The following is a 57,033-nucleotide window of genomic DNA, read 5'->3' as shown; positions in this document are numbered from 1 at the left end:
TTTGCCCAATACGATACGGAGATCCTTCTGGCGGGGCAGGGGACGGATTATACGAATATGCCGGCTGAATCTCCGCCGCCGTCAAAGGTGATGGAAAAAGAAAAAGAAGTGAACCTGGCAGAAATCGAAAACAAAACGAAAAAAGAAGAAACGGCGCCGCCGAAACATTCAACAGGCAGCAAAAAAGTCGTTTTTATTTACCACACTCATAATACCGAATCCTATCTTCCTCTGTTAAAGGGGGAAACAAATCCGGATAACGCCCGCCATTCGAAGGCCAATGTCACACTTGTCGGAGATATGTTCGGAAAAGCGCTTGAAGCGCAAGGTGTAGGAGCGACCGTAGATAAAACCGACATTCAGGCCCGTCTGAACAAAGACGGTTTAAATTATGCGCGAAGCTACGACGAATCAAGGCCGGTCGTAAAAAGCGCGCTCGCCAAAAATAAAAACCTGCAATATACCATAGACATTCACCGGGATTCCCGCCGCAAGAAAAATACGACAGCCGACATCAAAGGAAAAAGCTATGCCAGAGTCGCCATCGTTGTCGGCAAAAAAAGCGCTAATTTTGAAGAAAACTATAAACTCGCAAGTGAACTTCATAAGCTCATGGAGAAAAAATACCCCGGCTTAAGCGTCGGTGTTTTATCAAAAGGCTCTCCGGGAGATAATGGAGTATACAACCAAGATTTAAACGACCGGTCGCTTCTGCTGGAATTCGGGGGCGTGGATAACAATCTTGAAGAACTGAGGCGCGCATCAGATGCCGTGGCCGATGTGTTCAGCGAACTGTACTGGGATGCAGAAAAGGTCAGCTCGCAATCAGGAGAGAAGAAAAAACAATAGAAATCAGGTGATTCGAATGATCCGTTTTACCGGCAAATGCCTGCTGATCGCCATTGTCATGTTTTTCGGCGTTTTGTTCGGCATGCAGCAGGCAAACAGCGGAATGCTTGATATGAAAGGATACAAAGATCCCTCCTTAAAAGGAGCATTCACGCTCGGCGGAAAAGGACAGGAAAAAGAAGCTTCCATTTTGGGGCAAACCGTTACGGCGAAAGATCTGGAAGAAAAACAAAAACAGCTGGAACAGGCGGAAACCTTCAACCTGTTTTCAAAAGCCGGAGAAACCCTTTCAAATACCGTGACGGACTCGGCGCAAGCGATGTATGAGTGGGTTTCGAAACTGAACCGTTAGCATTGATGAAGAGAAAAGCGGATGATTCCTTAAAGGAAGCTTTTCTCTTTCTTGTTTTAATTGAATGTTTACAATCCTATTGATATAATCTAAGCTAGTGTATTTTGCGTTTAATAGTAGGAGTGATAGATTGTGACAGATAAAGAAAAGCGTTTAGAGAGGCAGTCAAGAATCCGGAATTTCTCCATCATCGCCCACATAGACCACGGCAAATCGACCTTGGCGGATCGGATTTTAGAAAAAACATCGGCGATCACCCAGCGGGAAATGAAAGAACAATTGCTTGATTCAATGGACCTTGAACGCGAACGGGGAATTACCATCAAATTAAATTCCGTTCAGCTGAAATACAAAGCAAAAGACGGAGAAGAATATATATTCCATCTCATCGACACGCCCGGACACGTCGACTTTACATATGAAGTTTCGCGAAGCCTGGCTGCCTGTGAAGGCGCGATTCTCGTTGTTGATGCGGCTCAGGGAATAGAAGCGCAGACATTGGCGAACGTCTATCTGGCGCTTGATAATGATCTTGAGATTCTTCCTGTCATTAATAAAATCGATCTCCCGAGCGCAGAGCCAGAACGTGTGCGTCAAGAGGTTGAGGACGTTATCGGCCTTGACGCTTCAGACGCCGTCCTCGCTTCAGCGAAAGCGGGCATCGGCATCGAAGACATTTTAGAACAGATCGTAGAAAAAGTGCCGGCTCCCGCGGGAGATCCGGAAGCTCCGCTGAAAGCGCTCATCTTTGACTCGCTTTATGACGCGTACCGCGGAGTCGTCGCGTATATCAGAGTCGTAGAAGGAACAGTCAAACCGGGCCAGAAAATTAAAATGATGGCAACCGGAAAAGAGTTTGAAGTGACAGAAGTCGGTGTGTTCACGCCGAAAGCAACTCCGACAGATGAACTGACTGTCGGCGATGTAGGCTTTTTAACTGCTGCGATCAAAAATGTCGGTGACACACGTGTCGGTGACACGATAACAAGCGCGGCCAATCAGGCTGCCGAAGCATTGCCTGGGTATCGCAAGCTGAACCCGATGGTGTATTGCGGTTTGTATCCGATCGATACGGCCAAATACAATGATTTAAGGGAAGCTCTAGAGAAGCTTGAACTGAATGACTCATCGCTTCAATATGAAGCAGAGACATCCCAAGCGCTCGGATTCGGTTTCCGCTGCGGATTTTTAGGTATGCTTCACATGGAAATCATTCAGGAGCGGATTGAGCGTGAGTTTAAAATCGACCTGATCACAACGGCACCGAGTGTTATCTATGATGTGTATATGACAGACGGCGAAAAGGTTGTTGTCGACAACCCGTCCAACATGCCTGACCCACAAAAGATCGAAAGAATCGAGGAGCCGTATGTAAAAGCGACAATGATGGTGCCGAACGATTATGTCGGTGCGGTGATGGAGCTTTGCCAAGGAAAACGCGGCAATTTTATCGACATGCAATATTTAGACGCAAATCGGGTCAGCATTGTATATGAGATGCCTCTTGCGGAAATCGTCTATGAGTTTTTTGATCAGCTGAAATCAAGCACAAAAGGCTACGCGTCCTTTGATTACGAACTGATCGGCTACAAACCGTCTAAACTTGTCAAGATGGACATTATGCTGAACGGAGAAAAAATCGACGCCCTTTCATTTATCGTGCATCGCGATTACGCGTACGAACGCGGAAAAGTAATTGTGGAAAAACTGAAAGAGCTTATTCCGCGCCAGCACTTTGAAGTACCGATTCAAGCGGCGATCGGACAGAAAATCGTGGCCCGCTCAACCATTAAGGCCATGCGGAAAAACGTCCTTGCAAAATGTTACGGAGGAGACATCTCGCGGAAACGGAAGCTTCTTGAAAAACAAAAAGAAGGAAAACGCCGGATGAAGCAGGTCGGCTCAGTAGAAGTGCCGCAGGAAGCGTTTATGGCCGTTCTTAAAATGGATGACAGCCCGAAAAAATAACGGAAGCCGCCGCAGTCCCGCGCTGCGGCTTCTTTCTGTAAAGAAGAAGGTGTTTCAAAATGAAATCAGCTTATATTCATATTCCGTTTTGTGAGCATATCTGCCACTATTGCGATTTCAATAAATATTTTATTCAGAGCCAGCCTGTCGATGAGTACTTAAACTCACTCGAAAAGGAAATGATAAATACAATAGAACGGACGGGACGCCCTGATCTCCGCACGATTTTTATCGGGGGAGGCACGCCGACATCGCTCTCACCCGTCCAGCTGGAAAAATTGATGGATTCCATTCACCGCGTGCTGAAGCCTTCTGACGGACTCATAGAATTTGCCGCGGAAGCGAATCCGGATGATTTGTCCCCGGAAAAATTAAAAATTATGAAAAATGCCGGTGTCAACCGGCTGAGCTTCGGTGTTCAAACCTTTGAAGATGAGCTTTTACAAAAAATCGGCAGAGTGCATAAACAAAAGGACGTATTCACTTCCTTTGAACGTGCGAGGGCTCTCGGCTTCGACAACATCAGTCTCGATTTGATGTTCGGCCTGCCGGGTCAGACGCTGGCCGATCTTGACAATTCCGTCAAAACGGCTTTGTCTCTTGATGCGGAGCACTATTCCGTTTACTCGCTGATCGTAGAGCCGAAAACGGTGTTTTATAATTTAATGCAAAAAGGCCGCCTGCATCTCCCGGCGCAAGAACAAGAGGCCGAGATGTATGAAACGGTCATGAGGCAGATGAGTGAAGCGGGCATCCGTCAATACGAGATCAGTAACTTTGCAAAGCCCGGATACGAGTCGCAGCATAATCTGACGTATTGGAGCAATGAAGAGTATTTCGGTTTTGGCGCAGGCGCTCACGGATATATCAGCGGCACGCGCACCGTCAACGCCGGGCCTGTGAAACATTACATGCAGCTCATCGAAGAAAAGGGGCTGCCTTACCGTGACACGCACGAGGTGACACGTGAGGAGCAGATTGAAGAAGAAATGTTCCTCGGTCTCAGAAAAATGTCCGGCGTACAAAAGCAAGCTTTTGTCGATAAATTCGGACGCTCGGTCGACGAACTGTTTCCCGATGTTCTCAAAGATTTAACCGAAAAAGGCCTGATTTGTGACACGGAAGAATCGGTTGCATTAACGCATGAGGGCAAATTATTAGGAAATGAGGTTTTTGGCGCTTTTTTGGGTGAGTTATAATTGACATTTTTCTTTTGGTTTGTTACTTTTGATATAGAATTAGCACTCGCTGACCTTGAGTGCTAACAGGGGTGATGATGATGTTAACAAATCGTCAGCTGTTGATCCTGCAAGTGATTATTAATGATTTTATACAATCAGCGCAGCCTGTAGGATCAAGAACTCTTTCAAAAAAAGACGAGATTACATTCAGCTCTGCAACGATCAGAAACGAGATGGCTGACTTGGAGGAATTGGGCTTTATTGAAAAAACCCATTCATCCTCAGGACGGATTCCGTCGGAAAAAGGGTACAGGTATTATGTCGATCATTTGCTGTCACCCGTCAAGCTGACAAAAACCGATCTGGATTTAATTCACTCGATATTTAAAGAAAAAATCTTCGAGCTGGAAAAAACAGTCCAAAAATCAGCGCAAATCCTGTCCGACCTGACAAACTACACATCGATTGTCCTCGGGCCGACGCTGAGCGAGAACTATCTTAAACAGATTCAAATCGTACCGATCCAGCCGGATAAGGCGGTCGCCATCCTCGTCACGAACACGGGGCATGTCGAAAACCGCACCATCAATTTCCCGGCTAAAGTGGATTTGGCCGATATTGAAAAACTGGTGAATATACTAAACGATCGATTAGCGGGCGTGCCGATGGACGAACTGAATGAGCGCATTTTCAAAGAGGTTGTCACATATTTAAGGCAGCATATCGCCAACTATGACAGCATACTTGAATCGCTCCGCTCCACATTCCATCCGGCGGCCCACGTTGAGAAATTGTTTTTCGGCGGAAAGATCAACATGCTGAATCAGCCGGAGTTCCATGATATTGAAAGGGTCCGCTCGCTCTTATCTTTAATTGAAAAAGAGCAGGATGTTCTGAAGCTGTTTCAGTCATCAAAAGCCGGGATTTCAATCAAAATCGGGAAAGAAAACGACTACGAAGAAATGGAAAACTGCAGCTTAATCACGGCCACCTATACAGTTGATACGAAACAGATCGGATCAATCGCGATTATCGGGCCGACGCGCATGAATTATTCAAGAGTCGTCAGCCTGCTGCAGCACGTGACTTCGGACTTGTCAAAAGCATTCACAAGTTTGTATGATGAATAAGGGAATTTTGGCAATCATTTTCAGTCATCTTTTTACAGCATTTGAGGGAGGTGAACACAATGTCAGAAGAAAAACAAACCGCAGAACAGGTTGAAGCAGCAGAACAAGAAGAAGTGACAGAACAGGCAGAACAAGCCGCTTCACAAGAGCAGCATGAAGAAACGGCAGGTCAGGAAGAAGCCCTTCAGCACCAAATTGATGAATTGCAGGGTTTGCTTGATGAAAAAGAAAACAAGCTTTTGCGTGTTCAAGCAGACTTTGAAAACTATAAACGACGCAGCCGCCTTGAGATGGAAGCTGCTCAGAAATACCGTTCTCAAAACGTCGTAACGGAAATCCTTCCGGCTCTCGACAACTTTGAACGGGCGTTACAGGTAGAAGCTGAAAGCGAGCAGACAAAAAGCTTGCTGCAAGGTATGGAAATGGTCCGCCGCCAGCTGATGGACGCACTTGAAAAAGAAGGCGTTCAAGCCATCGAAGCTGTCGGTCAGGAATTTGATCCGAACCTTCACCAAGCCGTCATGCAGGTGGAAGATGAAAACTTCGGCAGCAATATCGTTATCGAAGAACTGCAAAAAGGCTACAAACTGAAGGATCGCGTCATTCGTCCTTCAATGGTAAAAGTGAATCAATAACTACATAGCAGGAGGTAATTCAAAGTGAGTAAAGTAATCGGAATTGACTTGGGTACGACAAACTCATGTGTGGCAGTGCTTGAAGGCGGAGAGCCTACAGTCATCGCCAACGCTGAAGGAAACCGTACGACTCCGTCAGTCGTTGCATTTAAAAACGGCGAGCGCCAAGTAGGGGAAGTGGCAAAACGCCAATCCATCACAAACCCTAACACAATCATGTCTGTTAAACGCCATATGGGTACTGACTATAAAGTGGAAATCGAAGGAAAAGACTACACGCCTCAAGAAGTGTCAGCTATTATCCTTCAGCATCTGAAAGCATATGCTGAAAGCTACCTCGGCGAAACAGTTTCAAAAGCCGTTATCACGGTTCCTGCATACTTCAACGATGCAGAGCGCCAAGCGACAAAAGATGCCGGTAAAATCGCCGGTCTTGAAGTAGAGCGTATTATCAACGAGCCGACTGCAGCAGCGCTTGCATACGGACTTGATAAAACGGATGAAGACCAAACAATTCTTGTTTACGACCTTGGCGGCGGTACGTTTGACGTATCTGTTCTTGAACTTGGCGACGGCGTGTTTGAAGTCCGTTCAACTGCCGGTGACAACCGTCTTGGCGGAGACGACTTTGACCAAGTCATCATCGATCATCTCGTAGCAGAATTCAAAAAAGAAAACGGCATTGATCTTTCAAAAGACAAAATGGCGCTTCAGCGTTTGAAAGATGCGGCTGAGAAAGCGAAAAAAGATCTTTCCGGCGTTTCATCCACACAAATTTCTTTACCATTTATCACAGCGGGAGAAGCAGGTCCTCTTCACCTTGAGCTGACACTGACCCGCGCTAAATTCGAAGAGCTTTCCGCTCACCTTGTTGAGCGCACAATGGCTCCTGTCCGTCAGGCTCTTCAAGATGCGGATCTTTCTGCGAGCGAAATCGACAAAGTTATCCTTGTCGGCGGATCAACACGTATTCCAGCCGTACAGGAAGCAATCAAAAAAGAAACGGGTAAAGAAGCGCATAAAGGCGTAAACCCTGATGAAGTTGTAGCGCTGGGTGCAGCGATTCAAGGCGGCGTCATCACGGGAGACGTAAAAGACGTTGTTCTTCTTGACGTTACACCGCTTTCTCTCGGTATTGAAACAATGGGCGGCGTGTTCACAAAACTGATCGACCGCAACACGACAATTCCGACGAGCAAGTCTCAAGTATTCTCAACTGCAGCTGACAACCAAACGGCTGTTGACATTCACGTGCTTCAAGGTGAGCGCCCGATGTCTGCCGACAACAAAACGCTCGGCCGCTTCCAGCTTACTGATATCCCGCCTGCACCGCGCGGCGTACCGCAAATCGAAGTTTCTTTCGATATTGACAAAAACGGTATCGTAAACGTAAGAGCGAAAGACTTAGGCACAGGAAAAGAACAAAACATTACAATCAAATCTTCTTCAGGTCTTTCTGATGATGAGATCGAACGCATGGTAAAAGAAGCGGAAGAAAACGCTGACGCTGATGCGAAGAGAAAAGAAGAAATCGAAGTCCGCAACGAAGCTGACCAGCTTGTGTTCCAAACGGAAAAAACATTAAAAGATCTGGAAGGCAAAGTGGACGAAGAGCAAGTGAAAAAAGCAAACGACGCGAAAGACGCGCTGAAAGCCGCTATCGAGAAAAACGAAATTGAAGACATCAAAGCGAAAAAAGATGAGCTTCAAACAATCGTTCAAGAGCTTTCTATGAAGCTTTACGAAGAAGCGGCGAAAGCGCAGCAGGCTGAAGGCGGGGCAAACGCTGAAGGCAAAAAAGCGGATGACAACGTTGTCGATGCGGAATACGAAGAAGTAAAAGACGACGAAACGAAAAAATAAGTTCTTTCCCGCATGGCTATAGGCGGAAGAACACACAGCATATTCTGATTCAACAGACAGAAAGTCAAAGTCAGGCATCTCTTGGCTTTGACTTTTTTTCTTGCCCGGGATAAAAGGAATTGAAAAAACATAATTCAAAATGATACAATCTAATTTATGTGAGAAATTCGGGAGAGTGAAGCGAGATGAGTAAGCGTGATTACTATGAAGTGCTTGGGGTAAGTAAGAGCGCTTCAAAGGATGAAATCAAAAAAGCCTATCGGAAGCTTTCAAAAAAATATCATCCTGATATCAATAAAGAATCCGGAGCAGATGAAAAATTCAAAGAGGTAAAAGAAGCGTACGAAGCGCTCTCAGACGACCAAAAACGCGCTCAATATGACCAATTCGGCCATACAGACCCTAACCAGGGATTCGGCGGCGGTTTCGGAGGCGGCGGAGACTTCGGCGGCTTCGGTTTCGATGACATCTTCTCAAGCATCTTCGGAGGCGGCACGAGACGCCGTGACCCGAATGCGCCGCGGCAAGGCGCGGATCTGCAGTATACAATGACCCTGTCATTTGAAGATGCGGCTTTCGGGAAAGAAACGATCATTGAAATTCCGCGCGAAGAGAATTGCGAAACATGTAAAGGGTCTGGCGCGAAGCCGGGAACAAAGCCGGATACGTGCTCGCACTGCGGAGGTTCAGGCCAGCTGAACGTCGAACAGAACACGCCGTTTGGCAAAGTGGTTAACCGAAGAGTCTGCCACCACTGTGAAGGAACAGGAAAAATCATCAAAAACAAGTGTTCTGACTGCGGCGGCACGGGCAAAGTGAAAAAACGGAAAAAAATCAATGTCACGATTCCTGCCGGTGTGGATGACGGACAGCAGCTGCGCGTTCCGGGCCAAGGTGAACCGGGCGTAAACGGAGGGCCGGCGGGAGATCTGTTTGTCGTATTCCATGTGCGCGCCCACGAGTTCTTTGAGCGCGACGGAGACGATATTTATTGCGAAATGCCGTTAACGTTTGCCCAAGCGGCACTCGGAGACGAAGTGGAAGTGCCGACGCTTCACGGAAAAGTGAAATTGAAAATACCTGCCGGCACACAAACAGGCACGAAATTCAGATTAAGAGGCAAAGGCGTTCAGAACGTCCGGGGCTACGGACAAGGCGACCAGCACATTGTCGTCCGCGTCGTCACACCGACGAATCTGACAGACAAACAAAAAGACATCATCCGCGAGTTCGCTGAAGTCAGCGGAAACCTGCCGGATGAACAAGAAATGAGTTTCTTTGACAAAGTAAAACGCGCATTTAAAGGCGAGTAATGATTGGATAGGAGTTGGTAGTTTTGAAATGGTCCGAAATCAGCATTCACACAACACATGAAGCGGTCGAACCCATCTCAAATATTTTGCATGAAGCTGGTGCGAGCGGGGTTGTCATCGAAGATCCGCTTGATTTAATGAAAGAGCGTGAGAATGTTTACGGGGAAATCTACCAGCTCGACCCCAATGATTACCCCGATGAGGGTGTCATTGTCAAAGCGTATCTGCCGATCAACAGTTTCCTCGGCGAAACGGTGGACGGCATTAAAGAGACGATTAATAACCTGCTTTTGTACGACATTGATTTGGGCAGAAACACAATCACCATTTCTGAAGTTAATGAAGAAGAATGGGCGACAGCTTGGAAAAAGTATTATCATCCTGTGAAAATTTCTGAAAAGTTCACGATCGTTCCCACATGGGAAACGTACACACCTGTTCATACAGATGAACTGATTATCGAAATGGATCCGGGTATGGCATTCGGTACGGGAACGCATCCGACAACAGTTCTGTGCATTCAGGCGCTTGAGCGTATCGTTCAAAAAGGCGATCGTATCATTGATGTCGGCACCGGTTCAGGAATTTTAAGCATCGCGGCCGCCATGCTTGAGGCCGAATCGGTTCATGCGTATGACCTTGATCCGGTCGCTGTTGAAAGCGCGCGTCTGAATGTGAAATTGAACAAAGTGAGTGATACGGCCGAAGTGAAGCAGAACAATTTGTTAGACGGCATCACGGGCGAACATGAAGTCATTGTCGCAAATATTTTGGCGGAAGTGATTCTCCGCTTTACATCACAGGCGTACGACCTGCTCAAAGACGGAGGCCATTTTATTACTTCAGGCATTATCGGCCAGAAAAAACAGGAAGTAAAAGAAGCGTTGGAAAAAGCGGGCTTTACCATCACAGAAATTCTGTCTATGGAAGATTGGGTCAGCATCATCGCGAAAAAATAACAGTTAGTAGGTGTCACAGCGTATGCAACGATATTTTATCGAGCTCACGAAGCAGGAGATGGACGAAACTCCCGATTTTCAAATCACGGGGGAAGACGTCCACCATATAGCGAACGTCATGAGAATGAGTGCGGGCGGCCGGATTATCTGCTGTTCGAAAGACGGCCATGAAGCGTTATGCCTGCTTAAAGAGGTTTCTAAAGATCATATATCATGCAGCATTGCTGAATGGACGGGTGAAAACCGTGAACTGCCTCTGAAGATCAGGATCGCCAGCGGCCTCCCGAAAGGCGATAAGCTTGAGTGGATTATCCAAAAAGGGACCGAGCTGGGGGCAAGTATGTTCATCCCTTTTCAAGGCGCCAGATCCGTCGTTAAGCTAGACGACAAAAAGGCAAAGAAAAAGCGGGAGAGATGGGCGAAAATCGCGAAGGAAGCGGCGGAGCAATCGTACCGCAATGAAATTCCCGAAGTGAAAACCGTTCATACGTTCCGGCAGCTGCTTGAAATGGCGGAGAATGTCGATAAATGTGTCGTTGCATACGAGGAGTCATCAAAGCAGGGAGAAACGGGCGCTTTCGCTGCGGAGCTCAAAAGCCTTCCGCAAGGTTCGTCTCTTTTAATCGTATTCGGCCCTGAAGGCGGTCTGACTGAGTCTGAAGTTCATCAGCTTTCAGAAAAAGGCGCCGTCTTATGCGGCCTCGGACCGAGAATTTTACGGACTGAAACTGCGCCTCTTTACGCGTTAAGCGCAGTTTCCTATCATACAGAGTTATTAAGAGGTGATCAGTAATGGCAACTGTTGCTTTTCATACCCTTGGCTGCAAGGTCAACCATTATGAAACAGAAGCAATCTGGCAGCTGTTTAAAGATGCGGGTTATGAACGAAAAGAATTCGAACAGACAGCAGATGTATATGTCATTAATACATGTACGGTAACAAACACGGGAGATAAAAAAAGCCGTCAAGTCATCAGACGGGCGATCCGCCAAAATCCTGACGGCGTCATCTGCGTAACAGGGTGCTATGCGCAAACCTCTCCGGCGGAAATTATGGCCATCCCGGGTGTTGACATCGTCGTCGGCACGCAGGATCGTGAAAAAATGCTCGGTTACATTGAGCAGTACAGGGAAGAGCGTCAGCCGATCAACGGCGTCGGCAATATTATGAAAGCACGCGTGTTTGAAGAGCTGGATGTTCCCGCTTTTACTGACCGCACAAGAGCGTCGTTAAAAATCCAAGAGGGCTGCAACAACTTCTGTACGTTCTGCATTATCCCTTGGGCGCGGGGCCTGCTTCGTTCCCGCGATCCGGAAGAAGTCATTAAACAGGCGCAGCAGCTGGTGGATGCCGGCTATAAAGAAATCGTCCTGACGGGGATTCATACGGGCGGCTACGGCGAAGATATGAAAGATTATAATTTCGCCAAGCTTCTCCGCGAGCTTGATACACGTGTAGAAGGATTGAAGCGGATCAGAATTTCATCTATTGAAGCAAGCCAAATCACTGATGAAGTGATTGAAGTGCTGGATGCGTCTGATAAAATCGTCCGTCACCTTCATATCCCGATTCAGTCAGGATCAAACACCGTTCTGAAACGGATGAGACGCAAATATACAATGGAATTTTTCGCGGACCGTTTAAATAAGCTGAAAGAAGCGCTGCCGGGTCTTGCCGTCACATCTGATGTCATCGTCGGTTTCCCGGGAGAAACGGAAGAAGAATTTATGGAAACATACCGGTTCATTAAAGAACATAAGTTTTCAGAGCTTCACGTATTCCCTTACAGCAAACGCACCGGAACACCTGCGGCCAGAATGGAAGACCAGGTTGACGAGAACGTGAAAAACGAACGGGTGCATAAGCTGATCGCGCTGTCTGACCAGCTTGCAAAAGAATACGCCTCCGATTATGAAGGAGAGGTTCTGGAAATCATTCCGGAAGAGGCGTTTAAAGAGTCTGATGAGGAGGGCATGTTCGTCGGCTATACGGACAATTACATGAAAGTCGTCTTCAAAGGCACGGAAGATGTAATCGGCAAACTTGTCAAAGTCAAAATTCAAAAAGCGGGCTATCCGTATAACGAAGGACAATTTGTCCGTGTCGTTGAGGATGAAATGACCCGAAACATGCGCATGTCTTCATAACAGATAAAAAAACCGGTGCCTTCCCGCATCGGTTTTTTTACGGTTTCGGAGGAATCAGCCTGTCAATCAGCCGGTAAAACAAATGTGTGAACGGCAGAAACAATAAGGCGGTGACTACGTTAAATAACAGGCTGAAATGCGCAATCATCTGCGCGGGATCATCAGACAGGCGCTCCGTAAAACCTGCTGATGCGGACAGGAAGGGAAATACGAGCAGCACGCCGAGAATATTGAACACAACGTGAGCACCGGCCGTCTGTCTGGCGGCATAACCGCCTGAAACAGCAGCCATGACGGCCGTGACGCATGTCCCGATATTAGATCCCAGAACGACGCTGACCGCTTGTTCAATGCCGATCACCCCTTCGTTCATAAAACTCATCAAAATGCCGATGCAGACGGAGCTTGAATGAATGATTGCCGTCAATATCATGCCGATAAAAAGAGCGGACCAGCTCGAATCATTCACATGTCGCAAAACCTCCGCCCCCGCCTTCATTTCTGTCAGCGGAACGGCAAGCCGGCTGAAGCATGTGATGCAAAAAAAGATGATGCCGAGACCGAGGAAGCTTATGCCGATCTGCCTGAACGGATATTTACGGAGGAGGATAAACACAAGGCCTCCGATAAAAAGCACCCAAATGAGCACATCCATCTTTATGGCTAAAAACTCCGTCGTAAACGTGGAGCCGACATTCGTGCCGAGAATCATCGGAATGGTCCGTTTAAAAGATAAAGCGCCTGCGCTGACAAAGCCGATGACAATGACCATGAAGGCTGAGCTGCTCTGAAGAAAACCGGTGAATACGATGCTTATGAGAAAAGCTTTCAAAGGGTGGTCGGTAAATAAGAGCAGGCTCTTCTCAATTTTTGAATACGTTAATGCGATCAGCCCCTGCCTGAGCAGGCTCATTCCGAGTAAAAAAATCAGGATAAGTGCGGTAAAGAGAATCAGTATCATCAAATGAAACACCCCTTTCCATCATTATATAGACAAGCAGCCTTATTCATGACGGAAAAGTGAGCTCGCTTAGTTGACCTGACTGATGGCTTATATTATAATGTCAAAGTACATGTTTATATATGTATCTTTTTAAAGGTAGTCGATTGGTGTATTCGGAGGGAGGGAAAGAGAATGTCAAAAACGGTCGTTAGAAAAAACGAATCGCTTGAAGATGCTCTTCGTCGCTTCAAACGCAGTGTATCAAAGACAGGTACTTTGCAAGAAGCAAGAAAGCGCGAATTTTATGAAAAACCTAGCGTAAAGCGCAAGAAAAAGTCAGAAGCTGCTAGAAAACGCAAATTCTAAAAGAGGGTGGATTTATGAGTCTTCTTGAGCGACTTAACCAAGATATGAAGCTGTATATGAAAAGCCGTGAGAAAGACAAACTGACTGTCGTTCGAATGGTGAAAGCTTCACTTCAAAACGAAGCAATTAAGCTTAAGAAAGACAGTTTGACCGAGGATGAGGAACTTACTGTCCTATCTCGTGAACTTAAGCAACGTAAAGACTCCCTCCATGAATTTTCAAACGCTAATCGTTTAGATTTAGTAGATAAAGTTCAAAAAGAGCTGGACATTTTAGAAGTTTATTTACCGAAGCAGCTTTCTGAAGAAGAGCTGCAGACAATCGTAAATGAAACCATCGCTGAAGTCGGTGCGAGCTCCAAAGCGGACATGGGCAAAGTGATGAGTGCTATTATGCCTAAAGTAAAAGGTAAAGCTGACGGCAGCGTAATTAACAGACTTGTCAGCAGTCAATTATCTTAATTGACAAGAAAAAAGACATCTTTCCTTGAGAGATGTCTTTTTTTATACATAAAAAAATGAAACTAAAGTACATTTGTTACGTATATAAAGAAGAACGAAACGGGAAGGAGGGTATATTTGCCTTGTTCCGAAAAAAAACCGGAATTGCTGTTGCTCTATTGGGCTTATTTGTATTATCTTTATTAGGGGTTCAATTGAACGCGAAAGCTGATCACCCATCGGTTTATGTCATCCCGGTTGAGAAAAATGTCGAACAGGGGCTCGCCTCGTTTTTATCGCGTTCTTTCAAAGAAGCGAAGGAGTCCGGCGCGTCACACATTATTCTTGACATCAATACACCGGGAGGCGCCGTTCAATCAGCCTTGGATATTGCTGATATCATCGGCCGCGCGGATGTGCCTGTTACCGCTTACGTTAATAAACGGGCGCTTTCTGCCGGAGCGTATATAGCGCTTCAGGCAGATGAAATCTATATGGCGCCGGGCGGAAAAATGGGTGCCGCAGCCATCATCGACGGAAAGGGAAACGCGGCAGACAAAAAGGCCCAATCACTGTGGCATGCAGAAATGGAGGACGCAGCGGTTAAAAACAACCGAAATCCGAAATACGCCCTGGCCATGGCAGATCCCGCCATTAATGCAAAGGAAGCGGGCGCCCCAAAGGGAAAACTGCTGACACTGACAGCTGAAAAAGCCAAGGAAGTCGGATATTCGGAGGGCACGGTTTCAGACCTTGATGCTTTATATACAAAGCTCGGTTTTGACAAAGCGGATGTTCACCATGCAAAAGAAGGTTTCGTCGGCAAACTGGGCAGATGGCTGACAAATCCGTTTGTTGTCCCCGTCTTATTAACGCTTGCTTTGCTTGGTTTGACCATTGAATTGTTCTCGCCGGGCCTCGGGATACCGGGTGCCGTCGGACTGACGGCCATGCTGCTGTTTTTCACCGGGCATATCGCTGCCGGATTCGCCGGCTATGACAGCGTATTCTTATTTTGCGCGGGCTTGGTTTTTATCCTTTTAGAGATATTTCTGCCCGGAGGCATAATCGGTCTTATCGGTATTGCAGGCGTCATCGCGAGCCTCTTTCTCGCTGCGGGCAGCTTTACCGTAATGGCGGTTTCTCTCTTGATCGCCATTGCTGTGTCTATTACAGCCTTTATCATATTAACAAGGGTGTTGGGGAAACGAATGAAATTCTTTAAAAAATTAATATTAACTGATTCAACAAGCACGGAGAGCGGTTATGTTTCAAATCAGAACCGGACGGAGCTGTTGGGAAAAGTCGGCGTTACCGCTACAGCCCTCAGACCGTCAGGCACCGTCATTATTGATGATGAACGTCTGGATGTCGTCTCAGAAGGATCATTCACTGAAAAAGACAGACAGGTGAAAGTAGTGAAAGCGGAAGGCTCACGCATTGTCGTGAGAGAAATATAGATGATAACCTTGAGGAGGAATTAGATGGAACTGTCAAGTTTGGCGATTTTAGCATTAGTTGCTGCTGCCATTATTGTGTTAGCCATATTCTTCACCTTTGTACCGGTGATGCTATGGATTTCGGCGCTTGCGGCAGGAGTCAGAATCAGCATTTTCACTTTGGTCGGGATGAGGCTGCGGCGCGTCATACCAAGCCGCGTTGTCAATCCGTTAATTAAAGCGCACAAAGCCGGCCTGTCCGCAACAACAAATCAGCTCGAAAGCCATTATCTGGCCGGAGGTAATGTCGACAGGGTGGTCAATGCCCTGATTGCGGCACAGCGCGCCAATATTGAGCTGTCATTTGAACGCTGCGCAGCCATTGACCTGGCCGGGCGTGACGTATTGGAAGCCGTACAGATGAGCGTTAATCCGAAGGTCATTGAAACACCGTTTATCGCGGGTGTCGCCATGGACGGAATTGAAGTAAAAGCAAAAGCCAGAATCACGGTAAGAGCCAATATTGAGCGCCTTGTCGGAGGAGCGGGAGAAGAGACGGTTGTCGCCCGTGTCGGAGAAGGGATTGTCTCGACAATCGGTTCTTCTCACAATCATAAAAAAGTGCTTGAAAACCCTGATATGATTTCGCAGACCGTACTTGGCAAAGGGCTGGATTCAGGCACCGCATTTGAAATTCTTTCGATTGACATCGCCGACGTTGATATCGGCAAAAACATCGGAGCGATTCTTCAGACGGATCAGGCAGAAGCAGACAAAAACATTGCGCAGGCCAAAGCCGAAGAGCGCCGCGCCATGGCGGTCGCCCAAGAGCAGGAAATGCGCGCTCGCGTAGAAGAAATGCGTGCAAAAGTCGTGGAAGCAGAAGCCGAAGTGCCGCTTGCGATGGCAGAAGCGTTGCGTGAAGGAAACATCGGCGTCATGGACTATATGAACATAAAAAATATCGACGCGGATACGGACATGAGGGATTCTATCGGCAAGCTGACGAATGACCAGCAAGATGAAGACCAACAATAACCTCTCTATTAAGGAGGGAGCCGCTATATGCACGAGATTCTGACAAATCCGCTCGTCATTGCCGCCGTCATCGGCATTATATCGGCAATATTCGGCAAGAAAAACAAAGATGAAAAACGTCCGCCGGGTACACGTCCCGGAAATCAGGCAAAAAAGCAGGATCAAAAACAGCCGCAGAAAGAGCATAAGCCGGAAGCGGAAGAATGGCCTGCCGTTTCAGAAGAGAACCCTTTTGAGCAAAAAAGAAGGGAAGCTGAAAAGCGCCTAGCGGAGACGGAGCAGATGTTTAACGGGCTCGAACATAAGCTGACATCCGCACGCGCACGAAACGCGTCTCTGAAGAAATCAGCCCTCAAAATAAATAAAGAAACTGCGGTCCAAGGCATTATATTCAGTGAGGTTTTGGGTCCGCCCCGTGCAAAAAAACCGCACCGGACCATGCGGAACATCGGTAAAAAATAAAGTGTTAGAACCCCTTTTCAAATCATACATATGAGATGAAAGGGGGTTCTTTTTTTATGGGGCAAAGAAAGAATCGTGTAAAGGCATGGCTGACAAGAGCATTGGAAATTCCCCCGGACGTTATGATGGATCTGCCTCGTATTACGATGGTCGGCAGACTTCATATCTACATAGAGAATCACAGAGGCCTCCTGCTGTTCAGTGAAGAAGAAGTCAGGCTGATGCTCAAGCAGGGGCAGTGTATCATATCAGGAAAAAACTTGGTCATTAAGGCAATCCTTCCTGAGGAAATCCTTTTGGAAGGCACGATAGATCACGTACGATATGTCGATTCATAAAGCCGGGGGGAAATAATGTGAAAAACAAATGGCTGTCATTTTTTTCGGGTAAAGTCCAAATGGAAGTCAAAGGAAAAGGGATTGAACGGCTGCTGAATGAATGCACGAGAAACGGAATCGCCATCTTTGCGGTGAAAAAAAAGCAAGACTGTGTTCTGCTGATGATTCAGCTTCAAGATGTACATGCTTTCAGAAGAGTCATCAGAAAACATGAATGCAAAGCAAGCTTTACAAAAAGAAAGGGTCTTCCCTTTCTGCTTCTCAAATCAAAATTAAATCTGGGCTTCACTGCGGGATTTGTGATATTTTTTGTTATATTGTTTCTTTTGTCCAACATGATTTGGGAAATTGATATTAAAGGGGCCAAGCCCGAAACCGAGCATCAGATGGTAAAGCACCTTGAAGAAATCGGTGTGAAAAAAGGCCGTTTGCAATTTTTAATGATGACGCCGGAAAAAATTCAAAAATCATTAACAAACGGCATCGATAATATTACGTGGGTCGGTGTGGAATTGAACGGGACAGCCCTTCATATGAAAGTGGTCGAAAAAAACGAACCGACAAAAGAAAAGTACGTGAGCCCCCGCCATATCGTTGCCAAAAAGAAGGCGGTCATCAAAAGGATGTTCGTGCAAAAGGGGCAGCCGATGGCTTTTGTGAACGATCATGTTGACAAAGGACAGCTCCTCGTCTCAGGACTGATCGGAAATGAAGACCGGAAAGTCGCCTCAAAAGCGGAAATTTACGGAGAAACATGGTACAAGTCAGAAGTAACCGTGCCCCTTGAAACATCATTTACGCTATATACGGGTAAAGTAAGGACGAAGCACAAGCTGTCTTTCGGATCATGGGGCGTGCCTTTTTGGGGCTTTGAATTTAATGAGAAGCCGCTGAAACATCCGAAAACAGAGGAAGAAAAGCATCCGTTTCAATTTCTGGGGATGAAGCTTCCGGTTTCTTACGTTCAAGAACAGACAAGAGAAAGTGAAACATCCGTGCGGACTTATACGAAAGGAGAAGCGGTTCAGGCCGGTATCAAAATGGGAAGACAAGATGTAGAAAAGCGATTAAACGGCAGCGGAGAGGTGGAAAGTGAAAAAGTTTTGCACCAATCCGTTGAGAATGGTAAAGTAAAGTTGATTATTCTCTACCAAGTTATAGAAGATATCGTTCAAACCACACCTATTGTTCAGGGAGACTAAAGAATGGCAGAACATTTACTTGCGATTAATCACAAACTGAAAAGCCCGGACGAAGCACTTTCTTTGTTCGGCAGCCAAGATGCCTTTTTACATTTAATGGAGAAGGATCTGGGCATTAGCCTCATCACACGCGGTGAAACCATTTACGTTTCCGGGAATGATGAAACATTTGAGATCGCTGACAGATTATTGGGCTCGCTCCTTACTTTAATTCGCAAGGGGATCGAGATTTCGGAACGTGATGTGCTGTATGCCGTGAAAATGGCAAAAAAAGATGAACTGGACTATTTTGAAAGCATGTATGAAGAGGAAATAACGAAAACGGCAAAAGGCAAACCGATCCGTGTCAAAACCATCGGCCAAAGAGAATATGTGGCGGCGATGAAGAAAAACGACATGGTGTTCGGCATCGGGCCGGCGGGAACCGGCAAAACTTATTTGGCGGTCGTAAAAGCGGTGCATGCTTTAAAAAACGGCCACATTAAAAAAATCATTTTAACAAGACCCGCTGTGGAAGCCGGCGAGAGCCTTGGTTTTCTGCCCGGAGATTTAAAGGAAAAAGTAGATCCTTATCTGCGCCCGCTGTATGACGCGCTCCATGATGTGCTCGGAAGCGACCATACGGAGCGTCTTATGGAGAGAGGGGTTATCGAAATCGCCCCGCTTGCCTATATGAGAGGGCGGACGCTTGACGACGCGTATGTGATTCTTGATGAAGCCCAGAATACCACTCCCGCTCAAATGAAAATGTTTTTGACGAGATTGGGTTTTGGCTCTAAAATGATCATTACGGGCGACGTAAGCCAAATTGACCTGCCGAAAGGCGTCACATCGGGACTTGCAGTAGCGAAGGACATGCTGAAGGACGTAAATGGCATCTCCGTGATTGAACTTGACCAGACAGATGTGGTCAGGCATCCGCTTGTTGCAAAAATTATTGAAGCTTATGATAAGCAAAAGTAATGCAAAAATGACCCGATCCCCCGTTATCGGGTCATTTTTATATGATGTGTTCCTGATGTTTCAGGGAGGAGGTTCTTGTTTTGAAAAAGAAGGGAAAGGGCAAAAGCGCCCGGGAACGGTTCCGCAGTTTCAGACATGCCCGCTCAGCCCATGTGCTGCTGTACCTGCTGCTTTCAGCGATCATGTTTGGTTTGCTCTTTATTCATGTAAAACCTGAATCACTTAATTTGGATTTGTTTGCAGTCAGTGATAAGACGATTTACGCGCCCGCCACAGTGGAAGATCAGCAGGCGACGGAATCGAAAAAACAGGCGGCCGAAGATGCGGTGGAAGATCAATACACTCTGAAAAAAGGCTATACCGACAACCGGCTTGACCTGATCACTTCCATTTTTGACAGCATCGGCGAAGTGAAAAAAGATGCGGAAAAAGACAAAAAGTCACCTTCGGAAAAATCACTGGTAAAATCGGTGAAAAACAAGCTGACACAGGATGTCAATGAATCCGTCTCGGAAGATGCCATTAAATCGCTTCTCCATGCAAACAATGAAGATTTCTCATTTGTGAGGGATTCCGTCATTACCGCGGTGAATACGGTGATGAGCAGTGAAATTCCTTCTGAAAAGCTTGCCGAAGCGAAGGATAAGGTCGCAAAAGAGCTGAAAAGCGCTTCTGTGCCGTCAAAATATTTAGCGGCTGCGACTGAAATCGGAAAATACGCGGTCATCCCGAATTACGTTTTTGATCCGAAAGCGACCGATGAAAAACGCCAGGAAGCGTCAGACAGCGTCCAGCCGGTACAGATCAAACAGGGACAGGTTCTCGTGGAAGAGAATGATCTGATCGACCGGGAAGTATACAGGAAGCTTGAACTGACGGGTCTTTTGAATAATTCCAACCTGTTAAAACCGATCAGCGGTCTCCTTCTGATGATCGGCCTGTTTATTGCCACGCTTGTCTACTATTTTGAGAAACAGCAGCAGGAGCTTAAGCTGAAAAATAAATCTCTTTTGCTGTTTTCTATCATTACAACGCTTATTCTCGTCATTATGGAAGTCGTCAGTCTCTTTCAGAAGATTGAATACACCAATATCGGCTATCTTGTGCCGATCGCCGCCGGCGCGATTTTAATCAGGCTGCTGCTCAATGAAAGGCTCGCCATTTTAGGAAGCATCATTCTGGCGATCTGCGGCAGTATGATGTTTAATCAGGGTGTGACGGGAACATTTAATTACGTCATCGGCATTTACTATTTAATCAGCAGCATTTCAGGCATTCTGTTTTTGGGAAAACATAATGCGAGGTCAAAAATATTGCAGACGGGACTGTTCGTCTCATTTATTAATATGATTATCGTGCTGTCGCTTTTATTAATACAAAATACGGCGCTGTCACCGGTTGAAATCGGAACGCTTATGCTGATGGGGGTCGTCTCGGGACTTGCTTCATCCGTTTTGATTATCGGTCTGATGCCGTTTTTTGAGACGGGATTCGGCATTCTTTCAACAATGAGGCTGATTGAACTGTCTAATCCGAATCATCCCCTGCTTCGAAAGATTTTAACGGAAACACCCGGTACATATCATCACAGCGTCATGGTGGCAAATCTGTCGGAAGCGGCTTGTGAAGCCGTAGGGGCAAACGGTCTTTTAGCACGGGTCGGAGCGTATTATCACGATCTCGGCAAAACGAAACGTCCGCAATATTTTATTGAAAATCAGATGAATATGGATAATCCGCATGACAAGCTGTCTCCTCAGCTCAGTAAAAATATCATTATCGCACATACGACAGACGGTGCGAATATGCTCAGAAGCTATAAGTTTCCGAAAGAGCTTGTGGATATCGCGGAGCAGCATCACGGAACGTCCCTTTTAAAATTCTTTTATTATAAAGCGAAAGAAAAGGGCGACCAGATTACAGAGAAAGAGTTCCGCTACCCGGGGCCGAAGCCGCAATCGAAAGAAGCGGCTATTATCTCAGTGGCCGACAGCGTTGAAGCCGCCGTCCGTTCCATGCATAATCCGAATCCCGAGCGGATCGAAAAACTGGTGCGGGGAATTATATCCGATAAGCTTCAGGACGGACAATTCTCAGAATGTGATCTCACGTTCCGAGAACTGGATACGATCGCAAAAACACTATGTGCGACTTTAAAAGGAATTTTCCACTCCCGGATTGAATATCCGGAGGCTACGAAGAAGGTGAAATAAATGGGTTTACTCATAGATATTGTTGATGAAACGAACAGCGTCTCAGCTGATGCGCTCCAAGAAGTGGAGAAGCTGCTCCAATTCGCGGCGGAAAAAGAAGGCGTTCAGGACCAGGCTGAAGTATCGGTCACGATTGTAACAAATGAGGAAATCAGAGAAATCAACAGAGACTACCGGGGAAAAGACACTCCGACTGACGTCATTTCGTTTGCGCTTGAAGAAGAAGGCGAAGACGAGGTTGAAATCGTAGGCGCCGACATGCCGCCTGTTTTAGGAGATATTATCATCAGCGCAGACAGAACGAAAGAGCAGGCGGAAGAGTACGGCCATTCGTTTATGAGAGAGCTCGGTTTTCTGGCCGTGCACGGCTTTTTGCATTTGCTTGGCTATGATCACATGACAAAAGAAGAAGAGGAAGAAATGTTTTCAAAGCAAAAGGATTTGCTGGATGAGTATGGACTCACGAGATCATAAAAACGAGTGGAGCAGGTTCCTGAAGAGCTTTGTCCATGCATGGAGGGGAATCTGGAAAACGGCGCGGTCAGAGCGGAATTTTCAATTTCATATTACCGCGGCCTGCGCCGTTATCGTTTGCGGTTTTCTCACCGGGCTGAGCACAGCCGAATGGGCCGTTGTTTTGGTGCTGATCGGAGGAATGCTTGCTTTGGAGCTTTTAAATACGGCGATAGAGCATGTTGTGGATTTAGTTACCGATCAGTATCACCCGCTCGCAAAAGCGGCAAAGGACGCGGCCGCCGGAGCCGTTTGCGTCTTTGCCGTGATATCGTGTATCATTGGTTTACTCATCTTCTTGCCGAAGATATGTTAGCAGAAGATTCTTACAATTATTTTACATTGCCAAAAATGGGCGTGAAAAACCAATCATAATTATGTAAAATAAAAGTGACAGCGGTATCATACAGGATAAAGGTAAGAGAGGAATTAAGTACACATGAACAGACAAGAATTGATTGCAGAAGCATTAAAAGCGCGGGACACAGCGTATGTGCCGTATTCAAATTTCAGAGTGGGAGCCGCTCTTCTTACCAAAGACGGAAAAGTGTACAGAGGCTGCAACATCGAAAATGCGGCATACAGCATGTGCAACTGTGCTGAACGCACGGCGATATTCAAAGCTGTTTCCGAGGGGGATACGGAATTTGCGATGCTCGCCGTGGCTGCGGATACTCCGGGACCGGTTTCGCCGTGCGGAGCCTGCAGACAAGTAATTTCCGAGCTGTGCTCAAAGGATATGCTTGTTATTCTGACCAACTTACAAGGACAAATAAAAGAAATGACTGCGGAAGAATTATTGCCGGGCGCATTTTCATCGGAGGATTTACATGACGAACGAAAGCTTTAAATCAGGATTTGTATCTATCATCGGAAGGCCGAATGTAGGAAAGTCTACCTTTTTAAACAGGGTCATCGGTCAAAAGATCGCCATCATGAGCGACAAACCCCAGACGACAAGAAATAAAGTCCAAGGGGTGCTGACAACCGGCACGTCGCAGACCATTTTTATTGATACACCGGGCATTCACAAACCAAAGCACAAGCTTGGCGACTTTATGATGAAAGTGGCGCAGAATACGCTGAAAGAAGTTGACTTGGTGTTATTTATGATTAACGCCGAAGAAGGGTACGGAAAAGGCGACGAGTTTATCATTGAAAAGCTCGAACAGACGTCTACACCGGTCTTTCTGATCGTTAACAAAATTGATAAGATCCACCCTGACCAGCTGCTTCTTTTAATTGATGAGTACCGTACGCGCTATCCGTTTAAAGAAATCGTGCCGATCTCAGCTTTGGAAGGGAACAACGTCGAAACCCTTCTCGCGCAGATTGAAGCGTATTTACCGGAAGGGCCTCAGTTCTATCCGAGCGATCAGGTGACTGACCACCCCGAGCGGTTCATTATTTCTGAACTGATCAGAGAAAAGGTGCTCCATCTGACAAGGGAAGAAGTGCCGCACAGCATCGCTGTCGCCATCGAGTCCATTAAAGGGCAGGAAAACGGCTCCGTCCATGTCGCCGCCACCATTGTGGTCGAGCGGGATTCTCAAAAAGGCATCGTCATCGGTAAAAAAGGAGCGCTTCTGAAAGAAGTCGGCAAAAGAGCGCGGGCTGATATTGAAGCTCTTTTGGGCTCACGCGTTTACCTGGAATTATGGGTGAAGGTGCAGAAGGACTGGCGGAATAAAATGTCTCAGCTGCGTGATTTCGGCTTCAAAGAGGATGAATATTAATTCATCTAAGGCGCATGTCTGAGGTGTGAGATTACCTCACAGAAGCGGGGATTCGTTAGCAAAATTTGTTTAACATGAAAAGGAGGACATCAGGTCAAGATAAGGGTAAGAATTTGGATTGGCAAGCTAGTTTAATGATGAAAGGTGGGTTTTTTGTGTTGAATTTTACCTGGAACGTATTTTCTCAAACAGGAAGTGTTGATACGTACCTTCTTTTTAAAGAACTGGAAAAAGAGAACCTGGAAAGACCCGAAGAACCGGAAGATGAGCTAGCCCGAATTGATTTTCCAATTTTGTAAACCTCTTGGCCCCTCCCATTGTTGGAAGGTGCGGAAATGCTGACTAAATGTGAAGGAATCGTGCTCCGTACGAATGACTACGGGGAGACGAATAAAATCGTGACATTGCTGACGAGGGAACACGGCAAAATCGGCGTCATGGCAAGGGGCGCCAGGAAGTCAGCCAGCCGGCTGTCAGCAGTCAGCCAGCCGTTTTTATACGGGTCATTTTTAATGCAAAGAACATCCGGACTCGGCACGCTCCAGCAGGGTGAAATGATTCTCAGCATGAGAACGATCAGAGAAGATTTATTTTTGACGGCGTATGCCGCTTTTATCGCTGAACTCACTGACAAAGGAACGGAAGAGAAGAAACCGAACCCCTATTTATTCGAATTGATTCTCGAATCCTTTAAGAGGCTGAATGACGGGACTGACCCGGACGTGATCACCTTCATCGTGCAGATGAAAATGCTCGGCGTCATGGGGCTGTATCCGGAGCTGAATCATTGTGTCCACTGCAAAAGCGGGGAAGGGACGTTTCATTTTTCGATAAGAGATAACGGGTTTATCTGCCACCGCTGCTTTGAAAAGGATCCGTACAGAGTTCCGATTTCGCCGCAAACGGCAAGGCTGCTAAGGCTTTTTTATTACTTTGATATCGGAAGGCTCGGCAGCGTCTCGTTAAAACAGGAAACCAAAAACGAAATTAAACGGGTCATTGATCTGTATTACGAGGAATATTCAGGACTTTATTTAAAGTCAAAACGGTTTTTAGATCAGATGGAAAGCATGAAGAACCTTTTGGATGAAAACAAAAGTTGACATTCTGCCCATCTTTTTATATGATCATTTATTATAAAATATGTTGCAGTGACAGAAAGAAGTACTTGCGTCCAACTCATACAAGCGACCTTAGGGCAGTGTAAGCTAAGGATGAGCGCGCAACGAAAGGCATTCTCGAGCAACCCTTTAAAAAGAGGCTGAGTGATTCACATCCTCAGCAACTAGGGTGGAACCGCGGGAGAACTCTCGTCCCTATGTTTGCGGCCGGCAAGCATAGAGACGGGAGTTTTTTGGTTGCCGCCGCACTTGTAAAAGAATGGAGAAAGTGGAGGTGCTTGAAATGAACATTCAAGATATGATTTTAACCTTGCAGAAGCACTGGTCGAATGAAGGCTGTGTGCTCATGCAGTCGTATGATGTGGAGAAAGGCGCAGGCACAATGAGCCCGTATACATTTTTACGAAGCATCGGGCCGGAACCGTGGAGAGTGGCTTACGTTGAGCCGTCCAGACGGCCTGCGGACGGACGGTACGGTGAAAACCCGAACAGGCTCTATCAGCATCATCAATTCCAAGTCATTATCAAGCCGTCGCCTGATAACATTCAAGAGCTTTACCTTGATTCATTGCGTGCGCTCGGCATTGACCCGCTTGAACATGATATCCGTTTCGTAGAAGACAACTGGGAAAACCCGTCTTTAGGCTGTGCAGGTCTCGGCTGGGAAGTATGGCTTGACGGGATGGAAATTACTCAGTTTACATACTTCCAGCAGGTGGGCGGAATTGAATGTAAACCGGTATCCGTTGAGATCACGTATGGTATTGAACGTCTCGCGTCATATATTCAGGATAAAGAAAACGTCTTTGATCTTGAATGGACGTCAGGATTTACTGTGAAAGATTTATTTATGATGGCTGAATATGAGCATTCCGTTTATACTTTTGAAACATCTGACGTGGATATGCTTTTCCATTTGTTCAGCACCTATGAAAAAGAAGCGATCAGACAAATGGATAACGGGCTCGTGCATCCGGCCTATGATTATGTGCTGAAATGCTCTCACACATTTAATCTGCTCGATGCAAAAGGCGCGATCTCGGTGACGGAGCGGACGGGTTATATCGGCCGTGTCCGCAACTTAGCGAGAAAAGTGGCAAAAACGTATTATGAAGAACGGGAAAAATTAGGGTTCCCAATGCTTAAAGAGGAGGGCTCTTCCCATGAGTAAACAAGATTTGCTTTTAGAGATCGGACTCGAGGAAATGCCGGCGCGGTTTTTACATGACAGCATGGTGCAGCTCGGTGAAAAGCTGACCGGCTGGCTGGCTGAAAAAAATATCGCCCATGGCGAAGTGAAACTTTTTAATACGCCGAGACGTCTGGCAGTATATATAAAAGACGTAGCAGAAAAACAGGCTGATATTCAGGAAGAAGCAAAAGGCCCTGCGAAAAAAATCGCTCTGGATGCTGACGGAAACTGGACAAAAGCCGCTATCGGATTTTCAAAAGGCCAAGGCGCCGGAGTGGATGACCTGTATATAAAAGATGTAAACGGCACGGAATATGTCTTCGTTCAAAAATTCCAGGCGGGACAAGAGACGAAGACACTTTTTCCGCAGCTGGAAAATTTGATTGCGGGAATGCATTTTCCGAAAAACATGCGCTGGGGCACGCAGGATCTGCGCTATATCCGTCCCATCAAATGGATTATCGCTCTCTTTGGAAAAGACGTCATTCCGTTTAAAATCACAAATGTCGAGACGGGCCGGAACACACAGGGACACCGCTTTCTCGGCCAAGAAGTATCTGTTGATGCACCGTCATCATACGAAAAGCTGCTGAAAGAACAAAGCGTCATTGCTGACCCGAAAGAACGCAAACAAATGATCCAAAGCCAGCTGGATGCGCTTGCGGCTGAGAAGAAATGGAACATTCCGATCGATGAGGACCTGCTGAACGAAGTCAACCATCTGGTGGAATACCCGACGGCGCTTTACGGATCTTTTGAATCCGAGTTTCTTTCTATCCCTGAAGAAGTGCTTGTAACAACAATGAAAGAGCATCAGCGCTACTTCCCGGTAAAAGATGAAAACGGAAATCTGCTGCCTCATTTTATTACGGTAAGAAACGGGAACAGCCATGCAATTGAAAATGTTGCCCGCGGAAACGAGAAAGTGCTGAGAGCAAGGCTTTCAGATGCTGCGTTCTTCTACAAAGAAGACCAAAAGCTGAACATTGATGAAAACGTGAAGAAACTGGAAAATATCGTTTTCCATGAAGAGCTCGGCTCCCTTGGAGATAAAGTAAGAAGAGTGGCCGCCATTGCGGGCAAACTTGCCGTCCGCCTGAAAGCGGATGAACAGACGCAAAACCTTGTGAAGCGCGCCGCAGAGATTTCTAAATTTGACCTGGTTACACATATGATCTATGAGTTCCCTGAGCTTCAGGGCGTGATGGGAGAAAAATATGCGCGCATGCTCGGTGAAGATGAAGCCGTCGCTGCCGCTGTCAATGAGCACTATATGCCGAGAGCGGCCGGGGGAGAAGTGCCTTCAACCTTTACCGGCGCGGTTGTGGCGTTAGCTGATAAACTGGACACGATTGCTTCCTTCTTCAGCATTGACGTGATTCCGACAGGTTCTCAGGATCCGTACGGATTGCGCCGTCAGGCAAGCGGCATCGTTTCCATTCTGATCGACCGCAATTGGGGCATTTCGTTTAAAGAGCTGCTGTCATTGACAGAAACGGAAAAAGAAAATGAGCTCCTCGACTTCTTTACACAGCGTCTGAAATACGTCTTAAACGCTGAAGACATCCGTCATGACGTTATTGAAGCCGTTCTGGACAGCACAGAGCTTGAGCCGTATGCAGCCGTTCATAAAGCAAGAGTGCTTGAGAAGCGCCTCGGCACACCCGGCTTTAAAGAAACGGCTGAATCACTCGGCCGGGTCATCTCCATCAGCAAAAAAGGCGAGAGCCGCGATATCAATCCGGATCTGTTTGAAAATGAACAGGAGAAAAAGCTGTTTGACGCTTATCAAAAAACAAAAGACAGTGTCGCGGAAAGCTTTGCCTCCAAAAACTATGAACAGGCGCTTGCCGTGCTCAGCGGATTAAAGGAGCCGATTGAAGACTACTTTAATCACACGATGGTAAATGCAGACGATGAAGCATTAAAAACCAACCGTTTAGCGCAAATGACCGCTCTTGCAGATGTGATCAAGTCTTTTGCTAATATGAATCATCTTATTGTAAAATAAAGAAAAAGACGGTTGCTGTGTGATCGGCAATCGTCTTTTCCCCTTTTACATAAACATCACAGAATGAAAACATAGATAAAGAAACCCTTCCATAAAGGTGGTGAGTACGATCGAATTAAATAAACGGCAAGAACAAATTTTACAGATTGTAAAGGAAAACGGCCCGATTACCGGAGAGCATATCGCAGAACAGCTCAATTTAACGAGGGCCACGCTGCGGCCGGACTTGGCCATACTCACCATGTCAGGCTTCTTAGAGGCCCGTCCGCGGGTCGGTTATTTTTATACGGGGAAAACGGGAAATCAGCTGCTTGCGGATAAATTGAAAAAGCTGCAAGTGAAAGATTTTCAATCGATCCCTGTTGTCATCAATGAGAATGTCTCGGTATACGATGCCATCTGCACCATGTTTTTAGAAGATGTCGGCACGTTATTTGTCGTAGATCGTGATGCTGTCTTAGTCGGTGTGCTGTCACGCAAAGATTTGCTGCGGGCGAGCATCGGCCAGCAGGAACTTGCCTCAATACCGGTTCATATTATCATGACAAGAATGCCGAATATCGCCGTCTGCCGGCGTGACGATTATGTGATGGACATCGCCAAGTATTTAATTGAAAAACAGATCGATGCCCTGCCCGTTATTAAAGATACGGATAAAGGCTTTGAGGTCATCGGCCGGTTTACCAAAACGAATATGACTAAGATACTTGTCAGTTTATCAGAAAATGAAATCATATAAGCTTGAAAACTAACGGGGGGATAACATGGACAATCGCATCATTTATGTAGTATCAGACTCAGTCGGAGAAACCGCCGAACTCGTTGTAAAAGCCTCGCTCAGCCAGTTTAACGGCTCAGCCGATGATACGCATATCAGAAGAATACCTTATGTGGAAGATATCGGCACCATTAATGAAGTCGTGTCTCTCGCCAAAGCGGACGGCGGCATTATTTGTTTTACGCTCGTTGTTCCTGAAATGCGCAAATACCTGGTTGAACAAGCGGAAAAAGCGAATGTGCTGTATTACGATATTATCGGTCCGCTCATCGATAAAATGGAATCGGCTTACGGTCTGACCGCCAAATATGAACCGGGCCGCGTCCGCCAGCTTGATGAAGATTATTTCAAAAAGGTCGAGGCGATCGAGTTTGCCGTCAAATATGACGATGGCAGAGATCCAAGAGGCATTTTAAAAGCCGATATCATCCTGCTCGGAGTATCCAGAACGTCTAAAACCCCATTATCACAATATCTTGCCCATAAGCGTCTGAAAGTGGCCAATGTGCCGATCGTTCCTGAGGTCGATCCGCCGGAAGAACTGTTCAGCGTTGATCCGAAAAAATGCATCGGCTTAAAAATCAGCCCTGATAAACTGAACCATATACGAAAAGAACGGTTAAAATCTCTCGGCTTAAATGACAAAGCCATTTACGCCAATATCAACAGAATTAAAGAAGAGCTGGAGTATTTTGAGAAAATCGTGGACCGGATCGGCTGCCAAGTCGTTGACGTTTCGAATAAAGCGGTCGAGGAAACAGCGAACATCATTCATCATCTCAAAACAAAGGGCCGATAACTCAGGACGCTTTATCCTGGGTTTTTGGGTATGCAAATAGGGAATAAACAAAAAGGATGGCATCTTCGCGAAGTTTGTATTATAATAAAAAATTGTGATAAAATGTTTATTTTTAGGTTTAAGCTTCGTGTGATACGAATAAACTATTATGGGTAAGATGTCAAGAATAACTCCCGGAAATTTTTCGACAAAGCTCAAAATAGATCCGCAGTCATGGAGCATATGCGATTTCGCTTGTTTTTATGCAGGAGATTGATGGAGGGATGGAGAATTAGTCTTCTAAATGAAAAAGAAAAGACGATTTTTGTCGATGCAGACGCATGCCCCGTAAAAGAGGAAATAATGCTCATTGCATCGCAATACAGCGTTCGGGTTATTTTCGTCGCATCATTTGAACACTACCAGCTTTCCAGAAGCAAAGACGAGAACTGGGTATACGTTGATCCTCATAAAGAAGCAGCAGATTTATATATCGCAAACCATGTGAGATCGGGAGACGTCGTAGTCACGCAGGATATCGGTTTAGCCTCTCTTTTGCTGAACAGAAATATTGCCGTCTTATCGGAAAGGGGCCGTTCTTATACTGAAGACACGATTGACTTCGCTCTGATGAGCCGTCATATGTCAGGCAAAATGAGAAGAAGCGGCATTCATTCCAAAGGACCTAAAAAATTAAATAAAGAAGATCGGAATCGATTTGTTACCCTGCTTAAAAAAATCCTGTCGAATGATGAAGGGATTTCAAATCAAAACATCGAATAATGTACGACGGAGTGTTATAAGATGGGAAACCGCATACCAGATGAAGTAGTTAATCAGGTGCAGCAGTCAGCAGACATTGTTGAAGTCATAGGTGATTATGTCCAATTGAAAAAGCAAGGCCGCAACTACTTTGGGCTCTGTCCGTTTCACGGGGAAAACACGCCCTCGTTTTCCGTCTCCAGCGATAAGCAGATCTTTCATTGCTTCGGATGCGGTGCGGGCGGGAACGTTTTCTCTTTCTTACGGCAGATGGAAGGCTATTCATTTACGGAAGCTGTTTCTCACCTTGCGGATAAATATCAGATTGATTTCCCTGATGATATAACGATTCACTCTGCATCCAGGCCGGAATCTTCCGGAGAGCAGAAGATGGCGGAAGCCCACGAGCTTCTGAAGAAATTTTACCATCATTTGCTAATAAATACAAAGGAAGGCCAGGAAGCGTTAGATTACCTTTTATCAAGGGGTTTTACGAAAGAGCTCATAGATGAGTTTGAAATCGGCTACGCGCTGGATTCCTGGGATTTCATGACGAAATTCTTGAAAAAGCGCGGTTTTGAGGAAGAACTGATGGAAAAAGCGGGTCTGCTGATCAGAAGGGAAGACGGCAGCGGGTATTTTGACCGTTTCAGAAACAGAATTATGTTTCCCATTCATGATCACCACGGAGCCGTGGCGGCTTTTTCAGGAAGGGCGCTCGGAAGCCAGCAGCCGAAATATATGAACAGCCCGGAAACGCCGCTGTTTCATAAATCTAAGCTGCTGTATAACTTTCATAAGGCGCGCCTGCCGATCAGGAAAGAGGAGAGAGCCGTTCTGTTTGAAGGCTTCGCTGACGTCATATCCGCCGTCAGCTCAGGCGTAAAAGAAAGTATCGCCACAATGGGGACGTCGCTCACCGAAGAACATGTGAAAATCCTCAGGAGAAATGTTCAGGAGGTCATTCTCTGCTACGATTCGGATAAAGCCGGGTACGAAGCTACGCTGAAAGCGGCCGGCCTGCTCCAGAAAGCCGATTGTAAGGTAAGAGTAAGCATGCTGCCTGACGGGCTTGATCCTGATGATTATATCAGAACCCGGGGCGGAGAAAAATTCCGGACCGATATCATTGATGCAAGCGTTACGGTCATGGCTTTTAAAATGCAGTATTTCCGCAAAGGGAAAAACTTATCTGACGAAGGAGACCGGCTCGCTTACATGAAAGAAGTGCTGAAAGAAATCAGCGCTCTTTCCGGGTCGCTTGAGCAGGAAATGTATGTGAAGCAGCTCGCCTCCGAATTTTCTCTTTCGGTAGAATCTTTGACTGAACAGCTTTCCATCTACGCCAGACAAAACGCCCCCGGCGACAAAAACGCCGAACCGCAGACAAGACGGGCCCGGGTGACGACAAAAGCGAAACGGCGCCGTCTCCGTCCCGCCTATGAGAACGCGGAAAGACTTCTGCTCGCTCATATGCTGAGAGACCGAAACGTCATAAAGAAAGTGATAGAGCGTGTCGGCTTTGAATTTAACATTGACGGACATCGTGCGCTGGCAGCATACCTGTACGCTGTTTATGAAGAGGGTGCTGACATGACGCCGCAGCATCTTATGGCGAGAATGCAGGATGAGGAAATCAGCCAGCTGCTTTCAGATATAGGGATGCTCCAAGTAAACGAGGAGCTCTCAGAGGCCGAGTTATCCGATTACGTAAAAAAAGTGTTGGATCACCGAAAATGGTCAATGATAAAGGAAAAAGAAGCAGAAAGAGCGGATGCGGAGAGGCAGAAAGACTTCGTGAAAGCTGCGTCTCTGGCTCAAGAAATTGTTGCATTGAACCGATCATTAAAGTAACACCAAAAAGAGGCTTGCGTTCTGATTGGCAATGATTCCTTGCGGAGGAGCAAATAGATCGCTTAACCTCATCATGAATTGTCATTTATTATCCGCAGCCCTGCATGCTGAAAAAGAGAGAAGGCTTCCGGGTCGGATAAGAAACATACCGCTTTTAGAATTCGTTGCAAGCTTTGGAAGGAGGGATCCATAATGGCTGATAAACAAACCCACGAAACAGAAACAGAACTTACATTAGACCAGGTAAAAGAGCAGCTTACTGAAACTGGAAAAAAACGTGGCGTTTTAACATATGAAGAAATTGCTGAACGCATGTCCAGCTTTGAAATTGAATCAGACCAAATGGATGAGTATTATGAATTTTTAGGAGAACAAGGTGTTGAATTAATTAGTGAAAATGAAGAAACGGAAGATCCTAATATTCAACAGCTTGCCAAAGCCGAAGAAGAATTTGACCTTAATGACCTCAGCGTACCGCCTGGCGTAAAGATCAATGATCCAGTCCGCATGTACCTTAAGGAAATCGGACGGGTAAATCTTCTTTCTGCTAAAGAAGAAATCACCTACGCTCAAAAAATTGAAGAGGGTGACGAGGAATCTAAACGCAGACTGGCTGAAGCAAACCTTCGTTTAGTTGTCAGCATTGCTAAACGGTATGTCGGCCGCGGCATGCTTTTCTTAGACTTGATCCAAGAAGGAAACATGGGTCTCATGAAAGCCGTCGAGAAGTTTGATTACCGTAAAGGATATAAATTCAGTACGTATGCGACTTGGTGGATCAGACAGGCGATTACACGCGCCATCGCTGACCAGGCGAGAACAATCCGTATCCCGGTTCACATGGTGGAAACCATCAACAAATTAATCCGGGTGCAGCGTCAGCTTCTTCAGGATCTTGGCAGAGAGCCGACACCGGAAGAGATTGCTGAAGACATGGATCTTACACCTGAAAAAGTCCGTGAAATATTAAAAATTGCTCAAGAGCCTGTTTCTTTAGAAACGCCGATCGGTGAAGAAGACGACTCACATCTCGGTGACTTCATCGAAGATCAGGAAGCGACATCTCCGTCGGATCATGCGGCATATGAGCTTTTAAAAGAACAGCTGGAAGATGTGCTGGATACGTTGACAGATCGTGAAGAAAACGTGCTGCGTCTCCGTTTCGGTCTGGATGACGGACGCACAAGAACTTTGGAAGAAGTAGGCAAAGTGTTTGGAGTAACGAGAGAGCGTATTCGCCAAATTGAAGCAAAAGCGCTTCGCAAATTGAGACATCCGAGCAGAAGCAAACGTCTGAAGGATTTTCTCGAATAGAATGGAACGGGTCTTTTTGATCCGTTCTTTTTTATGTATAAGATATATGGATAATATACCTTTATTTTACTGGATAAGCATATGTTTTGCAAATGAGTTTGGAAAAAATGCGGCATGTCCTGAAAGGGGGAAAATGAGATAAGTTTATTTATATTCTTTATTGTAAGCGTATACAATTCATTATACAATAGAATAAAGATAATTTTGTGATAAACAAAACAGTTATTTTTGCTTTTTGTATAAATTGTGAAATCAATGAAATTGCTGAGCAAGACCATTTACTTTTTGTAAAAATAAGTTAGAATTAGAAGTGTTTACATAGGGGGAGAATGAAAAAGGGGGATGGAGATATGAAGTGGAATCCGCTGATTCCTTTTTTGCTCATTGCAGTGCTGGGAATAGGGCTGACTTTCTTTTTAGCTGTAAAAGGCAATGGAGATGCGCATCAGATCGCAAGCGGCGGTGAAAGCAAAAATGCCGAGAAGGAAACTGCAAACGCTTCACCTGAAGAGATTTATAAAGCGAACTGCATCACCTGTCACGGGGAAAACTATGAAGGTGTGTCAGGGCCGAACTTAAAAGGCGTCGGCAAAAGAAAAGATGTCGCTGAGATTAAAACAAAAATTGAAAAAGGCGGCAACGGGATGCCCGCGGGCCTTGTGCCGGCCGAAAAGCTGGATGACATGGCAAAATGGGTTTCTGACATTAAATAAAGCTTTACCGGTCCCTATATAAAAGACATATGAAAAACTCTATCCGCCGCTTGGATTCCGGGCGGTTTTTTTATATGATAGTAAAGGAAAAAGAACCTGAGAAAAGTTGTGATATTGTGAATGAAATGAAGTTATCTAAAAGATTGCAGTCTGTGGCGGAATATATCCCTCCGGGTGCCCTGGTTGCTGATATCGGGTCGGACCACGCGTATCTTCCTTGCTATGCCGTTTTGAATCATTTGGCAAGCCGGGCAATCGCCGGTGAAATTACAGACGGGCCGTTTCTATCCGCCAAACAGCAGGTGGAAAAACTGGACTTAAGCACTCTTATCTCCGTAAGGAAAGGTGACGGGCTGAGCGTCCTTGAAAAAGGAGAAGCCGGCGCCATTACAATCGCTGGTATGGGCGGAGCGCTGATCGCTCATATTTTGGAGTCCGGAAAAACGAAATTGACGGGGCGTGAACGGCTGATTCTGCAGCCGAATATTCATGCCGTTCATATAAGAGAGTGGCTGTATCAGGAAGGCTATGAACTGATTGATGAAGTGATTCTCGAAGAAGACGGAAAGTGTTATGAAATCCTCGTTGCGGAAACTGGCGACCGTGATGCGCCGTATCGGGACATGCCGATGGCTGCCGGAATGCTTGCGGGTCCGTTTTTATTAAAAGAGAGGAATGAAGTGTTTCTTCGGAAATGGAGCCAGGAACTTAAGCATACTGAACAAATTTATGAACAGATCAGCCGCAGCGCAAAGCATGAAAGTCATGAAAAATTAGCTGAATTGAAAGAGCGGATTTCTCTGCTGAAGGAGGTAATCGGACATGCCTAAACATGTGAACGGACAGGAAATCATCCAGCTGTTTGAACAATTTTCACCGAAGGCTTTTGCGGTGGAAGGAGATAAAATCGGCCTGCAGATCGGTACATTGAATAAGCCGGTGAAAAATGTCATGGTGACACTGGATGTTCTGGAACAAACGGTAGATGAAGCCATTGAGAAAAAAGTTGACTTAATTATCGCCCACCATCCGCCGATTTTTCGGCCGCTTAAACAGATCACCACTGATCAGCCTGGCGGAAGACTGATTGAGAAATGTATAAAGCATGATATTGCCGTATATGCGGCTCATACGAATCTTGATGTGGCGGACGGCGGTGTGAATGACCTGCTTGCCGAAGCTCTCGGTCTGACAGACACAGAGGTGCTCGTCCCGACATATTCGGACCCGCTGAAAAAGCTTGCCGTATATGTTCCGAAAGACTATGAAGAAGCTGTAAGAACCGCACTCGGTAACGCCGGAGCGGGACATATCGGCAATTACAGCCATTGCGCGTTCTCCTCTGAGGGAATCGGCAGCTTTAAGCCGCTGGACGGGGCAGAACCGTTTATCGGACAGACGGGAGAACTGGAGCTCGTCCATGAAGTGAGACTTGAGACCGTTTTTCCGGCAAGTATGGAGAAAACCGTCGTAAAAGCGCTGAAAAAAAGCCATCCGTATGAAGAGGTGGCATATGATATTTATCCGGTGGAGCAGTCTCCGCTTGAAAAAGGGCTCGGCCGCATCGGAAAACTTCAGCAAGACATGACGCTTGAAGAGTTTGCGCTGTTTGTGAAAGAAAAGTTTGATGTTAACGGAGTCCGGATGGTCGGAGAGCGAAACAGCAAGGTGAAAAAAGTCGCGGTTCTTGGCGGTGACGGAAATAAATATATTTATCAGGCAAAGCGGAAAGGTGCAGATGTTTACGTGACGGGCGATCTTTATTTCCATGTAGCGCATGATGCGATGATGATGGGATTAAACGTCGTGGACCCGGGGCATTATGCTGAAAAGATCATGAGAAAAGGCACGGCTGAGAAGCTTACGGCAATGGCCGGAGAGAAAAACTATGACGTGCGCATTTTCGCTTCCGAAACAGATACAAACCCATTTACCTTCTTATAAAAAAACTGAGGCCCCGGGCCTCAGTTTTTTATTTTTACTTTCGGAAGGATTTTTTTAAGCGGCACACTGTGTTCAAGCTGCCATGTCGATTCATCGTTGTGGTCAAACTGCTCTAAAAAGCGGATGACTTCCTTTGTAATCGGTGTCGGTGTTGATGCGCCTGCGGTAACGGCGACGGTATTGACGTCTTTCAGCCATTCGAGCTTCAGTTCACTGATGTCTCCGATTCGGTAGGCTTTTGTTCCGGCGATTTCTTCTGACACTTGCGCCAGTCTGTTGGAGTTATTGCTTTTCGGATCACCGACAACAATGGTTAAGTCCGCTTTTTTTGCCTGCTCTGATACAGCTTCTTGACGAACCTGTGTGGCCAGGCAGATTTCCTGATGGTATTCCACGTACGGGTACTTTTCTTTGACTGATTCCATAATATCGTAGACGTCCCACTGGGACATTGTCGTTTGGTTTGTAACGATTAATTTCTCAGCCTGAATATCGAGATTTCTCACGTCTTCCTCTGTTTCAACGAGATGAACGATTTCAGGAGCGACGCCGACGGCTCCTTCAGGCTCGGGGTGGCCTTTTTTACCGATGTATATGACGTGATAACCTTCAGCTTTTACTTTTCGGATTAAGTCATGTGTTTTCGTGACGTCCGGGCATGTGGCGTCAATCGTAACAAGCCCTTTTTCCTCAGCGGCTTTTCTTACTTCCGGAGATACCCCGTGAGCCGTGAAAATAACGGTTCCTTTTTCCACCTGCTTTAAAATCTCCAGACGGTTTGTGCCGTCAAGCGTGTAAATGCCGTCTTCCTCAAACGCATCTGTAACATGCTTATTATGAACAATCATTCCCAGTATATATATAGGTCTTGGCAGTGTTTTATCGAGTGACGCGTTTTTGGCTATGACCATGGCATCAACAACGCCGTAACAGTAGCCGCGCGGCGATATTTTGATAACGTCCAATGTAGATGTCCTCCTATCAAAAGTGAGTGTAGAGGCAATATAAAAAGCCGTAGTTAAACGGCTCAAATCTTGCATTCTTCTGATCTCATTATAGCTAATCTTTCGTGAGATATCAAAGAATGTTAAATATATAATTTCGGCTTTGATCTGCCCGATGTTCTTTTTGGACGCGGCTGTTCCGCTGATTCTGCCTGTGCGGCGTCTTTTTCTTTTGAAGCGGATGCATTTTCAGACGTCTTCTTTGATGTTTTGGATGAGGCGTCTGATTTGTTTTCATCTTCTGTTTCATCTGTTTTTTCAGCTTCATCCTTTTTGTTCTGTTCGTCTGTTTCTTTTGTCTCGTCAGATTCATTCTCATCATCGTTGCTGCTTAATTGGCTGTAAAGCTTCATCATGGCGGGCAGACTCCGTACTAAAGGACCGTACTGCTGGATCATCGGCGTAACCTGCTGCGCCACGCCGAGCACCTTCTGAACGTTGCCGAGCATGCTCGACAGGGATGCCGGACTTGCCAGGTTCTGTATTCCCTGCAGTCCTGCACCTGCTCCTCCGCTGGCCGCCGCCGGTGCCGACGCGGCAGCGCTTCCTCCTCCTGAACCGGGTAAAAAACGGGAAAGCATCCCTTTTAAGCCCCCTCCGCCGCCCGTGCCTGCGTTTCTCAGGCCCGCTCCGGCAATCTGCTGCTGAGGGAAAAGCTGCCGGCCCTGCTGCATCAGCTGCCGGCCCGGCAATGACGGTCTTCCTCCCATCCTCATACGCGGATTCATCAACGGCCGGCCCTGCTGCGCCATATTTCTCATCGGCTGCTGTGGAAACATACTTGTACCTCCTTTCTGTCTCTCTGCTATTACAATATGCATCGGAGGGGGCATTTGCTTTTCTGTCTCGAAAACAGGATTCCCCCAAGACATGGTGTTTTTAAATAAAATCGGTTATAATGTGATGATGGACACAGAATGTGCCGCTTTAAGGAGCTGGGAAAAATGAAAGAAACTAAATTTGATGGATACAACTTAAAACCGTTTATTATAGATGCAGTTCACCGCCTTGGTTTTTATGAACCGACAGATATTCAAAAGCGGCTGATACCTGCCGTACTGAAAAACGAAAGCGTGATCGGGCAGTCCCAGACGGGGACGGGGAAAACCCACGCCTATTTATTGCCAATTTTGAATCGGATTGATCCGGGTTCTGATACGGTGCAGGCTGTTATCACGGCGCCGACGAGAGAGCTTGCCAATCAGATTCATCAGGAAGCGCTCAAAATCACACAGGGTGCGGAAGATGAGCCGATCCGGACAAAATGCTTCATCGGCGGGACGGACAAGCAAAAATCAATTGATAAGCTGAAAACACAGCCTCATCTCGTCGTCGGAACGCCGGGCCGGATCGCGGATCTGATTAAGGCGCAGGCATTGAACGTCTATAAAGCGCAGTCTCTCGTCATTGACGAAGCAGATCTGATGCTTGACATGGGCTTTTTAGAAGACGTTGATTACATCGGATCACGGATGCCGGAAGAACTTCAGATGCTTGTGTTCTCAGCTACGATTCCGGAAAAGCTGAAGCCGTTTTTGAAAAAGTATATGGAAAATCCGAAGTACGCGCATGTTGAGCCGAAAAGAATCACAGCCGAAAAGATTGAACATGTTTTGGTTCCTTCTAAACAGCGTGATAAAGACAAACTGCTTTTTGATATGATGTCTCATCTGAATCCTTATCTGGGCATTGTGTTTGCAAATACGAAAAACACGGCTGACCATATTGCGAAATACCTGACTGAAAAAGGAATGAGGGTCGGTCTTCTGCACGGGGGATTAACGCCGCGTGAGCGTAAGAAGGTAATGAAGCAGATTAATGATCTGGAGTTCACTTATGTCATTGCGACAGACCTTGCGGCTAGAGGAATTGACATTAAAGGCGTAAGCCACGTCATCAACTACGAGCTTCCGGACGATTTGGATTTTTATGTTCACCGTGTCGGAAGAACTGCACGCGCCGGTTCATCAGGCCAAGCACTGACCATTTATGAGCTTTCTGACGAAGATGCGCTCGCAAGACTTGAAAAGATGGGCATTGTGTTTGACTATGCGGAGCTTGTAAACGGGGAATGGAAGAAAGGCGATGACCGCCACCGCCGTAAAAATCGCAAAAAGACGGCAAATGAGGCTGACCAAATTGCGAAACGCCTCGTAAAAAAGCCGAAAAAAGTAAAGCCGGGCTATAAAAAGAAAATGAGCTACGAAATGGAAAAAATTAAAAAGAAGCAGAGAAGAAACCAATCTAACAGAGGAAAGTAGGGGGAATCGGGTTGCTGAAAATAGGTTCACACGTCTCAATGAGCGGAAAACATATGCTCCTTGCCGCAAGCAAGGAAGCTGTTTCGTACGGGGCGAATACATTTATGATCTATACGGGCGCTCCCCAAAACACGCGCCGCAAAAAAATTGAGGACTTGAATATTGAAGCGGGCCGCGCCCATATGAAGGAAAACGGCATCGATGAGATTGTCGTGCATGCGCCGTACATCATTAACATTGGAAATACGACAAATCCGGCAACATTTGAGCTGGGCGTTGATTTTCTGCGTTCTGAAATTGAAAGAACGGCAGCGATCGGCGCGAGACAGATCGTGCTTCATCCAGGGGCGCATGTCGGAGCCGGGGCTGAGACAGGCATCAAAAAAATCATTGAAGGTTTAAACGAAGTGATTGTTCCCGGGCAAAACGTGCAGATTGCGCTGGAGACAATGGCGGGCAAAGGATCAGAATGCGGGAGAAGCTTTGAAGAGCTGGCCGAGATCATTGCGGGAGTCACGCATAATGAACATCTATCCGTCTGCTTTGACACTTGCCACACCCATGACGCCGGGTATGATGTCGCTAATGATTTTGACGGTGTTCTTAACGAGTTTGATAAAATCGTCGGCATCGATCGGATAAAAGTCCTTCATGTTAACGACAGTAAAAATATTAAAGGCGCCCGGAAAGACCGCCATGAAAATATCGGGTTCGGAGAGATCGGTTTTGACGCTCTGCAGTACATCGTTCATCACGAGCAGCTTGCCGATATTCCGAAAATCCTCGAAACACCGTATGTAGGCGAAGACAAGAAAAATAAGAAGCCGCCGTACCGTTTTGAAATCGAAATGCTGAAAGAAAAGCAGTTTGATCAGGAGCTTCTTGAAAAAATATCAGCTCAATAAAAAAGGAGGGGGAATTGCCCCTCCTTTTTTATCCTGAGAATTGATTGAAAAGTTCGTCAACTTTCCGAGCCGTTTCTTTTGAAGTTATCGTTTCCACTTTTTTCAGCAGGCGCAGCCGCTCCTGTTCATCAAAAATATTGATGTTTTTTCCGTGCATCAGAGCCGCTACCTCAGCCGCTTGACTTCTCGTAATGCTGATTCCGTATTGCTTGGAATATTTCAGAAGATCGTCCGCAGTGACTTGATTGAGCCGCTGCAAAATAATTCTTTGTATTAAAATCATCGATACTTTCACCTCTTTAGACATAATGTATTGAGCAAATCATTAAAATGTTACGGCTTTTAATGGTAAAATGAAGTTGCTTACTGTTTAAAATAGTTATTACAGGAAAGGAGATTTTATGACCCCAAATAAACAGCACAAAAGAGAATCATTTTTACACTTTATCTTCAGGGTCATCATGATTCTGATCGGGGCGGGTTCAGCCGCCGTAAGTATTGAATTGTTTCTGGTCCCTAATAATTTTATCGACGGAGGCATTATCGGTGTTTCATTAATTTTAGACCACCTCTTTATGTCCAATCCCCTCCTCAATTTCGCCTTATTCGTTGTGTTACTCAACATTCCATTTATGATTTTCGGATATAAATATATCGGAAAAACATTTCTCATCTCTACGGTTATCGGAATCGTCGGTTTAGCGCTGATTGAATCCTCATTGCACCATGTGGAGGCCATTACGACCCAGCCTATTTTGGCGACGGTATTCGGCGGGCTTTTGCTCGGTTTCGGGGTAGGCCTTGTCATCCGAAACGGAGGCTCGATGGACGGTACTGAAATACTCGGTATCCTTCTCACAAAAAAGCTGCCCTTCTCAGTCGGAGAATTCGTTATGCTCATCAATGTGTTTATTTTTATTTGGGCCGGTTTTGTGTTCGGTCCGGAGCAGGCGATGTATTCTTTCATGACTTATTATATTGCCATGAAAACGATTGACGCCGTCATTCAGGGTCTCGATGAAACAAAAGCGGTCATTATTGTGGCAGATCAGTATGCGGAAATTTCAGACGCAATCTTGCACCGGCTTGGAAGGGGAACCACCAAGCTTCAGGGAAAAGGCGGATATACGGATGAATCCAAAGAAGTCATTTACGCGGTCGTGACAAGGCTTGAAGTGACTAAATTGAAATCCATTGTGTTTGAAATTGATAAAAACGCCTTTATTACGATCATGAATACCCATGAAACGAGGGGCGGTAAGTTCAAAACCGCGATTCACTAGGCTTTCATTTACTTTTCATCATTTTATAGGTATAATTTGATACATCATAAGAAAATGGCCTGCTGTTCAGACAGCTGCCATTTTCTTTTTGGAGCGATACCGTGTTGTAAAGGGGAGGTCCTCATGAACGTACAAGAAGCGTTGAACCTGCTGAAAGAAAAAGGGTATAAATATACGAGTAAGCGAGAAGACATGCTGCAGCTTTTTGCTGATTCTGATAAATATCTGACCGCCAAAAACGTGCTTGCCGCATTAAATGACGACTATCCGGGTCTGAGCTTTGATACCATATACAGAAATCTTTCGTTATATGAAGAACTCGGCATTTTGGAAACAACGGAGCTTTCCGGAGAAAAACTGTTCCGTTTTACATGCTCTTATACCCATCATCATCACCATTTTATCTGTTTAACCTGCGGGAAAACGAAGGAAATTGAGTCCTGTCCGATGGATAAGCTGCACGATGATTTGGAAGGGTATGAAATCAGCGGCCATAAGTTTGAAATTTACGGCACCTGTCCGGCGTGCCGATAAAAAACCTCCTGCTTATACAGGAGGTTTTTTTTCAGCTTTTAACATGCTGAAAGCTGTGTTTGTTTTTATGAATCCAGGCGACGGCTTCAAGCCAATTCTGCACCCTGATAATATTGGAATCGATGGGGAGCTGATTATATGGGGAGTTAAAAAGGATAACCGGAATGCCTGCTTCTTTTGCGATCATTGTCGCGTTGCCGTGGTGATCTTCGAAAAATAAATCAATGCCGTGTTTTTTGACGGCTTCCACTTTGTGATGGCCTCCGACAAGCTCAATGTGATCGTAATGAATGTCCCGGTTTGCAAACCAGTCCAGCGTAACATCTTCTAAGTGGCCGCGTCTTGCCGTAATGTAGATAAGACGGTGCTCTTCTTTCAGTCCGTCCAGTGCCTGCTTGGCAAATTCCGCGAGCTTCGCTTCTTTATATATGGCTGCTTCATGAACGTTCATCCATTTCCAAAATTCCTCGTCTGTAATGTTCAAAAGCTTCGTCAGATCATAATCAGTCATATCATCCAAGGTAATGGAAAGATGAAATGAGCGGTTTAAATAAGGGACAAATGTATCCTGTGCCGTAACTGTGCCGTCAATATCTATACCTAACCGTAACATGTCCACACTCCTATAAATTCATCCCTTCAAGTGTAACATAAACAATTAACAATACCAGAAAAGTTTAGCAAACATGAATTCGTAAAAAACGCGGAAACTAAAAAAGCTCCTTTCATAAAAGAAAAAGGGGGAATTGAAGGTGGCATACGATTACGAAAATCGAAAAGGCAACGATTACTATGTAGATCATGGATCGGAAGGAACCGATATCACGCGTGATGTTTATTCAGAAGAAACAGCGGCCGAAATCTCAGAGCCATATCGTGCTTCTGACCGGGCAGCAGACCGTGATGATAATCGGGACGGAGTAAGTGAAGGCCGGGGGATAGGGTATGCAGCATTGGCTATTTCTATCATTTCCCTGTTTGTGCTCCCTGTTTTATTAGGGGCATGCGGCATTATCGTCGGATATATCGCCAGAAGAAGAGGAGCAGGCGCTTTAGGCGGATGGGCGATGGGAATCGGTATTGTTTCCCTTGTGCTTGGCATCTTCATTACACCGTTTTTTTAACACAACGCAAAAAAAAGCTTGGCGGAATATCCGTCAAGCTTTTTGTGTTTCTTGTTCTGCTTTTGCTTTTTCTGCTTCAAGCTTTGCATAGTGTTCTTCTGCCAGCTTGTCGATTTCTTTTTTGAGCTCTTCGACCATTGTTTCTTCAGGCACTTTGCGGACGATTTGGCCTTTGCGGAAAAGAAGTCCTTCGCCGCGCGCGCCGGCAATCCCGATATCGGCTTCTCTTGCTTCGCCCGGTCCGTTAACGGCACATCCGAGAACCGCTACTTTAATCGGCGCTTTGACTTTAGAAATGTATTCTTCCACTTCATTTGCGATGCTGATGAGATCAATTTCGATCCGTCCGCATGTCGGGCATGAAATAAGCGTAGCCGCGTTTGAAGCGAGACCGAATGATTTCAGCAGTTCTCTGGCTACTTTCACTTCTTCAACCGGGTCGGCGCTCAGAGAGATCCGGAGCGTGTTTCCGATTCCTTTGCTTAAAATCGCTCCGAGTCCGGCCGCGCTTTTTACTGTTCCGGCAAACAGCGTGCCCGATTCTGTAATTCCGAGGTGAAGCGGATAATCAAATGCTTTTGACGCTTTTTCGTATGCTTCTATGGCGAGATTGACGTCAGAGGCTTTCATGCTGACGATGATGTCATGAAAGTCAAGGTCTTCCAGGATTTTGATATGATGAAGCGCACTCTCAACCATTCCGTCAGCAGTCGGATAGCCGTATTTTTCTAAAATACGCTTTTCCAAAGATCCCGCGTTTACGCCGATCCGGATCGGAATTCCTTTTTCTTTCGCCGCTTTTACGACGGCTTCCACTTTTTCGCGCCGGCCGATGTTACCCGGGTTGATTCTGATTTTGTCGGCCCCGCCCTCAATTGCTTTTAATGCAAGCTTGTAGTCAAAATGAATATCGACAACGAGAGGGATGGAAATTTGTTTTTTGATGTCGGCAATCGCGTTAGCGGCACGTTCGTCCGGACATGCCACCCGGACAATTTGGCAGCCGGCTTCGGCTAAACGGTTGATTTCCGCAACTGTTGCTTCTACGTCGTGTGTTTTGGTCGTCGTCATACTCTGAATGACGACTTCGTTATTTCCGCCTATTGTTAAAGGTCCCACTTTGACGGGACGCGTTTTTGTACGATGTGTGATTTCACTCACTTGTCAATCGCTCCTTAATTGTAGTTACCGCTTTTGCAGGCTGAGCCTTTTACATGTCAGGCAACTTCTATTTACATGTTATATTGTAACAGTGTATTTGCCGAACTGACAAGAAATTAACGTTTAATTGCGGTAGACGGGGAATTTATAAGCGGTGCCTGCCTGAATGGCATTTGCTTTTACATTCGGATTCAGCGCCTCAAAATCTTGTGCAATATCATCTGGCGCTTTATGTGCGCCGACTATCGACATCACCGTATCGCCTTTTTTGACCGTAACCGTTCTGTATGAAGCTTCCTGTTGGGCTGGCTGTGCCGCCGCTGCGTATGCTGGAAGGTCTTGAGAAGGGATCGTGCCGATTTTAAGATCGTAAAAGATAATGAATATCACAAATAAACTGCCGAATACAAAAGTAAGCCGCTTCATTCCAACCGCCTCCCGCATACATTTTTACTTCATTGTATGCTTGTCCCGTTTTGTTCATGACAAAAAAGAAGACCGCCGGGGGCAGTCTTTGTTACACAGCTGTTTTACTTCGCGGTATCTCTTTTAAGACGAGGAAAAGGATGATAAAGTTTACAAACCAATTCACTAAAAATTCACTCGGCACCGTAATAACAAGCGCGCGCATGATCGTAAAGAATATGGTCGAAAGTGTAATGGAATAAGCCGAAAGCTTCCAGAGCTGCTGGTAATTCAATGTCTTTCTTTGCGCATTTTTCAATATCAGGCCGATGACGGCGAGAAATGATACTTCAATGAATTTGCCGGCCGCTGTCATGATGAACAGCAAAACGGACAGGACGGTGACGATCATTGTTTTATTTTGGTTTAATGCTGATATGATTTCTTTTTTTGTGATATCGGCAGGCATCAGCGAATAATTCATTTCTGTCGCCTGTCCGTCTACAGCAAGCACCATTTTATTTTTCAAAATGCCGATCGCATTTTGTTTCGCCGCTATTTGTTTAGCGCCGTAAGCATCTGTGGGATCAAACACGATGACGAACCCGTTCGCTTCCGTTTCCTTAGAGGCGGATGCTTTCGTCTGCAATTCTCCGTTTGAAATGCTGAAATCAGGGAAATCTTTCTTTAACACGGTTTTGAAACCGTTCATTGAGTTTACGGTGCCGGAGCAAAGGTAATAAGCGCTTGGCAGCGTAAAAAGGACAGACAGCAAAAATACATAAAGGATCGCTTTTCCTATCCCCTGAAACCGTGTTTTTGCAATATCTGCCGGAGAGTATGTACTTTTCAATAAAGCCGTAAATATGTTCAACATCTTCACTTCCTAGCCTAAACTGGTATATGTTGCTTATTGTATCGTTCACAGGGGATGAACACAAGTGAGAGTATTTAAAGCGGTGATAAGGAATCATACATAATAAGATAAAGCGGGAAGCGGTGATCGCCCGCAAAATAAAGGAGGGTGTTTTTGTCATGAGTGTTTTGTATTGGCTGATTATCATTGCGGTCTTCGTCATTGCTTTTATCGGGCTTGTATATCCGGTGATTCCAAGCGTTATTTTTATTGTGGCCGGTTTTCTTCTCTACGGATTTTTGTTTTCCTTCAGTCCTTATTCTTACCTGTTTTGGCTCATTGAGGCGGTATTTGCGGCCGTTTTATTTGCAGCTGATTATGTGTCAAATTTACTTGGCGTTAAAAGGTACGGAGGAAGCAGGGCGGCAATCTGGGGAAGCACGATCGGATTGTTGATCGGGCCCTTCGTTATTCCCGTGGCAGGCATTATAATATGCCCGTTTATCGGTGCTGTCTGCGCTGAGGTGTTTGTTCATCAAAAGGATATCAAGTCCGCGGCAAAAGTGGGGCTCGGCTCGTTAATCGGCTTTTTAACAAGCGTGGCGGCAAAAGGCGTCATTCAGCTCTTTATGATCGGATATTTCTTATGGACGGTGCTTTAGAAAGGTTTAATTTCGGCAGTGAACGGATAAAGTGTAATATGTCTGCTGGAATCGCCGGATTGTGAGCTTTTTCATTGATTACCATGCTTTCTTTTGTTACATTGAGATTAGAAAAGTTCGCGTTAAGCGGCATTTCAGTACATATATTTAAAGGAGGAAAAAAATTATGGCTTACAAACTTCCAGAATTGCCTTACGCTTATGATGCTTTAGAACCTCATATCGATAAGGAAACGATGACGATTCATCATACGAAGCACCATAACACATACGTGACAAACCTCAACAAAGCGATCGAAGGATCAGCGCTTGCAGAGAAATCTGTAGATGAGCTTGTTGCTGATTTGAACGCAGTGCCGGAGGACATCCGCACAGCTGTCCGCAACAATGGCGGCGGACATGCCAACCACTCTTTATTCTGGACTCTTTTATCTCCGAACGGCGGAGGCGAACCGACTGGTGAGCTTGCTGAAGAGATCAAAAGCACGTTCGGAAGCTTCGATCAATTTAAAGAAAAATTCGCCGCAGCAGCTGCCGGCCGTTTCGGTTCAGGCTGGGCTTGGCTTGTTGTAAACAACGGCAAACTTGAAATTACAAGCACGCCAAACCAAGATTCACCGCTTTCAGAGGGTAAAACGCCTGTCCTCGGTCTTGATGTTTGGGAGCATGCGTACTACCTGAACTACCAAAACCGCCGTCCTGATTACATTTCAGCTTTCTGGAATGTTGTGAACTGGGATGAAGTTGCCCGTCTTTACAGCGAAGCAAAATAAATAGTTCGATCAAACAAGGTCTCCCGCGGGAGGCCTTGTTTTTTTATTGACTTTGAATCCTTTTACATATCTCAGTTTGAGTGAGACAAACTAATGTGTAGTAAAGGGGAGTCAATGATGAGCAAAATAAAAAAAATTATCGGCGACATCGAAATAAATAAAGGGCTGCTGCTGTTATTGACGATTGGCGGCCTTTACTCATTGGGCATCGCGCTGTCAAATACATTTGTCAACGTGTATTTGTGGAAGCAGTCGGGAAAATTTATTGATTTGGCCATATACAATTTGTCGGTCGTGACGATGCAGCCGGTTACCTTTCTGCTGGCTGGCCGGCTGGCTAAAAAAATTGACAGGGTGTTTATTCTCAGGTTCGGCGTTATCTTTTTGGCCGCTTTTTATTTAAGTGTGTTGCTTGCCGGAGAAACTGCGGCTTCCCGTCTCGTTTTGATAGGGGCCGTGCTCGGAGTTGGATACGGCTTTTACTGGCTGGCTTTTAATGTGCTGACTTTCGAAATCACGGAACCGGAAACGAGAGATTTTTTTAACGGGTTTTTAGGCATTTTGTCTTCATCGGCAGGCATGATCGGTCCGATTGTGGCCGGATATGTCATTTCAAGACTTGAAAACAATACGGGTTATACAATCATTTTCAGCCTGTCGCTCGGCTTATTTGCCCTTGCCGTGGTCATGAGCTTTTTTCTGAAGCGGAGGGAGTCGAAAGGCCGGTTTATGCTGAAAAAAGTTTTTGATGAGCGCCACACGAATCTGAATTGGCGCCGGATTACCAACGCGCACTTTTTTCAAGGCTTGAGAGAAGGGATTTTTGTTTTTTTAATCAGCGTATTTGTATTCATTGCGACAAACAGTGAGCTGGCGCTCGGAACATTCGGTCTCGTCAATTCCGCGGTTTCTTTTTTTGCCTATTATTTTGCATCAAGGCTCATCAAAAAAAGAGCGCGGAAAAAGGCGATTCTTATCGGCGGATTGATCTTGTACGGCGCCCTGTTTCTCATAATTTTCAAAATGAGCTTCACGACGCTCCTTTTGTACGGAGTGTTTATTGCGATCGGCTATCCAGTTCTGCTCGTGCCGTATGTCTCGCTTACATATGATGTGATAGGCCGGGCGCGGCTTGCCAGAAAAGCCAGAATTGAATACATTGTGCTCAGGGAGTTATTTTTAAATGCGGGCCGGATCGTTTCCATCCTTTGTTTCCTTGTAATCGTTACATTGTTCAAGGAAAAAGTGGGAATACCGGCGGCGCTCGTGCTGCTCGGAGCCGGCCATCCGCTGATTTATTACTTTATAAAAGACATCAAACTGGATACGGAAACTTCTGATGAAACAGTAGAAGAAGACCGACAAAAACAGGCGGCGGAACCGAATTTTATAAAAGGAGAAAGATAAAAGGGTTATCTGTAGAAAAATATCGAAAAAACCTTTAGAATGAAAAATGGCACCTGAACAGAAGGTGTCATTTCTTTCTGTAAATAAGAAAAGGTGATGTCATGAGGAGAAATAAAAAGAAAATAGCTGTAAACAAAGAAAAGAAAAAATCACTGCCGATCCGGCTTAATTTTTTGTTTTTGGCCGCGTTTCTTATTTTCACTTGGATTATCGTCGAGCTTGGCATCAAGCAGATCGTTCAGGGTGATGATTATAAAAATGCCGCTAATAAGCAGGAGGAGTCTGATGTCAGCACGGCGGTTCCGAGAGGGAAAATATACGACCGGAACCTAAATCCCATCGTAACGAATAAAGCATTAAATGCGATTACATATACACGTTCAGCCTCAACCACCCAGGCGCAGCGTTTGAAAATCGCAAAAAAACTGTCGGGTATGATTAAGGTAAGCACCAAAAAGGTGACTGAGCGGGATAAAAAAGACTATTGGATGTTAACGAGGCCTGATGAAGCGAAAAAACTGATTACGGCCGAAGAAAAGCAAAAAGCTGAAGACAAAAAACTGTCTGACGATGATTTATATCAGCTTCAGCTGAAACGCATCACAGACAAACAGCTGAATGAGCTCACTTCAAAAGACATGCAGATTCTTGCGATCAAAAGGCAGATGGATTCAGGCTACTCCCTGACGCCTCAATACATCAAAAATGAAGGCGTGTCGGCAAAAGAAATGGCCGTCGTCAGCGAACATTTAGATGAACTGCCGGGAGTTGACGTGACGTCTGACTGGGAACGGTCTTATCCAAATAAAGGGTTGTTAAAATCAGTTCTCGGCAGTGTCTCGAGCTCCAACGAAGGACTCCCTTCAAATCTTCTTGAGCATTATTTGTCACTTGGCTACAGCAGGAATGACAGAGTAGGAAAAAGTTATTTAGAGTATCAATATGAAAATCTGCTGCAGGGCCAAAAAGAGAAAGTGAGAAATGTGACAGATTCCTCTGGAAACGTAACAGATACAGAAACGGTTTCAAAAGGTAAAGCCGGGGATGATTTAGTGCTCACTATAGATACCGAATTGCAAAAAGACGTTGAAAAAATTATTGAGAAAAATTTAAGGGCTGCAAAGGCAAGACCGAGTACACAGTTGCTTGACAGAGCATTTGTCGTAATGATGGATCCCCGTAATGGAGAAGTGCTTACAATGGCGGGTAAACAGATTAAACAAGTAGACGGCAAATATAAAATCGATGATTATGCACTAGGAACAATGACTTCCTCTTATAACATGGGCTCAGCTGTAAAAGGGGCAACATTGTTAACAGGTTATCAAACAGGTGCTATAAAAATCGGAAATATATTTACGGATGAAGTTTTAAATATTAAAGACTCTCCTCCTAAAAAATCGGTAAGTGTAATGGGGCCGATAAATGATTTAACTGCACTTGAGCGTTCATCTAACGTTTATATGTTCAAAACTGCGATCGCAATTGGTAAGGGTAAATATATATCAGGACATCCACTTCCGCTTGATTACAGCGCATTTGATAAATTTCGTTATTACTTCAGTGAATTCGGTTTAGGGGTAAAAACAGGAATTGATCTGCCTAACGAAGCTACAGGATATGTGGGAACTAAAAGACAGTCAGGTTTCTTGCTTGATTTTGCGATCGGCCAATATGACACATACACTCCGCTTCAAATGGCTCAGTATGTATCGACCATTGCTAATGGCGGCTATCGTATGAAGCCCCAAGTCGTGAAAGAAGTAAGAAAACCTTCAAAAAAAGGTATCGGGGCCGTCGTTGAATCTGTTAATCCGGAAGTGATGAACCGTCTTGATATGACGGAAAGTGAAATTGAACGTGTTCAACAAGGCTTTAAACTTGTTATGAATGGAGCTCAAGGGACTGCGAGAGCAAATTTTGCTAATAAAAGTTATCACCCTGCCGGTAAAACTGGAACAGCACAAGCTTTCTATGATGGACCTATAAAATCAAGAACTGGTGCTTCTACTTATAACACAACTTTGGTGGCTTATGCTCCCGCAGATCATCCTGAAGTTGCTATTTCAGTAGTGGTTCCATGGGCTTATGAAAATTATAATGACAGGTATTCAATAACTAATGACATTGGGGAAGCAGCTCTGGACAAATACTTTGAGCTGAAAAAGAAACAAGAAGATAATAATACGAAGCAGAAAAACGAAGATAAAATTCAGGAAGACGCTGAAAACGGCAATACAAATCACTAACAGAAAAACGCTCACAACTTGTGAGCGTTTTTTTATATACAAAAAAACATCCGGATTTACAAAACCTTAACACTTGATTTATACGCATTTTACAAGAACCCTTTACTCTAGACCTGTAGGACAAATTACACATTAAATGCAGGGGGAATTCAGGAAATGAAAAAAAACAAATGGATGCTTATGCTTCTGATGGCTGCTGTTATGATTGTTGCTGCAGCATGCGGAAATGCAAAGGAAAGCGGCAAGACAGACAGTCAATCTGCAAGTGAGGATAAAAAAGCATCAGGTTCTTTAACCATTTCTGGTTCATCAGCCATGCAGCCGTTAGTACTGGCAGCGGCGGAAAAGTTTATGGAAAAACATCCGGATGCTGATGTGCAGGTGCAAGCGGGAGGTTCAGGAACAGGTCTTTCGCAAGTGTCTGAAGGGGCAGTGCAAATCGGCAACTCAGATGTCTTTGCTGAAGAAAAAGAAGGCATTGATGCGAAAGCCCTAAAAGACCATCGAGTAGCGGTAGTGGCGATGGCGGCTGCGGTCAACCCCGGTGCGGGCGTAAAGGATATAACCAAAAAACAGCTGACAGACGTCTTTACAGGCAAAATTAAAAACTGGAAAGAGCTTGGCGGTAAAGATCAAAAAATTACACTCGTGAACCGTCCTGATTCATCAGGAACGCGCGCTACGTTCGTCAAATATGCTCTTGACGGAGCAGAGCCTGCAGAGGGCATCACAGAGGATTCCTCCAATACAGTCAAAAAAATCATTGCGGAAACGCCGGGAGCAATCGGTTATCTGGCATTCTCTTATATAAACGATGACAAAGTAACGCCTTTATCGATCGGAGGCATCAAACCGGAAGAGAAAAACGTCGTCACAGGCGAGTATCCGATTTGGGCTTACGAGCACTCTTATACGAAAGGTGAAGCGTCAGGCCTTACAAAAACGTTTCTTGACTATATGAACAGCGATGAAGTACAGAAAAGTATCGTAAAAGATCAAGGCTACATTCCGATCTCTGATATGAAAGTCACACGTGACGCAAACGGCAAGCAAAGCTGAGGGGAGGGCGGGCTCCCCGCCTCTTCTTCCTTATAGGAGTGTAAACAAATGATAAATCACAGAGAAAAAGAGTCTGTAAGCGAACGCTTAATAAGCTCAAAACAAAACAGGCAAATGGATGAAGTCCGCGGAAGGGTGATTGTGTCTGTGTGTGCCGCGATTATTATTGCGGCATCAGCGGCGATCACAATTTTTCTCGGCATAAAGGGGCTGCAATCTTTTTTTGTAAATGGTGTAAGCCCGATTGAGTTCTTAACAAGTCTGAATTGGAATCCAACCCAGGCAAAACCTGAGTTCGGCGCGCTGCCTTTTATTTTCGGATCATTTGCGGTCACGGTTCTGTCCGCTCTGATCGCAGCGCCCCTCGGTATTGCGGGTGCCGTGTTTATGACGGAAATTGCGCCGACTTGGGGAAAAAAGGTGCTGCAGCCGGTAATTGAGCTGCTTGTCGGCATTCCGTCCGTCGTTTATGGATTCATAGGTCTTACAGTATTGGTTCCGTTTATCGGCTCTTTTAAATCAAGCGGAACGGGTCACAGCCTTCTGGCGGGGACGATCGTACTCTCGGTAATGATTCTGCCGACTGTGACATCGATTTCCGCTGATGCGCTTGCGTCACTTCCGAAACACCTTCGCGACGGTTCATATGCGCTTGGTGCGACGAGGTGGCAGACAATCAGAAAGGTGCTTATCCCGGCGGCGTTTCCGACATTGCTGACCGCTGTCGTGCTCGGGATGGCAAGAGCGTTCGGAGAAGCACTCGCCGTACAGATGGTTATCGGAAATACAAAGCTTCTGCCGGAAAGCCTGCTTGATACGGCGGGAACATTAACGACGATTATTACGTTAAACATGGGCCATACCACATACGGCAGTATTGAAAATAATACGTTATGGTCTATGGGGCTTGTTCTTCTCATCATGTCGTTTCTGTTTATATTGCTCATACGCTACTTGTCGTCTAGGAGGAAAGTGTAATGAACCGGAAAATAACGGATAAATTGGCCACCGGTGTATTCGGGTTATGCGCCGCTGTAATCGCGGCGATTTTGGCAGGATTGTTTTTGTACATTCTTATTCACGGCGTCTCTGAAATCTCCTTGCATTTTCTTACGTCAAAATCGAGCGCCATTGCGTCAGGCGGCGGAATACGGGATCAGCTTTTTAACTCCTTTTACATTCTGTTTATCACCATGCTGATCACGATACCGCTTGGAGTGGGGGGCGGCGTCTTCATGGCTGAATATGCGCCCCAAAATAAAATCACTGATTTTATCAGAACGTGTATTGAGGTTCTGTCTTCGCTTCCGTCCATTGTCATCGGGATGTTCGGCATGCTGATGTTTGTAAACCTGACCGGATGGGGTTACACGATTATCGGGGGCGCGCTCGCATTAACGGTCTTTAACCTTCCCGTTATGGTCCGGGTGACGGAAGGCGCGCTCACTGCAGTTCCTAAGGAGCTGAAAGAAGCTTCTCTCGCTTTAGGCGTATCGAGATGGCATACCGTCAAAACGGTGCTGGTTCCGAGTGCGGTTCCTTCGATTTTAACCGGAGCCATTCTCGCATCCGGAAGAGTATTCGGAGAAGCGGCCGCATTGTTATTTACAGCGGGACTGACAACGCCGCGGCTGAACTTTACGGATTTGAACCCGTTTTCTGAATCATCTCCTTTCAACATTTTCAGGCCGGCTGAGACGCTGGCGGTTCATATATGGAGTGTCAATACGCAGGGAATCATCCCTGACGCCGAAGCGATTGCAAACGGCGGCTCGGCGGTGCTGGTGATTTCGGTGCTCTTGTTTAACCTTTGTGCAAGATGGCTCGGGTCTGTCATTTATAAAAAGCTTACGGCAAATTAATCAGAAAGAGGCGAAAACATGATTGATCACATCATCAGGGAACAAGCGGAACAGACAAAGCGTTCGCCGGAGTCTTCAATTTTGGAAGTGAAGCATTTATCAATTTATTACGGTGACAAACAAGCGGTTAAAGATGTGAACATGAATATTGAAAAACATGCGGTGACGGCTCTGATCGGTCCGTCCGGCTGCGGGAAATCAACATTTTTGAGACAGATTAACAGAATGAACGATGCCATCCCTTCGGCAAGAAGCGAGGGAGAGATCCTTTATGAAGGGCTGAATATTTTGGGGGAAGCGATTAATGTCGTGTCTCTCAGACGGGAGATCGGTATGGTGTTTCAAAAACCGAATCCGTTCCCGAAATCCATTTACAATAACATCACACATGCGCTGAAGTATGCGGGGGAACGCAGGAAAGCCGTTTTGGATGATGCGGTCGAGGAAAGCTTAACGAAGGCGGCGCTTTGGGATGAAGTCAAAGACCGGCTTCATTCATCGGCTCTTTCGTTATCAGGCGGCCAGCAGCAGCGTCTTTGTATCGCCCGTACGCTTGCGATGAAACCTGCCGTGCTACTTTTAGATGAACCGGCCTCAGCTCTGGACCCTATTTCAAACGCCAGAATCGAGACGCTTTTGACAGAACTGAAAAAAGATTATTCGATTATTATCGTTACGCATAACATGCAGCAGGCACTTAGGGTGTCTGACCGAACGGCTTTCTTTTTAAACGGGGAAGTGGTGGAATACGGGCAGACAGAACAAATTTTCACGAGTCCTAAAGCGCAAAAGACAGATGACTACATTAATGGAAAGTTCGGATAGGGGGAAGGACTGTGAGCCTTGTGAAGGAAGCGGTGCACACACAGAATTTATTTGATATTCACGGCATGAACGTATGGTACGGAGCCCACCAGGCTTTAAAAGACATTACGATCGGTTTTGAGGAGCGGAAGGTAACTGCGATCATCGGTCCGTCCGGCTGCGGGAAATCCACTTTTATTAAAACATTAAACTTAATGCTGCAAATGGCCCCGAATGTCAAAGTGACAGGCGACATGATCTATAACGGGCGCAATCTGCTGAAAGAAAAGACGGATGCGGCAGAATTAAGAAAACAGATCGGTATGGTGTTTCAAAAAGGCAATCCATTTCCCCAGTCAATATTTGAGAATGTCGTGTACGGTCCGAGAATTCACGGCGAAAAAAATAAAAAGAAACTGCTTGAAATCGCCGAGGAATCTTTAAAGGCAGCTGCGCTCTGGGATGAAGTGAAAGATCGCCTTCACCAGCAGGCGCTTTCACTGTCAGGCGGTCAGCAGCAGCGGCTGTGCATCGCAAGGGCGCTCGCCACAAAACCGGACGTCCTTCTGATGGATGAACCGACGTCCGCTCTTGATCCCGTGTCCACGCGGAAAATAGAAGAGCTGATTTTGACATTGAAAGAAAAGTATACAATCGTCATTGTGACGCACAACATGCAGCAGGCTGCGAGGGTCTCTGATCAAACCGCGTTTTTTTATATGGGCGAACTGGTAGAGTGGGGCGATACGGGCAAAATATTTTCTCAGCCGGATCATCAAAAAACACATGATTATATCACCGGAAAATTCGGATGAAAAAAACGGGCCCGGCCATTGACCGGGTCCGTTTTATACTCCCTATTAAAAAAGCCTGCCGGCCGTATCCATCTGAATGGACGATGCCTGCAAGCTTTTTTAGCGGGTTAATGTTTTGACGATTTTTTTAAAGCTCATATCTGAGTCGACTTTGAAATGGCCGGCGCGGATTTCTTTATGGTAGCCTGCGTCAATGACGTAATCATTAAAGTCCTTTGCTGAAGGAATAATCCCTTCTTTTTCAAGAATGGATGACACATCAGCAGTGCTCATTCCGTCTTTAATCGTCAGTTTGTATGTTACTTTTTTCTTTTTGGCGTCTGTGTTTTGGTCGTTGTTTAACGATTTTTCTTTAGAATCAAGCAGTTTTTGATAGTCATCCCGGTTGACGGAGACTTTTTGCTGATCGTCGAGGTAGCTGTTTACTTCTTTTTCTGTCAATGCTGTTTTTTCGGTTTTAACGGCGGCTGCCTGGTCATGGTCAGTCAAATAGAAGACAGCAGCGAGAACGGCCGTCGCTAAAATCATGCCTGCTGCAAAAGCCTGAATGCCCCGTTTTGTCATACGAGCACCTTCTCATTATCTTTAATAATGGTATTGACGTCCTCGACAGACACGTGCTCCGCTTTTGCGATGGCTTCCGCAGACATTCCGTTGTTATATTTTGAAATGATTTGTTTGGCGATTTTTTGGTTAATGCCGCTGCTTTTGGCTTTGCGGATCACGAGGTTGGTTTCCAGCAATTCTTCTTCAAGCACCGTCATTTTCTTTTTCAACTTGTAAATTTCCTGCATGGCGGAAAGCTGAAGCGTTTCAAGCTCCTGTTCCACGTCTTTCATCGGATCTCTTTGAGAATATGAGAATGCAATAAGCGCTATACTGACGATAAACAACGCAATAATAGCAATTTCCACGTTTCATCACCTTCTATTATTAATTTGCCCTTCTTTTTTATACCATAAAACGCCGCCATTCTAAAGGAAATAGAGAAAAAAACGGAATTTTGTCGGGAAATCTTTTTTATTCGGGGAGCAAACGGTTATTTCTCTATAGATTTCGTATCAGAAAGTCCTTTTTTGTCCTGTTTCGTCATATTTTCCCTTCATCTGACGCAAGCTCATTCAGAGGATCAGAAGCATAAACTGATGTTTTCTGCACTTAAACAACATTTCATGTAAATCACTCTAGCATTCCGTCCATTATAGTGGTATTATATATAAGTCTGAATAAGTAAATGATATTTAGTTTGGAGGGAAAATAATGCGCGTTAATATTACTTTGGCTTGCACTGAATGTGGTGAGCGTAACTATATTTCTAAAAAGAACAAACGCAACAATCCGGACCGCGTTGA

General features: G+C 45.7%; 60 protein-coding genes and 1 pseudogene (2 of these 61 only partly in view). 51 read left to right on the top strand and 10 right to left on the bottom strand.

What is annotated here, in order from left to right; genetic code table 11:
- The 11 genes from spoIIP to mtaB all read left to right on the top strand — a co-directional run.
- Nucleotides 1–849 carry the 3' portion of a stage II sporulation protein P gene (gene spoIIP, locus G9F50_RS06810; protein WP_007612673.1) on the top strand. Its footprint begins 345 nt before the window's first position, so 849 of the gene's 1,194 nt are visible here — the last part of the coding sequence; its start codon lies off the left edge, out of view; the stop codon is at nucleotides 847–849.
- A 16-nt stretch (nucleotides 850–865) separates the two neighbouring features.
- A complete protein-coding gene (locus tag G9F50_RS06805) occupies nucleotides 866–1,201 on the top strand; it encodes a YqxA family protein (protein ID WP_060562638.1) in 336 nt (111 codons plus the stop codon).
- A gap of 132 nt (nucleotides 1,202–1,333) precedes the next feature.
- Nucleotides 1,334–3,169 carry a translation elongation factor 4 gene (gene lepA / locus G9F50_RS06800; protein ID WP_007408271.1) on the top strand — a complete coding sequence of 612 codons (1,836 nt, stop codon included), beginning with the start codon at nucleotides 1,334–1,336 and terminating at the stop codon, nucleotides 3,167–3,169.
- A gap of 59 nt (nucleotides 3,170–3,228) precedes the next feature.
- On the top strand, nucleotides 3,229–4,368 hold the full coding sequence (gene hemW / locus G9F50_RS06795) for a radical SAM family heme chaperone HemW (protein WP_060562637.1): 1,140 nt from the start codon (nucleotides 3,229–3,231) through the stop codon (nucleotides 4,366–4,368).
- 80 nt (nucleotides 4,369–4,448) lie between these two features.
- Nucleotides 4,449–5,480, top strand: coding sequence for a heat-inducible transcriptional repressor HrcA (gene hrcA, locus G9F50_RS06790; RefSeq protein WP_003152889.1), 1,032 nt, complete (start codon nucleotides 4,449–4,451; stop codon nucleotides 5,478–5,480).
- Between the two features lie 59 nt (nucleotides 5,481–5,539).
- Complete coding sequence (grpE, locus tag G9F50_RS06785) at nucleotides 5,540–6,115, top strand: nucleotide exchange factor GrpE (RefSeq protein WP_020956094.1); 576 nt, start codon at nucleotides 5,540–5,542, stop codon at nucleotides 6,113–6,115.
- A 24-nt stretch (nucleotides 6,116–6,139) separates the two neighbouring features.
- Nucleotides 6,140–7,978 (top strand): molecular chaperone DnaK, encoded by a 1,839-nt coding sequence (gene dnaK / locus G9F50_RS06780; protein ID WP_007408273.1) that lies wholly within the window; start codon nucleotides 6,140–6,142, stop codon nucleotides 7,976–7,978.
- 185 nt (nucleotides 7,979–8,163) lie between these two features.
- A complete protein-coding gene (gene dnaJ / locus G9F50_RS06775) occupies nucleotides 8,164–9,291 on the top strand; it encodes a molecular chaperone DnaJ (protein ID WP_003152895.1) in 1,128 nt (375 codons plus the stop codon).
- A gap of 23 nt (nucleotides 9,292–9,314) precedes the next feature.
- Nucleotides 9,315–10,250, top strand: a complete 936-nt coding sequence (prmA, locus tag G9F50_RS06770) for a 50S ribosomal protein L11 methyltransferase (RefSeq protein WP_060562636.1) — start codon at nucleotides 9,315–9,317, stop codon at nucleotides 10,248–10,250.
- A 22-nt stretch (nucleotides 10,251–10,272) separates the two neighbouring features.
- Nucleotides 10,273–11,043, top strand: coding sequence for a 16S rRNA (uracil(1498)-N(3))-methyltransferase (locus tag G9F50_RS06765; RefSeq protein WP_015417848.1), 771 nt, complete (start codon nucleotides 10,273–10,275; stop codon nucleotides 11,041–11,043).
- A complete protein-coding gene (gene mtaB, locus G9F50_RS06760; protein ID WP_007408276.1) occupies nucleotides 11,043–12,398 on the top strand; it encodes a tRNA (N(6)-L-threonylcarbamoyladenosine(37)-C(2))-methylthiotransferase MtaB in 1,356 nt (451 codons plus the stop codon). Before G9F50_RS06765 ends, mtaB begins: the two co-directional genes overlap by 1 nt.
- 37 nt (nucleotides 12,399–12,435) lie before the next feature.
- Here mtaB and G9F50_RS06755 read toward each other — a convergent pair whose 3' ends face one another.
- A complete protein-coding gene (locus G9F50_RS06755) occupies nucleotides 12,436–13,362 on the bottom strand; it encodes a Na/Pi symporter (protein WP_015240237.1) in 927 nt (308 codons plus the stop codon).
- A gap of 171 nt (nucleotides 13,363–13,533) precedes the next feature.
- Between G9F50_RS06755 and rpsU the strand changes: the two genes are divergently transcribed.
- From rpsU to G9F50_RS06630, 25 genes and pseudogenes are all read left to right on the top strand, one after another.
- Complete coding sequence (gene rpsU / locus G9F50_RS06750) at nucleotides 13,534–13,707, top strand: 30S ribosomal protein S21 (protein WP_003152957.1); 174 nt, start codon at nucleotides 13,534–13,536, stop codon at nucleotides 13,705–13,707.
- 14 nt (nucleotides 13,708–13,721) lie between these two features.
- Entirely contained in the window at nucleotides 13,722–14,168 is a 447-nt protein-coding gene (locus G9F50_RS06745; RefSeq protein WP_007408278.1) for a GatB/YqeY domain-containing protein, read from the top strand.
- Nucleotides 14,169–14,290: 122 nt separating this feature from the next.
- Nucleotides 14,291–15,607, top strand: coding sequence for an NfeD family protein (locus tag G9F50_RS06740; protein ID WP_012118019.1), 1,317 nt, complete (start codon nucleotides 14,291–14,293; stop codon nucleotides 15,605–15,607).
- 24 nt (nucleotides 15,608–15,631) lie between these two features.
- A complete protein-coding gene (gene floA / locus G9F50_RS06735) occupies nucleotides 15,632–16,624 on the top strand; it encodes a flotillin-like protein FloA (RefSeq protein WP_007408280.1) in 993 nt (330 codons plus the stop codon).
- A 27-nt stretch (nucleotides 16,625–16,651) separates the two neighbouring features.
- The gene (locus G9F50_RS06730; RefSeq protein ID WP_060562635.1) at nucleotides 16,652–17,086 is read left to right on the top strand and encodes a hypothetical protein; all 435 of its coding nucleotides are present in this window, start codon (nucleotides 16,652–16,654) and stop codon (nucleotides 17,084–17,086) included.
- Between the two features lie 56 nt (nucleotides 17,087–17,142).
- Entirely contained in the window at nucleotides 17,143–17,424 is a 282-nt protein-coding gene (gene yqfC / locus G9F50_RS06725) for a sporulation protein YqfC (RefSeq protein WP_003152966.1), read from the top strand.
- Nucleotides 17,425–17,441: 17 nt separating this feature from the next.
- A pseudogene (yqfD, locus tag G9F50_RS06720) lies at nucleotides 17,442–18,666 on the top strand (sporulation protein YqfD).
- A complete protein-coding gene (locus G9F50_RS06715; protein ID WP_007408283.1) occupies nucleotides 18,630–19,589 on the top strand; it encodes a PhoH family protein in 960 nt (319 codons plus the stop codon). The pseudogene yqfD and the gene G9F50_RS06715 overlap by 37 nt, the downstream one beginning before the upstream one ends.
- An 80-nt stretch (nucleotides 19,590–19,669) precedes the next feature.
- On the top strand, nucleotides 19,670–21,802 hold the full coding sequence (locus G9F50_RS06710; RefSeq protein WP_007408284.1) for an HD family phosphohydrolase: 2,133 nt from the start codon (nucleotides 19,670–19,672) through the stop codon (nucleotides 21,800–21,802).
- Nucleotides 21,803–22,276: an rRNA maturation RNase YbeY gene (gene ybeY / locus G9F50_RS06705; protein ID WP_003152973.1), complete on the top strand. Its 474-nt coding sequence runs from the start codon at nucleotides 21,803–21,805 to the stop codon at nucleotides 22,274–22,276. It begins immediately after the preceding gene.
- Complete coding sequence (locus tag G9F50_RS06700; RefSeq protein ID WP_003152974.1) at nucleotides 22,257–22,631, top strand: diacylglycerol kinase family protein; 375 nt, start codon at nucleotides 22,257–22,259, stop codon at nucleotides 22,629–22,631. The genes ybeY and G9F50_RS06700 overlap by 20 nt, the downstream gene beginning before the upstream one ends.
- Before the next feature lie 123 nt (nucleotides 22,632–22,754).
- A complete protein-coding gene (locus G9F50_RS06695) occupies nucleotides 22,755–23,165 on the top strand; it encodes a cytidine deaminase (RefSeq protein WP_003152976.1) in 411 nt (136 codons plus the stop codon).
- Complete coding sequence (era, locus tag G9F50_RS06690; protein ID WP_060562634.1) at nucleotides 23,146–24,051, top strand: GTPase Era; 906 nt, start codon at nucleotides 23,146–23,148, stop codon at nucleotides 24,049–24,051. The genes G9F50_RS06695 and era overlap by 20 nt, the downstream gene beginning before the upstream one ends.
- 155 nt (nucleotides 24,052–24,206) lie before the next feature.
- Complete coding sequence (locus tag G9F50_RS06685) at nucleotides 24,207–24,350, top strand: YqzL family protein (protein ID WP_007408286.1); 144 nt, start codon at nucleotides 24,207–24,209, stop codon at nucleotides 24,348–24,350.
- 36 nt (nucleotides 24,351–24,386) lie between these two features.
- Nucleotides 24,387–25,154, top strand: coding sequence for a DNA repair protein RecO (recO, locus tag G9F50_RS06680; protein WP_007408287.1), 768 nt, complete (start codon nucleotides 24,387–24,389; stop codon nucleotides 25,152–25,154).
- A gap of 301 nt (nucleotides 25,155–25,455) precedes the next feature.
- The gene (gene glyQ, locus G9F50_RS06675; protein WP_003152984.1) at nucleotides 25,456–26,343 is read left to right on the top strand and encodes a glycine--tRNA ligase subunit alpha; all 888 of its coding nucleotides are present in this window, start codon (nucleotides 25,456–25,458) and stop codon (nucleotides 26,341–26,343) included.
- Nucleotides 26,336–28,375: a glycine--tRNA ligase subunit beta gene (gene glyS / locus G9F50_RS06670; RefSeq protein WP_060562633.1), complete on the top strand. Its 2,040-nt coding sequence runs from the start codon at nucleotides 26,336–26,338 to the stop codon at nucleotides 28,373–28,375. The genes glyQ and glyS overlap by 8 nt, the downstream gene beginning before the upstream one ends.
- Nucleotides 28,376–28,475: 100 nt before the next feature.
- Complete coding sequence (gene ccpN / locus G9F50_RS06665; RefSeq protein WP_003152989.1) at nucleotides 28,476–29,114, top strand: transcriptional regulator CcpN; 639 nt, start codon at nucleotides 28,476–28,478, stop codon at nucleotides 29,112–29,114.
- Between the two features lie 25 nt (nucleotides 29,115–29,139).
- A complete protein-coding gene (locus G9F50_RS06660; protein ID WP_003152991.1) occupies nucleotides 29,140–29,952 on the top strand; it encodes a pyruvate, water dikinase regulatory protein in 813 nt (270 codons plus the stop codon).
- A gap of 255 nt (nucleotides 29,953–30,207) precedes the next feature.
- On the top strand, nucleotides 30,208–30,714 hold the full coding sequence (locus G9F50_RS06655; RefSeq protein ID WP_007408289.1) for a YaiI/YqxD family protein: 507 nt from the start codon (nucleotides 30,208–30,210) through the stop codon (nucleotides 30,712–30,714).
- Nucleotides 30,715–30,735: 21 nt separating this feature from the next.
- Nucleotides 30,736–32,547 (top strand): DNA primase, encoded by a 1,812-nt coding sequence (gene dnaG / locus G9F50_RS06650; RefSeq protein ID WP_007408290.1) that lies wholly within the window; start codon nucleotides 30,736–30,738, stop codon nucleotides 32,545–32,547.
- Between the two features lie 192 nt (nucleotides 32,548–32,739).
- On the top strand, nucleotides 32,740–33,861 hold the full coding sequence (rpoD, locus tag G9F50_RS06645; RefSeq protein ID WP_003152998.1) for an RNA polymerase sigma factor RpoD: 1,122 nt from the start codon (nucleotides 32,740–32,742) through the stop codon (nucleotides 33,859–33,861).
- 350 nt (nucleotides 33,862–34,211) lie between these two features.
- Entirely contained in the window at nucleotides 34,212–34,574 is a 363-nt protein-coding gene (cccA, locus tag G9F50_RS06640; RefSeq protein ID WP_003152999.1) for a cytochrome c550, read from the top strand.
- 125 nt (nucleotides 34,575–34,699) lie between these two features.
- Nucleotides 34,700–35,404 carry a tRNA (adenine(22)-N(1))-methyltransferase gene (locus tag G9F50_RS06635; RefSeq protein ID WP_098081986.1) on the top strand — a complete coding sequence of 235 codons (705 nt, stop codon included), beginning with the start codon at nucleotides 34,700–34,702 and terminating at the stop codon, nucleotides 35,402–35,404.
- Nucleotides 35,397–36,518, top strand: coding sequence for a Nif3-like dinuclear metal center hexameric protein (locus tag G9F50_RS06630; protein ID WP_015240228.1), 1,122 nt, complete (start codon nucleotides 35,397–35,399; stop codon nucleotides 36,516–36,518). The genes G9F50_RS06635 and G9F50_RS06630 overlap by 8 nt, the downstream gene beginning before the upstream one ends.
- A gap of 20 nt (nucleotides 36,519–36,538) precedes the next feature.
- Here the strand turns inward: G9F50_RS06630 and G9F50_RS06625 are convergent, their stop codons facing one another.
- The gene (locus G9F50_RS06625; protein ID WP_060562631.1) at nucleotides 36,539–37,483 is read right to left on the bottom strand and encodes a 4-hydroxy-3-methylbut-2-enyl diphosphate reductase; all 945 of its coding nucleotides are present in this window, start codon (nucleotides 37,481–37,483) and stop codon (nucleotides 36,539–36,541) included.
- A gap of 122 nt (nucleotides 37,484–37,605) precedes the next feature.
- On the bottom strand, nucleotides 37,606–38,301 hold the full coding sequence (vrrA, locus tag G9F50_RS06620) for a VrrA/YqfQ family protein (RefSeq protein WP_060562630.1): 696 nt from the start codon (nucleotides 38,299–38,301) through the stop codon (nucleotides 37,606–37,608).
- Nucleotides 38,302–38,466: 165 nt separating this feature from the next.
- Here vrrA and G9F50_RS06615 point away from each other — a divergent pair, with 165 nt between their 5' ends.
- Nucleotides 38,467–39,783: a DEAD/DEAH box helicase gene (locus G9F50_RS06615; protein WP_015240227.1), complete on the top strand. Its 1,317-nt coding sequence runs from the start codon at nucleotides 38,467–38,469 to the stop codon at nucleotides 39,781–39,783.
- An 11-nt stretch (nucleotides 39,784–39,794) separates the two neighbouring features.
- A complete protein-coding gene (locus tag G9F50_RS06610; protein ID WP_060562629.1) occupies nucleotides 39,795–40,688 on the top strand; it encodes a deoxyribonuclease IV in 894 nt (297 codons plus the stop codon).
- A 28-nt stretch (nucleotides 40,689–40,716) separates the two neighbouring features.
- Here the strand turns inward: G9F50_RS06610 and G9F50_RS06605 are convergent, their stop codons facing one another.
- Complete coding sequence (locus G9F50_RS06605) at nucleotides 40,717–40,971, bottom strand: DUF2624 domain-containing protein (RefSeq protein ID WP_003153013.1); 255 nt, start codon at nucleotides 40,969–40,971, stop codon at nucleotides 40,717–40,719.
- A 118-nt stretch (nucleotides 40,972–41,089) separates the two neighbouring features.
- Between G9F50_RS06605 and G9F50_RS06600 the strand changes: the two genes are divergently transcribed.
- Together G9F50_RS06600 and zur are read left to right on the top strand one after the other, a co-directional pair.
- Complete coding sequence (locus G9F50_RS06600; RefSeq protein WP_003153016.1) at nucleotides 41,090–41,971, top strand: YitT family protein; 882 nt, start codon at nucleotides 41,090–41,092, stop codon at nucleotides 41,969–41,971.
- Nucleotides 41,972–42,094: 123 nt separating this feature from the next.
- Nucleotides 42,095–42,505, top strand: coding sequence for a zinc uptake transcriptional repressor Zur (zur, locus tag G9F50_RS06595; protein ID WP_003153018.1), 411 nt, complete (start codon nucleotides 42,095–42,097; stop codon nucleotides 42,503–42,505).
- 31 nt (nucleotides 42,506–42,536) lie between these two features.
- Here zur and G9F50_RS06590 read toward each other — a convergent pair whose 3' ends face one another.
- Nucleotides 42,537–43,118, bottom strand: coding sequence for a hypothetical protein (locus tag G9F50_RS06590; RefSeq protein WP_060562628.1), 582 nt, complete (start codon nucleotides 43,116–43,118; stop codon nucleotides 42,537–42,539).
- A gap of 133 nt (nucleotides 43,119–43,251) precedes the next feature.
- Between G9F50_RS06590 and G9F50_RS06585 the strand changes: the two genes are divergently transcribed.
- Nucleotides 43,252–43,629: a DUF308 domain-containing protein gene (locus G9F50_RS06585; RefSeq protein WP_087920773.1), complete on the top strand. Its 378-nt coding sequence runs from the start codon at nucleotides 43,252–43,254 to the stop codon at nucleotides 43,627–43,629.
- Nucleotides 43,630–43,662: 33 nt separating this feature from the next.
- Here the strand turns inward: G9F50_RS06585 and ispG are convergent, their stop codons facing one another.
- From ispG to G9F50_RS06570, 3 genes are all read right to left on the bottom strand, one after another.
- A complete protein-coding gene (ispG, locus tag G9F50_RS06580) occupies nucleotides 43,663–44,781 on the bottom strand; it encodes a flavodoxin-dependent (E)-4-hydroxy-3-methylbut-2-enyl-diphosphate synthase (RefSeq protein WP_169510269.1) in 1,119 nt (372 codons plus the stop codon).
- A 132-nt stretch (nucleotides 44,782–44,913) separates the two neighbouring features.
- Nucleotides 44,914–45,216, bottom strand: a complete 303-nt coding sequence (locus G9F50_RS06575) for a LysM peptidoglycan-binding domain-containing protein (RefSeq protein WP_003153022.1) — start codon at nucleotides 45,214–45,216, stop codon at nucleotides 44,914–44,916.
- A 91-nt stretch (nucleotides 45,217–45,307) separates the two neighbouring features.
- Nucleotides 45,308–46,072: a DUF1189 domain-containing protein gene (locus tag G9F50_RS06570; protein ID WP_060562627.1), complete on the bottom strand. Its 765-nt coding sequence runs from the start codon at nucleotides 46,070–46,072 to the stop codon at nucleotides 45,308–45,310.
- Between the two features lie 158 nt (nucleotides 46,073–46,230).
- Here G9F50_RS06570 and G9F50_RS06565 point away from each other — a divergent pair, with 158 nt between their 5' ends.
- From G9F50_RS06565 to pstB (G9F50_RS06525), 9 genes are all read left to right on the top strand, one after another.
- Nucleotides 46,231–46,713: a DUF456 domain-containing protein gene (locus tag G9F50_RS06565; RefSeq protein ID WP_060562626.1), complete on the top strand. Its 483-nt coding sequence runs from the start codon at nucleotides 46,231–46,233 to the stop codon at nucleotides 46,711–46,713.
- A 166-nt stretch (nucleotides 46,714–46,879) separates the two neighbouring features.
- Nucleotides 46,880–47,485: a superoxide dismutase SodA gene (sodA, locus tag G9F50_RS06560; protein ID WP_003153025.1), complete on the top strand. Its 606-nt coding sequence runs from the start codon at nucleotides 46,880–46,882 to the stop codon at nucleotides 47,483–47,485.
- 117 nt (nucleotides 47,486–47,602) lie between these two features.
- Nucleotides 47,603–48,892, top strand: a complete 1,290-nt coding sequence (locus G9F50_RS06555) for an MFS transporter (RefSeq protein WP_012118002.1) — start codon at nucleotides 47,603–47,605, stop codon at nucleotides 48,890–48,892.
- A gap of 101 nt (nucleotides 48,893–48,993) precedes the next feature.
- The gene (locus tag G9F50_RS06550; RefSeq protein WP_012118001.1) at nucleotides 48,994–51,141 is read left to right on the top strand and encodes a peptidoglycan D,D-transpeptidase FtsI family protein; all 2,148 of its coding nucleotides are present in this window, start codon (nucleotides 48,994–48,996) and stop codon (nucleotides 51,139–51,141) included.
- 156 nt (nucleotides 51,142–51,297) lie between these two features.
- Entirely contained in the window at nucleotides 51,298–52,200 is a 903-nt protein-coding gene (locus tag G9F50_RS06545; RefSeq protein WP_012117998.1) for a phosphate ABC transporter substrate-binding protein, read from the top strand.
- Between the two features lie 48 nt (nucleotides 52,201–52,248).
- Nucleotides 52,249–53,178, top strand: a complete 930-nt coding sequence (gene pstC, locus G9F50_RS06540) for a phosphate ABC transporter permease subunit PstC (RefSeq protein ID WP_012117997.1) — start codon at nucleotides 52,249–52,251, stop codon at nucleotides 53,176–53,178.
- The gene (gene pstA / locus G9F50_RS06535; protein WP_025285004.1) at nucleotides 53,178–54,062 is read left to right on the top strand and encodes a phosphate ABC transporter permease PstA; all 885 of its coding nucleotides are present in this window, start codon (nucleotides 53,178–53,180) and stop codon (nucleotides 54,060–54,062) included. The genes pstC and pstA overlap by 1 nt, the downstream gene beginning before the upstream one ends.
- An 18-nt stretch (nucleotides 54,063–54,080) precedes the next feature.
- Nucleotides 54,081–54,887 carry a phosphate ABC transporter ATP-binding protein PstB gene (gene pstB / locus G9F50_RS06530; RefSeq protein WP_060562625.1) on the top strand — a complete coding sequence of 269 codons (807 nt, stop codon included), beginning with the start codon at nucleotides 54,081–54,083 and terminating at the stop codon, nucleotides 54,885–54,887.
- Nucleotides 54,888–54,898: 11 nt separating this feature from the next.
- Complete coding sequence (gene pstB / locus G9F50_RS06525) at nucleotides 54,899–55,681, top strand: phosphate ABC transporter ATP-binding protein PstB (protein ID WP_003153040.1); 783 nt, start codon at nucleotides 54,899–54,901, stop codon at nucleotides 55,679–55,681.
- A 99-nt stretch (nucleotides 55,682–55,780) separates the two neighbouring features.
- Here pstB (G9F50_RS06525) and G9F50_RS06520 read toward each other — a convergent pair whose 3' ends face one another.
- Together G9F50_RS06520 and G9F50_RS06515 are read right to left on the bottom strand one after the other, a co-directional pair.
- Complete coding sequence (locus G9F50_RS06520) at nucleotides 55,781–56,245, bottom strand: endolytic transglycosylase MltG (RefSeq protein WP_007408308.1); 465 nt, start codon at nucleotides 56,243–56,245, stop codon at nucleotides 55,781–55,783.
- Nucleotides 56,242–56,595, bottom strand: coding sequence for a hypothetical protein (locus tag G9F50_RS06515; protein ID WP_003153047.1), 354 nt, complete (start codon nucleotides 56,593–56,595; stop codon nucleotides 56,242–56,244). Before G9F50_RS06515 ends, G9F50_RS06520 begins: the two co-directional genes overlap by 4 nt.
- 346 nt (nucleotides 56,596–56,941) lie before the next feature.
- Between G9F50_RS06515 and rpmG the strand changes: the two genes are divergently transcribed.
- Nucleotides 56,942–57,033, top strand: the 5' portion of a protein-coding gene (rpmG, locus tag G9F50_RS06510; protein ID WP_003153056.1) for a 50S ribosomal protein L33. 58 nt of this gene lie beyond the right edge of the window; the window shows 92 of its 150 coding nt (coding positions 1–92); the start codon lies at nucleotides 56,942–56,944; its stop codon lies beyond the right edge, outside the window.

The sequence above is a fragment of the Bacillus sp. EKM206B genome (assembly GCF_011066015.1).
Taxonomy (GTDB): domain Bacteria; phylum Bacillota; class Bacilli; order Bacillales; family Bacillaceae; genus Bacillus; species Bacillus velezensis.
Note: the sequence above shows the minus strand (reverse complement) of the source record. Positions and strands in the feature narration are given on the sequence as shown.

What these genes read in the sequence shown, in the direction of transcription:
- G9F50_RS06805 (WP_060562638.1), top strand. Translation starts at nt 866, where the DNA reads ATGATCCGTTTTACCGGCAAATGCCTGCTGATCGCCATTGTCATGTTT.
- hemW (WP_060562637.1), top strand. Translation starts at nt 3,229, where the DNA reads ATGAAATCAGCTTATATTCATATTCCGTTTTGTGAGCATATCTGCCAC.
- hrcA (WP_003152889.1), top strand. Translation starts at nt 4,449, where the DNA reads ATGTTAACAAATCGTCAGCTGTTGATCCTGCAAGTGATTATTAATGAT.
- grpE (WP_020956094.1), top strand. Translation starts at nt 5,540, where the DNA reads ATGTCAGAAGAAAAACAAACCGCAGAACAGGTTGAAGCAGCAGAACAA.
- dnaJ (WP_003152895.1), top strand. Translation starts at nt 8,164, where the DNA reads ATGAGTAAGCGTGATTACTATGAAGTGCTTGGGGTAAGTAAGAGCGCT.
- G9F50_RS06765 (WP_015417848.1), top strand. Translation starts at nt 10,273, where the DNA reads ATGCAACGATATTTTATCGAGCTCACGAAGCAGGAGATGGACGAAACT.
- mtaB (WP_007408276.1), top strand. Translation starts at nt 11,043, where the DNA reads ATGGCAACTGTTGCTTTTCATACCCTTGGCTGCAAGGTCAACCATTAT.
- rpsU (WP_003152957.1), top strand. Translation starts at nt 13,534, where the DNA reads ATGTCAAAAACGGTCGTTAGAAAAAACGAATCGCTTGAAGATGCTCTT.
- G9F50_RS06745 (WP_007408278.1), top strand. Translation starts at nt 13,722, where the DNA reads ATGAGTCTTCTTGAGCGACTTAACCAAGATATGAAGCTGTATATGAAA.
- floA (WP_007408280.1), top strand. Translation starts at nt 15,632, where the DNA reads ATGGAACTGTCAAGTTTGGCGATTTTAGCATTAGTTGCTGCTGCCATT.
- G9F50_RS06730 (WP_060562635.1), top strand. Translation starts at nt 16,652, where the DNA reads ATGCACGAGATTCTGACAAATCCGCTCGTCATTGCCGCCGTCATCGGC.
- yqfC (WP_003152966.1), top strand. Translation starts at nt 17,143, where the DNA reads ATGGGGCAAAGAAAGAATCGTGTAAAGGCATGGCTGACAAGAGCATTG.
- G9F50_RS06715 (WP_007408283.1), top strand. Translation starts at nt 18,630, where the DNA reads ATGGCAGAACATTTACTTGCGATTAATCACAAACTGAAAAGCCCGGAC.
- ybeY (WP_003152973.1), top strand. Translation starts at nt 21,803, where the DNA reads ATGGGTTTACTCATAGATATTGTTGATGAAACGAACAGCGTCTCAGCT.
- G9F50_RS06700 (WP_003152974.1), top strand. Translation starts at nt 22,257, where the DNA reads ATGGACTCACGAGATCATAAAAACGAGTGGAGCAGGTTCCTGAAGAGC.
- G9F50_RS06695 (WP_003152976.1), top strand. Translation starts at nt 22,755, where the DNA reads ATGAACAGACAAGAATTGATTGCAGAAGCATTAAAAGCGCGGGACACA.
- era (WP_060562634.1), top strand. Translation starts at nt 23,146, where the DNA reads ATGACGAACGAAAGCTTTAAATCAGGATTTGTATCTATCATCGGAAGG.
- recO (WP_007408287.1), top strand. Translation starts at nt 24,387, where the DNA reads ATGCTGACTAAATGTGAAGGAATCGTGCTCCGTACGAATGACTACGGG.
- glyQ (WP_003152984.1), top strand. Translation starts at nt 25,456, where the DNA reads ATGAACATTCAAGATATGATTTTAACCTTGCAGAAGCACTGGTCGAAT.
- glyS (WP_060562633.1), top strand. Translation starts at nt 26,336, where the DNA reads ATGAGTAAACAAGATTTGCTTTTAGAGATCGGACTCGAGGAAATGCCG.
- G9F50_RS06660 (WP_003152991.1), top strand. Translation starts at nt 29,140, where the DNA reads ATGGACAATCGCATCATTTATGTAGTATCAGACTCAGTCGGAGAAACC.
- G9F50_RS06655 (WP_007408289.1), top strand. Translation starts at nt 30,208, where the DNA reads ATGGAGGGATGGAGAATTAGTCTTCTAAATGAAAAAGAAAAGACGATT.
- dnaG (WP_007408290.1), top strand. Translation starts at nt 30,736, where the DNA reads ATGGGAAACCGCATACCAGATGAAGTAGTTAATCAGGTGCAGCAGTCA.
- rpoD (WP_003152998.1), top strand. Translation starts at nt 32,740, where the DNA reads ATGGCTGATAAACAAACCCACGAAACAGAAACAGAACTTACATTAGAC.
- cccA (WP_003152999.1), top strand. Translation starts at nt 34,212, where the DNA reads ATGAAGTGGAATCCGCTGATTCCTTTTTTGCTCATTGCAGTGCTGGGA.
- G9F50_RS06635 (WP_098081986.1), top strand. Translation starts at nt 34,700, where the DNA reads ATGAAGTTATCTAAAAGATTGCAGTCTGTGGCGGAATATATCCCTCCG.
- G9F50_RS06630 (WP_015240228.1), top strand. Translation starts at nt 35,397, where the DNA reads ATGCCTAAACATGTGAACGGACAGGAAATCATCCAGCTGTTTGAACAA.
- vrrA (WP_060562630.1), bottom strand. Translation starts at nt 38,301, where the DNA reads ATGTTTCCACAGCAGCCGATGAGAAATATGGCGCAGCAGGGCCGGCCG.
- G9F50_RS06615 (WP_015240227.1), top strand. Translation starts at nt 38,467, where the DNA reads ATGAAAGAAACTAAATTTGATGGATACAACTTAAAACCGTTTATTATA.
- G9F50_RS06605 (WP_003153013.1), bottom strand. Translation starts at nt 40,971, where the DNA reads ATGATTTTAATACAAAGAATTATTTTGCAGCGGCTCAATCAAGTCACT.
- G9F50_RS06600 (WP_003153016.1), top strand. Translation starts at nt 41,090, where the DNA reads ATGACCCCAAATAAACAGCACAAAAGAGAATCATTTTTACACTTTATC.
- zur (WP_003153018.1), top strand. Translation starts at nt 42,095, where the DNA reads ATGAACGTACAAGAAGCGTTGAACCTGCTGAAAGAAAAAGGGTATAAA.
- G9F50_RS06590 (WP_060562628.1), bottom strand. Translation starts at nt 43,118, where the DNA reads ATGTTACGGTTAGGTATAGATATTGACGGCACAGTTACGGCACAGGAT.
- G9F50_RS06575 (WP_003153022.1), bottom strand. Translation starts at nt 45,216, where the DNA reads ATGAAGCGGCTTACTTTTGTATTCGGCAGTTTATTTGTGATATTCATT.
- G9F50_RS06570 (WP_060562627.1), bottom strand. Translation starts at nt 46,072, where the DNA reads ATGTTGAACATATTTACGGCTTTATTGAAAAGTACATACTCTCCGGCA.
- G9F50_RS06565 (WP_060562626.1), top strand. Translation starts at nt 46,231, where the DNA reads ATGAGTGTTTTGTATTGGCTGATTATCATTGCGGTCTTCGTCATTGCT.
- sodA (WP_003153025.1), top strand. Translation starts at nt 46,880, where the DNA reads ATGGCTTACAAACTTCCAGAATTGCCTTACGCTTATGATGCTTTAGAA.
- G9F50_RS06555 (WP_012118002.1), top strand. Translation starts at nt 47,603, where the DNA reads ATGAGCAAAATAAAAAAAATTATCGGCGACATCGAAATAAATAAAGGG.
- G9F50_RS06550 (WP_012118001.1), top strand. Translation starts at nt 48,994, where the DNA reads ATGAGGAGAAATAAAAAGAAAATAGCTGTAAACAAAGAAAAGAAAAAA.
- G9F50_RS06545 (WP_012117998.1), top strand. Translation starts at nt 51,298, where the DNA reads ATGAAAAAAAACAAATGGATGCTTATGCTTCTGATGGCTGCTGTTATG.
- pstC (WP_012117997.1), top strand. Translation starts at nt 52,249, where the DNA reads ATGATAAATCACAGAGAAAAAGAGTCTGTAAGCGAACGCTTAATAAGC.
- pstA (WP_025285004.1), top strand. Translation starts at nt 53,178, where the DNA reads ATGAACCGGAAAATAACGGATAAATTGGCCACCGGTGTATTCGGGTTA.
- pstB (WP_060562625.1), top strand. Translation starts at nt 54,081, where the DNA reads ATGATTGATCACATCATCAGGGAACAAGCGGAACAGACAAAGCGTTCG.
- G9F50_RS06520 (WP_007408308.1), bottom strand. Translation starts at nt 56,245, where the DNA reads ATGACAAAACGGGGCATTCAGGCTTTTGCAGCAGGCATGATTTTAGCG.